This is a genomic window from Mycolicibacterium diernhoferi (assembly GCF_019456655.1).
Lineage (GTDB): Bacteria > Actinomycetota > Actinomycetes > Mycobacteriales > Mycobacteriaceae > Mycobacterium > Mycobacterium diernhoferi.
On the sequence record NZ_CP080332.1, the window covers coordinates 399,190 to 456,860 of the forward strand.

Annotated in this window: 39 protein-coding genes and 1 pseudogene (2 of these 40 only partly in view); 18 read left to right on the forward strand and 22 right to left on the reverse strand. The window is 69.5% G+C overall.

All coding sequences use genetic code 11. The features are described from left to right. Together K0O62_RS01885 and K0O62_RS01890 are read right to left on the reverse strand one after the other, a co-directional pair. Nucleotides 1–899, reverse strand: the 5' portion of a protein-coding gene (locus K0O62_RS01885; RefSeq protein ID WP_073855429.1) for an acyl-CoA dehydrogenase family protein. Its footprint begins 79 nt before the window's first position; the window shows 899 of its 978 coding nt (coding positions 1–899); its start codon is at nucleotides 897–899; its stop codon lies off the left edge, out of view. 2 nt (nucleotides 900–901) lie between these two features. Beyond that, entirely contained in the window at nucleotides 902–2,056 is a 1,155-nt protein-coding gene (locus tag K0O62_RS01890; RefSeq protein ID WP_073855430.1) for an acyl-CoA dehydrogenase family protein, read from the reverse strand. Nucleotides 2,057–2,125: 69 nt separating this feature from the next. Here K0O62_RS01890 and K0O62_RS01895 point away from each other — a divergent pair, with 69 nt between their 5' ends. Both K0O62_RS01895 and K0O62_RS01900 read left to right on the forward strand, forming a co-directional pair. After that, a complete protein-coding gene (locus K0O62_RS01895; protein ID WP_073855431.1) occupies nucleotides 2,126–3,040 on the forward strand; it encodes a helix-turn-helix domain-containing protein in 915 nt (304 codons plus the stop codon). A 1-nt stretch (nucleotide 3,041) separates the two neighbouring features. Next, a complete protein-coding gene (locus K0O62_RS01900) occupies nucleotides 3,042–3,584 on the forward strand; it encodes a dihydrofolate reductase family protein (RefSeq protein ID WP_073855432.1) in 543 nt (180 codons plus the stop codon). Between the two features lie 41 nt (nucleotides 3,585–3,625). On the opposite strand, the gene K0O62_RS01905 is transcribed toward K0O62_RS01900, so the two are convergent. Continuing rightward, entirely contained in the window at nucleotides 3,626–4,192 is a 567-nt protein-coding gene (locus K0O62_RS01905) for a hypothetical protein (RefSeq protein ID WP_131817384.1), read from the reverse strand. Here K0O62_RS01905 and K0O62_RS01910 point away from each other — a divergent pair. Next, nucleotides 4,133–5,965 carry an acyl-CoA dehydrogenase gene (locus tag K0O62_RS01910; protein WP_073855744.1) on the forward strand — a complete coding sequence of 611 codons (1,833 nt, stop codon included), beginning with the start codon at nucleotides 4,133–4,135 and terminating at the stop codon, nucleotides 5,963–5,965. The genes K0O62_RS01905 and K0O62_RS01910 overlap by 60 nt on opposite strands. Nucleotides 5,966–6,107: 142 nt before the next feature. On the opposite strand, the gene K0O62_RS01915 is transcribed toward K0O62_RS01910, so the two are convergent. From K0O62_RS01915 to K0O62_RS01930, 4 genes are all read right to left on the reverse strand, one after another. After that, complete coding sequence (locus tag K0O62_RS01915) at nucleotides 6,108–7,592, reverse strand: aldehyde dehydrogenase (protein WP_073855433.1); 1,485 nt, start codon at nucleotides 7,590–7,592, stop codon at nucleotides 6,108–6,110. Between the two features lie 54 nt (nucleotides 7,593–7,646). Beyond that, nucleotides 7,647–8,411 (reverse strand): class I SAM-dependent methyltransferase, encoded by a 765-nt coding sequence (locus tag K0O62_RS01920; protein ID WP_073855434.1) that lies wholly within the window; start codon nucleotides 8,409–8,411, stop codon nucleotides 7,647–7,649. A 22-nt stretch (nucleotides 8,412–8,433) separates the two neighbouring features. Beyond that, the gene (locus tag K0O62_RS01925; RefSeq protein ID WP_073855435.1) at nucleotides 8,434–9,204 is read right to left on the reverse strand and encodes a nuclear transport factor 2 family protein; all 771 of its coding nucleotides are present in this window, start codon (nucleotides 9,202–9,204) and stop codon (nucleotides 8,434–8,436) included. 87 nt (nucleotides 9,205–9,291) lie between these two features. Beyond that, nucleotides 9,292–10,272 carry an oxygenase MpaB family protein gene (locus K0O62_RS01930; protein ID WP_073855436.1) on the reverse strand — a complete coding sequence of 327 codons (981 nt, stop codon included), beginning with the start codon at nucleotides 10,270–10,272 and terminating at the stop codon, nucleotides 9,292–9,294. A 125-nt stretch (nucleotides 10,273–10,397) separates the two neighbouring features. On the opposite strand from K0O62_RS01930, the gene K0O62_RS01935 reads away from it, so the two are divergent. Continuing rightward, nucleotides 10,398–11,012 (forward strand): TetR/AcrR family transcriptional regulator, encoded by a 615-nt coding sequence (locus K0O62_RS01935; protein WP_073855437.1) that lies wholly within the window; start codon nucleotides 10,398–10,400, stop codon nucleotides 11,010–11,012. Nucleotides 11,013–11,024: 12 nt separating this feature from the next. Further along, nucleotides 11,025–12,197, forward strand: coding sequence for a glycosyltransferase family 4 protein (locus tag K0O62_RS01940; protein WP_073855438.1), 1,173 nt, complete (start codon nucleotides 11,025–11,027; stop codon nucleotides 12,195–12,197). Here the strand turns inward: K0O62_RS01940 and K0O62_RS01945 are convergent. Together K0O62_RS01945 and pgfA are read right to left on the reverse strand one after the other, a co-directional pair. Then, nucleotides 12,181–13,761 carry an MmpA family trehalose lipid delivery protein gene (locus K0O62_RS01945; protein WP_205870639.1) on the reverse strand — a complete coding sequence of 527 codons (1,581 nt, stop codon included), beginning with the start codon at nucleotides 13,759–13,761 and terminating at the stop codon, nucleotides 12,181–12,183. The genes K0O62_RS01940 and K0O62_RS01945 overlap by 17 nt on opposite strands. Nucleotides 13,762–13,817: 56 nt before the next feature. Further along, nucleotides 13,818–15,032: a cell envelope lipid trafficking protein PgfA gene (gene pgfA, locus K0O62_RS01950; RefSeq protein ID WP_073855440.1), complete on the reverse strand. Its 1,215-nt coding sequence runs from the start codon at nucleotides 15,030–15,032 to the stop codon at nucleotides 13,818–13,820. Between the two features lie 88 nt (nucleotides 15,033–15,120). Here pgfA and K0O62_RS01955 point away from each other — a divergent pair, with 88 nt between their 5' ends. Continuing rightward, nucleotides 15,121–16,308: an acyltransferase family protein gene (locus tag K0O62_RS01955; RefSeq protein WP_073855441.1), complete on the forward strand. Its 1,188-nt coding sequence runs from the start codon at nucleotides 15,121–15,123 to the stop codon at nucleotides 16,306–16,308. Here the strand turns inward: K0O62_RS01955 and K0O62_RS01960 are convergent. Continuing rightward, nucleotides 16,302–17,279 (reverse strand): phosphotriesterase family protein, encoded by a 978-nt coding sequence (locus K0O62_RS01960; protein ID WP_073855442.1) that lies wholly within the window; start codon nucleotides 17,277–17,279, stop codon nucleotides 16,302–16,304. The genes K0O62_RS01955 and K0O62_RS01960 overlap by 7 nt on opposite strands. Nucleotides 17,280–17,366: 87 nt before the next feature. Between K0O62_RS01960 and K0O62_RS01965 the strand changes: the two genes are divergently transcribed. Together K0O62_RS01965 and K0O62_RS01970 are read left to right on the forward strand one after the other, a co-directional pair. Continuing rightward, nucleotides 17,367–18,263: a metal-dependent hydrolase gene (locus K0O62_RS01965; protein ID WP_073855443.1), complete on the forward strand. Its 897-nt coding sequence runs from the start codon at nucleotides 17,367–17,369 to the stop codon at nucleotides 18,261–18,263. Then, a complete protein-coding gene (locus tag K0O62_RS01970) occupies nucleotides 18,260–19,327 on the forward strand; it encodes a PDR/VanB family oxidoreductase (protein WP_073855444.1) in 1,068 nt (355 codons plus the stop codon). Before K0O62_RS01965 ends, K0O62_RS01970 begins: the two co-directional genes overlap by 4 nt. On the opposite strand, the gene K0O62_RS01975 is transcribed toward K0O62_RS01970, so the two are convergent. Together K0O62_RS01975 and K0O62_RS01980 are read right to left on the reverse strand one after the other, a co-directional pair. Next, nucleotides 19,299–23,507, reverse strand: coding sequence for an alpha-(1->3)-arabinofuranosyltransferase (locus tag K0O62_RS01975; protein WP_207550983.1), 4,209 nt, complete (start codon nucleotides 23,505–23,507; stop codon nucleotides 19,299–19,301). The two genes, K0O62_RS01970 and K0O62_RS01975, sit on opposite strands and share 29 nt — an antisense overlap. Continuing rightward, nucleotides 23,485–23,658: a DUF2613 domain-containing protein gene (locus K0O62_RS01980; protein WP_067990124.1), complete on the reverse strand. Its 174-nt coding sequence runs from the start codon at nucleotides 23,656–23,658 to the stop codon at nucleotides 23,485–23,487. Before K0O62_RS01980 ends, K0O62_RS01975 begins: the two co-directional genes overlap by 23 nt. A gap of 162 nt (nucleotides 23,659–23,820) precedes the next feature. Here K0O62_RS01980 and K0O62_RS01985 point away from each other — a divergent pair, with 162 nt between their 5' ends. Both K0O62_RS01985 and K0O62_RS01990 read left to right on the forward strand, forming a co-directional pair. Beyond that, on the forward strand, nucleotides 23,821–24,978 hold the full coding sequence (locus tag K0O62_RS01985; RefSeq protein ID WP_073855445.1) for a glycoside hydrolase family 3 N-terminal domain-containing protein: 1,158 nt from the start codon (nucleotides 23,821–23,823) through the stop codon (nucleotides 24,976–24,978). Nucleotides 24,979–24,996: 18 nt separating this feature from the next. Beyond that, entirely contained in the window at nucleotides 24,997–25,599 is a 603-nt protein-coding gene (locus tag K0O62_RS01990) for a TetR/AcrR family transcriptional regulator (protein WP_073855446.1), read from the forward strand. Between the two features lie 51 nt (nucleotides 25,600–25,650). Here the strand turns inward: K0O62_RS01990 and K0O62_RS01995 are convergent, their stop codons facing one another. Beyond that, nucleotides 25,651–26,493, reverse strand: a complete 843-nt coding sequence (locus K0O62_RS01995; protein ID WP_073855447.1) for a MaoC/PaaZ C-terminal domain-containing protein — start codon at nucleotides 26,491–26,493, stop codon at nucleotides 25,651–25,653. Continuing rightward, complete coding sequence (locus tag K0O62_RS02000) at nucleotides 26,493–27,845, reverse strand: 3-oxoacyl-ACP reductase (RefSeq protein WP_073855448.1); 1,353 nt, start codon at nucleotides 27,843–27,845, stop codon at nucleotides 26,493–26,495. The genes K0O62_RS01995 and K0O62_RS02000 overlap by 1 nt, the downstream gene beginning before the upstream one ends. Nucleotides 27,846–27,891: 46 nt before the next feature. Here K0O62_RS02000 and K0O62_RS02005 point away from each other — a divergent pair, with 46 nt between their 5' ends. Continuing rightward, the gene (locus K0O62_RS02005; RefSeq protein WP_073855449.1) at nucleotides 27,892–29,199 is read left to right on the forward strand and encodes an acetyl-CoA C-acetyltransferase; all 1,308 of its coding nucleotides are present in this window, start codon (nucleotides 27,892–27,894) and stop codon (nucleotides 29,197–29,199) included. A 150-nt stretch (nucleotides 29,200–29,349) separates the two neighbouring features. On the opposite strand, the gene K0O62_RS02010 is transcribed toward K0O62_RS02005, so the two are convergent. Continuing rightward, complete coding sequence (locus K0O62_RS02010) at nucleotides 29,350–30,474, reverse strand: TDT family transporter (protein ID WP_073855450.1); 1,125 nt, start codon at nucleotides 30,472–30,474, stop codon at nucleotides 29,350–29,352. Between the two features lie 15 nt (nucleotides 30,475–30,489). Here K0O62_RS02010 and K0O62_RS02015 point away from each other — a divergent pair, with 15 nt between their 5' ends. After that, a complete protein-coding gene (locus K0O62_RS02015; RefSeq protein WP_205870833.1) occupies nucleotides 30,490–31,440 on the forward strand; it encodes a TIGR03564 family F420-dependent LLM class oxidoreductase in 951 nt (316 codons plus the stop codon). A 298-nt stretch (nucleotides 31,441–31,738) separates the two neighbouring features. Here K0O62_RS02015 and K0O62_RS02020 read toward each other — a convergent pair whose 3' ends face one another. Beyond that, entirely contained in the window at nucleotides 31,739–33,574 is a 1,836-nt protein-coding gene (locus K0O62_RS02020; RefSeq protein WP_073855452.1) for an acyl-CoA dehydrogenase, read from the reverse strand. A gap of 261 nt (nucleotides 33,575–33,835) precedes the next feature. Between K0O62_RS02020 and K0O62_RS02025 the strand changes: the two genes are divergently transcribed. Further along, complete coding sequence (locus K0O62_RS02025; protein WP_073855453.1) at nucleotides 33,836–34,924, forward strand: NAD(P)H-dependent amine dehydrogenase family protein; 1,089 nt, start codon at nucleotides 33,836–33,838, stop codon at nucleotides 34,922–34,924. A gap of 78 nt (nucleotides 34,925–35,002) precedes the next feature. Here the strand turns inward: K0O62_RS02025 and K0O62_RS02030 are convergent, their stop codons facing one another. Beyond that, entirely contained in the window at nucleotides 35,003–45,994 is a 10,992-nt protein-coding gene (locus tag K0O62_RS02030; protein WP_073855454.1) for a type I polyketide synthase, read from the reverse strand. A gap of 376 nt (nucleotides 45,995–46,370) precedes the next feature. Between K0O62_RS02030 and K0O62_RS02035 the strand changes: the two genes are divergently transcribed. From K0O62_RS02035 to pe, 3 genes are read left to right on the forward strand one after another with little or no spacing between them, the layout of a single operon-like run. Further along, nucleotides 46,371–47,777, forward strand: coding sequence for a condensation domain-containing protein (locus K0O62_RS02035; RefSeq protein WP_073855455.1), 1,407 nt, complete (start codon nucleotides 46,371–46,373; stop codon nucleotides 47,775–47,777). A 40-nt stretch (nucleotides 47,778–47,817) separates the two neighbouring features. After that, the gene (locus tag K0O62_RS02040) at nucleotides 47,818–50,793 is read left to right on the forward strand and encodes an MMPL/RND family transporter (RefSeq protein WP_073855456.1); all 2,976 of its coding nucleotides are present in this window, start codon (nucleotides 47,818–47,820) and stop codon (nucleotides 50,791–50,793) included. Next, nucleotides 50,790–51,914 carry an acyltransferase PE gene (pe, locus tag K0O62_RS02045; RefSeq protein WP_073855457.1) on the forward strand — a complete coding sequence of 375 codons (1,125 nt, stop codon included), beginning with the start codon at nucleotides 50,790–50,792 and terminating at the stop codon, nucleotides 51,912–51,914. The genes K0O62_RS02040 and pe overlap by 4 nt, the downstream gene beginning before the upstream one ends. A 4-nt stretch (nucleotides 51,915–51,918) precedes the next feature. Here the strand turns inward: pe and K0O62_RS02050 are convergent, their stop codons facing one another. Next, the gene (locus tag K0O62_RS02050; RefSeq protein ID WP_073855458.1) at nucleotides 51,919–52,554 is read right to left on the reverse strand and encodes a GAP family protein; all 636 of its coding nucleotides are present in this window, start codon (nucleotides 52,552–52,554) and stop codon (nucleotides 51,919–51,921) included. Nucleotides 52,555–52,580: 26 nt separating this feature from the next. Beyond that, complete coding sequence (locus K0O62_RS02055) at nucleotides 52,581–54,293, reverse strand: AMP-binding protein (protein ID WP_073855459.1); 1,713 nt, start codon at nucleotides 54,291–54,293, stop codon at nucleotides 52,581–52,583. Between the two features lie 40 nt (nucleotides 54,294–54,333). Between K0O62_RS02055 and K0O62_RS29070 the strand changes: the two are divergent. Together K0O62_RS29070 and K0O62_RS02065 are read left to right on the forward strand one after the other, a co-directional pair. After that, nucleotides 54,334–54,690: pseudogene (locus tag K0O62_RS29070) on the forward strand (2-oxoglutarate and iron-dependent oxygenase domain-containing protein); the annotation flags it as partial. 196 nt (nucleotides 54,691–54,886) lie between these two features. After that, on the forward strand, nucleotides 54,887–55,366 hold the full coding sequence (locus K0O62_RS02065; RefSeq protein ID WP_073855461.1) for a flavin reductase family protein: 480 nt from the start codon (nucleotides 54,887–54,889) through the stop codon (nucleotides 55,364–55,366). A gap of 16 nt (nucleotides 55,367–55,382) precedes the next feature. On the opposite strand, the gene K0O62_RS02070 is transcribed toward K0O62_RS02065, so the two are convergent. The 3 genes from K0O62_RS02070 to K0O62_RS02080 all read right to left on the reverse strand — a co-directional run. Further along, nucleotides 55,383–55,616 carry a hypothetical protein gene (locus K0O62_RS02070; RefSeq protein ID WP_131817385.1) on the reverse strand — a complete coding sequence of 78 codons (234 nt, stop codon included), beginning with the start codon at nucleotides 55,614–55,616 and terminating at the stop codon, nucleotides 55,383–55,385. A 176-nt stretch (nucleotides 55,617–55,792) separates the two neighbouring features. Next, nucleotides 55,793–56,542: a succinate dehydrogenase/fumarate reductase iron-sulfur subunit gene (locus K0O62_RS02075; protein ID WP_073855463.1), complete on the reverse strand. Its 750-nt coding sequence runs from the start codon at nucleotides 56,540–56,542 to the stop codon at nucleotides 55,793–55,795. Between the two features lie 3 nt (nucleotides 56,543–56,545). Beyond that, on the reverse strand, nucleotides 56,546–57,671 hold the 3' portion of the coding sequence (locus tag K0O62_RS02080) for a fumarate reductase/succinate dehydrogenase flavoprotein subunit (RefSeq protein WP_073855464.1). 785 nt of this gene lie beyond the right edge of the window; the window shows 1,126 of its 1,911 coding nt (coding positions 786–1,911); the start codon falls outside the window, past its right edge; its stop codon occupies nucleotides 56,546–56,548.

Sequence of the window (57,671 nt, forward strand, 5' to 3'; positions counted from 1 at the left end):
GTGCTGCCGAACTCGTCGGCCCAACTGCGCGCTCGCATGGTCGCCGACCACAGCGGGTGCTCGATGGTGACACCGATGGCCCCGTGCAGTTGATGGGCGATGGTGGTCACCGGTGTCACGGCGCGACCGACGGCCACCTTCGCGATCGTCACCGCGTAATCGGACCGGGAGTCGGCGAATCCGTGGTCGGCCACCGCTGCGGTCGCCAGATCGGTTGCCGCCCGGGCCTGTTCGATCTCGCCGGCCATGGCGGCCAGGGAATGCTGGACGGCCTGGAACTTGCTCAGTGTCCTGCCGAACTGCACCCGTTCGGAGGTATGCGCGACGGTCAGCGCCAAGGCGGAGTCGAAGGCGCCGACGATCTGCACACACCGCGCCCACGCGCCGCGGCGGATCAGCTCCTCGCCGACGGCCCCGTCCAGCCTGGTCAGGCCCGCGGTGTCGTAGCTCAGCGTGCCGCGGGGTTCGCCGGCCAGGTTGTACCCGGACGTCGCTTGAGGATCATCGAGAAGACCGACGTGCAGTCCGTCGGCGTCGCGGGCGGCCAGCAGCACCGCGGCATCAGCCGGCCACGGCACGTCCCGGGCGACACCGTCTGCACCGATCGCGACCGTCAGCGGGCCGGCCGGAACATCCAGCCCGGCCTGCCCCGCGAGCCAGCCGGCCAGCAGATCGGTCTCGGCGATGGGCACCGCGGCGGCGTGCGCGGCCAGCCCGGCCAGCACCACCGCGACCTCACGCGGCCCGGCCTCCTGCTCGGTGGTCAGCCGGGTCAGTCCGGACTCCTCCAGATTGCGCCACAGGCCGGCGTCGAACACCTCGGGCAGCCGGCGCTTACCGAACTGCGCGTCATAGGACCGGCGGCCGATGTCGTCCACCAGCTGCTTGAGCTCATCCATTGCTACCGCACCCCCAGACCGCGGGCGATCACGCCGCGCAGCACCTCATTCGTCCCGCCGCGCAGCGTGAACATCGGTGAATGCTGCCGGGCGGTGGCCAGCACCGCGCGCAGCCGGGCCGCGTCCTGCTCGGAGCGCACGTACTCCAGCAGGTCGGCGCACAACTCCACGGACTGCTGCTCGAAGCGCGTGCCCAGATCCTTCACCAGCGCCGCCCGCGTCGCCGCGTCCTCGCCCGCGGACAAGGCGCGGGCCACCGACACCGACAGCTGGCGCAGCGCCATCGCGCGGCCCAGCAGATCGCCGACCTCGGCGGCGGTGCGGTCGTCGACGTCCTGGCCGCCGAGCGCCTTGATCACCCCGATGATCAGCGTCGCGGTGGACAGGATGCGTTCGGGGCCGCTGCGTTCGAAGCCGAGCTCGGCGGTCACCTGATGCCAGCCGGCGCCCACCTCACCGAGCACGTCGGCGTCCCCGACCGCGACATCATCGAAGGTCACCTCGTTGAAATGGTGATGCCCGTCCAGGGTGACGATCGGGCTGATCGTGACGCCGGGGGAGTCCAGCGCGACGATGAACTGGCTGAATCCCGCGTGCCGGTGCTCGGGGTCCAGCGCGCTGGTGCGGGCCAGCACGATCGCGAAGTGAGCCCGATGCCCGCCGCTGGTCCACACCTTGGTGCCGTTGATCCGCCAGCCGTCCTCGGTGCGGGTGGCGCGGGTGGCGGTGGCGGCCAGATCGGATCCGGCGCCGTGTTCGCTCATGCCGATCGCCGAGTACAACCGGCCCGCGGCGATCCCGGGCAGCAACCGGGTGCGCTGCTCCTCGCTCCCGTAGCTCAGCAGCGACGGCGCGACCTGACGGTCGGCGAACCAGTGCGCGGCCACCGGAGCGCCCGCCCCGAGCAGTTCCTCGGTGACCACGTAGCGGTGCAGGAAGCCCAGCCCGTGGCCGCCGTACTCGGTCGGGATCGTCAGCCCGACGAATCCGGCGTCGGCCAGCCGCTCGCTGAACCCGGCGTCCCAGCTGGTCAGCCAGGAGTCGATCGCGGGCTCCCAGCCGAACCGGTCCCGGTCCTCGGCCACGAACTGCCGGACCCGGACCCGCAGGTCGGCCAGATCACCGTCATTGGCGCACAGCGCATCGAATTCACTCACCGATTGCGGAGTCTATGGCAGCAGGAAAAGTCATGTCCCCGGCGCAGGGTCGCCGCGATACTCGACACCGTGAGTGTCCAACCGAATGCGCCGCGCCGGGACCGGCTGCGTGAGCTGCTCGACGCCGTCGTCGACGACGCGAACACCGATGTGGCCGGCATGGCGCGCAGCAGTTTCGCCTCGGCGTTCCACTTCTCCCGTGAGGTCAGCCGACTCACCGGTGAACCACCGGCCGCGCTGCGGCGCCGCGTCATGCTGGAACGCGCGGCGTGGCGACTGCAGCGCGGTGAGGGCGTCGCGGCGGTCGCGCTGGAGGAGGGCTGGTCCGCGCCCGAGGTGTTCTCCCGGGCGTTCCGGCGGGCCTTCGGGGTGCCGCCGTCGCAGGCCTGCGAGGTCGGGTTCCGGTTACCGGCGCCCAACGGGGTGCATTTCCATCCGCCGCAATCCCTGTGGCTGGACGGTCAGGGTGACGCACACCGCCCCGACGTCTCGTTGTTGATGATCGCCCACGATGTCGCCGATACCACCTACCTCATCGCCACCGCCTCCGCCTTGGCCGAAACCCAATGGGCCGAACCGGTTTCGCCGGGGCAGGTGGTTCTGGACTGGGACGGCGAGGAGAACAGCGTCGGCGCGGTGCTCGGCGCGCTGGTGTGGACCAAGGAGGTGTGGCTGGCCAGCATCGAGGGCGCCGACCAGCCGGCTCGCCCCGAACTGCGAGCGGCCCGACAGTTGGCCGCCGATCACGAGGACGTGTCGGCCCGGTGGGCGGCAATGGTGGCCGACTACGGGGAGCAGGGCCGGCTGGCCGACACCGTCATCGACGCGCTGTGCGACCCGCCGGAGTCCTTCCAGCTCTACGGCATCATCGCGCACGTGCTCACCTACTCGGCGCACCGGCGAGAACTGGCGCGCGCCATGTTGATCCGGCACGGTCTGGATGTCCGGACCGGCGACCCGCTGGACTGGATGCGAAGGGACTGAGATGGCAACGGTGTACTACACGGCGTCCACCATGGACGGGTTCATCGTCGACGAGGCCGACAGCCTGGACTGGCTGTTGTCGAGGACCTTCGACCCCGGCGGTCCGTTCGGTTACGAAGCCTTCGTCGCCGACGTCGGCGCCCTGGTCATGGGATCGGCCACCTACGAGTGGATCGTGAAAAACCAACCAGGGGAATGGATGTACACCCAGCCGAGCTGGGTGTTGACCAGTAGGCCGGGCATCGTGGTGGACGGGCACCCGGTGCAGACGTTCGACGGGGACATCGCGACGCTGCACGGTGCCCTGCTGGAGGCGGCCGGCGATTTGGACGTCTGGGTGATGGGCGGCGGTCAGACCGCCGCCGGATTCGTGGCGGCCGGTCTGATCGACGAGATGGTGGTCACCTATGCGCCCTGCACGCTCGGCGCCGGTGCGCGGTTGCTGCCGATCCGGTCGGAGTGGGAACTGATCGATGTCGACCGAAACGGCGAATTCGTCTGTGCGCGATGGCGCTTCAACAAGGCCGCAGCGAACATCGGGTAGTCGGGTTCAGCGGGTGGTGGGCCAGACGCCGGACTCGTTGATCACCGATAGCAGGTGTTCCCCGGGGTATCGAGCAGATCGATGGTGACGATCGTCGTCGACGGGGTGGTGGAGAACCAGACCGCCGCGCTGCATGAACCGTATGCGTGCACCCACTGTAAAGCGCTGTTCGGCGACGAAGGACTCAGCGCTGCAGTCCGCACCTGCGCGAGGCCGGTGCCGTAGCCCTCACGATGTTCGCAGGCCAGTGGTGCACCACCGCCGATCAGGCAGCACGCTGCTCCCGTCCGCACCTGCGGCGGGCCGACGTCGCGGACGGCCGCAGTCTCCCGAATCGCCGGGTGAACTTCCAGCCCGCCACATTCACTTCGATCAGCAACATCATCGGTCTCCGCCGGTTGTGTCATCAAGCACAGTGGAGACAACGTCGCTGTGCGGCGCAGAAATTCCAGCAAAGGCCAGATCGACGGTGGGCGACGGTGAACGTGTTCGGCCGGATGGATGGGTTCGGTGCGATCTGCGGCGGTTACCGGTTTAGGCTTTCCGCCATGGGTCACTACATATCCAACGTCCGTGACGTCGAGTTCAACCTCTTCGAGGCCCTGCATCTCGACAAGGTGCTGGCGACCGGAGAGTTCGGCGACCTCGACGGCGCGTCGGTCCGCGAGATGCTCGCCGAGGCCGCCCGGCTGGCGGAGGGGCCGGTGGCCGAGGCATTCGCCGAAACCGACCGCAACCCACCGACATTCGATCCCGCAACGCACACTGTGACGATCCCCGAACCGTTCAAGGCAGCGCTTCGGGCCTGGGCCGGTGGCGAATGGTTCCGCATCGGGCTCAGCGAGGAAGTCGGTGGTGTGCCGGCGCCGGCCGCGCTGACGTGGGCGATCAGCGAGTTCGCGCTCGGGGCCCAGCCGGCGGCCTACATCTGTCATTCCGGACCGGTGTTGGCCGACATCATCCACGGCCTCGGAAACGAGCAGCAGCGACACTGGGCGGCGCTGATGGCGGAGCGGGACTGGGGCGCCACCATGGTGCTCACCGAACCCGACGCGGGGTCCGATGTCGGGGCCGGACGGACCAAGGCCATTCCGCAACCGGACGGGACATGGCATCTGGACGGTGTGAAGCGCTTCATCACCAACGGTGACACCGGTGACCTCTACGAGAACATCGTGCACGCGGTGCTCGCTCGCCCCGAGGGAGCCGGCCCCGGCACCAAGGGGCTGTCGCTGTTCTTCGTGCCGAAGTTCCACTTCGATCCCGAAACCGGGGAGCTCGGTGAACGCAACGGTGTGTTCGTCACCAACCTGGAACACAAGATGGGTCTCAAGGCGTCCGCGACCTGTGAGCTGACCTTCGGCCAGCACGGCACACCCGCCGTCGGCTGGCTTGTCGGTGACGAGCACAGCGGTATCGCGCAGATGTTCAAGATCATCGAGTATGCGCGAATGATGGTGGGCACCAAGGCGATCGCCACCTTGTCCACCGGTTATCTGAACGCGCTCGAGTACGCCAAGACCCGGGTGCAGGGTGCTGATCTGACCCAGATGACCGACAAGACCGCACCCCGGGTGACCATCATGCACCACCCGGACGTGCGCCGATCTCTGCTCGCACAGAAGGCCTACAGCGAGGGATTGCGTGCGCTGTACCTCTATACCGCCGCTCATCAGGACCCGTCAGCGGCCGCGATCGTGTCCGGTGCCGACCCGGCAATGGCCGAGCGGGTCAACGACCTGCTGCTGCCGATCGTGAAGGGCTTCGGCTCGACGCGGGCCTACGAACTGCTCACCGATTCACTGCAGACCTTCGGAGGGTCGGGCTACCTGCAGGACTACCCGATCGAGCAGTACATCCGCGACGCCAAGATCGACACGCTGTACGAGGGCACCACCGCCATCCAGGCGCAGGATTTCTTCTTCCGCAAGATCGCCCGCGACCAGGGGGCGGCCCTGATGCATCTGCTCGGCCAGGTGCAGGCCTTCCTGGACCGGGACTCGGCGCGTCCCGAGATCGCCGACAGCAGAGCGGCTTTGGCCACCGCCGTCGCCGATGCGCAGGGCATGGTCGGAGCGCTGACCGGATATCTGATCGGCTCACAGCAGGAGCCCCGCGAGCTCTACCGGGTGGGCCTGGGTTCGGTGCCGTTCCTGCTGGCCATCGGTGACCTGCTGATCGGCTGGCTGCTGCTGGAGCATGCCGAGATCGCATTGGACGCACTGGACGGGGCGACGGCCAAGGACCGCGCGTTCTATCAGGGCAAGGTCGGGGCGGCCGAGTTCTTCGCCCGCCACATCCTGCCGCGGCTGTCCTCGGACCGCGCCGTCATCGAGTTGCTTCAGCTGGGCGCCATGGACGTGCCCGAGGAGGCGTTCTAGCTCGCACTCACGCCGAAACACGCGTACCCGTCGCTCCCGAGCCCGGATCTGCGACGGGTACGCGCGTTTCGCGGCCGGAAGCCCCAACGAAAACACCCCCTGGAACCGCTGTCCCAGGGGGTGTTTCACGTCTGGCCGCGGGTTACTCCGGGGTGTACCCGAACGGCAGCAGCACGCTCTTGGACTCGCAGTATCCGGCGATGCCCTCCGGCCCGCACTCGCGGCCGATGCCGGAGTTCTTGTAGCCGCCGAACGGGGCGCCGGCATCGAAGGCGTACATGTTGATGCCGTAGGTGCCGGTGCGGATCTGCTTGGCGATCTCCAGGGCCTTGGCGTTGTCGGTGGTGTACACCGAACCGGCCAGGCCGTAGACCGAGTCGTTGGCGATGCGCACCGCGTCGGCCTCGTCCTCGTAGGGGATCACCACCAGGACGGGTCCGAAGATCTCCTCCTGGGCGATGGTCATCGAGTTGTCCACATCGGCGAACACGGTGGGCTGCACGAACCAGCCGCCGTCCAGGCCCTCGGGACGGCCGCCGCCGGTGACCAGGCGGGCGCCCTCGTCGAGGCCCTTCTTGATGTAGCCCTCGACGCGCTCGCGCTGCTTCTCGCTGATCAGCGGGCCGATCATGGCGGCCGCGTCATCGGGCAGGCCGGGTGCCATGCCCGCCGCGGCGGCCGCGATCTTCTCCACGACCTCGTCGTAGCGCGACCGCGGGGCCAGGATGCGGGTCTGCCCGACACAGGCCTGCCCGGAGTTCATCAGGCCGGAGAAGATCAGCATCGGCAGGGTGGAGTCCAGGTCGGCGTCCTCCAGGATGATCGCCGCGGACTTGCCACCCAGCTCCAGCGTGCACGGCTTGAGCTTCTCGGCGGCGATCTTGCCGATCTCCTTGCCGACCGCACTCGACCCGGTGAAGGTGAACTTGTCGATCTCCGGGTTGTCGGTCAGCGCACGGCCGGTGTCGACGCCGCCGGGCACCACCGAGAGCACGCCCTCGGGCAGTCCGGCCTCGGCGAACACCTCGGCCATCAGGTTGGTGGTCAGCGGGGTCTCGGCGGCGGGCTTGAGCACCAGGGTGCAGCCGGCCAGCAGCGCCGGGCCCAGCTTGTTGGCGGCCAGGAAGAACGGCACGTTCCAGGCGACGACGGCGCCGACGACGCCGATCGGCTCCTTGAGCACCAGGGTCTGGCCGTACGCGCCGTCGCGGATGTCCTGCCAGCTGAACTTGTCGGCCGCCGAGGCGTAGAACTGCAGCGTCGACATGGCCGCGCCGTACTGCATCATGTCGACGATGGTCTGCGGCTGGCCGGTCTCCAGCTTCAGCAGCGCCTTGAACTCGTCGGCGCGCGCCTCGATCAGCTCGATCGCCTTGGCGATGACGGCCTCGCGCTCCTTCGGGGTGAGCCGCGGCCAGGGGCCCTCGTCGAAAGCCTTGCGGGCGGCGGCGAAGGCGGCGTCGACGTCGGCCTTGGTGGCCAGCGGAACCTGGCCGACCTTCTCGCCGGTGGCGGGGGAGAACACGTCGATCACCTCGGAGCTCGCGGGCTCGACCCACTGGCCACCGATGAACAGCTTGTCCCAGGATGTGCGTGCCGCCGTTGCGGCTGATGCGGTCTGCGTCATACCCGTCACCCTACCCAGTCGCCCGCCGGATGAGAACGTGTTGCAGTGACCTGGTCACGACGGTGCAAGGACCAGCACCAGATTGCTCACCAGGAACTCCCGCAGACCGGGCACGGCGACCACCGGCCACGCCCATCGTGGGTGGTAGCGGGGGAATGCGGTGACCAGAGCCCCGGTGCTGGCCGCCCAGCGCAGGCCGTCGGCCGCCGACACGGCGAACAACGACGAACCGTAGTCGTTCTTGGGTCGGTGGCCGTGTTTGCGGGCGTACCGGTCCGCGGCCCGGGCGCCGCCCAGATAGTGCGTCAGTCCCATCTCGTGCCCGCCGAACGGGCCCAGCCAGACGGTGTAGGACAGCACCGCCAGCCCGCCGGGCCGGGTGACCCGCAGCATCTCGTTGCCGAGGCGCCAGGGGTGGCGCACATGCTCGGCCACATTGGAGGACAGGCAGATGTCCACGCTGTCGTCGGCGAACGGCAGCGCGGTGCCCGAGGCGCGCACGAAGGTGCCGGCTCCGGGTTCGCCGGCCGGACCGGCGTGCATCTCCCGCGGGTCGGGTTCGACCCCGATGTAGCGCATCCCGGCGGATTCGAAGGCCGAGGCGAAATAGCCCGGGCCGCCGCCGACGTCGAGGACGGTCCGGCCGGCGGCCGGCGATGACGTCACGCCGGTCCACAGATCGGCGACCATGTCCACGGTGTCGGTGGCCAGTGCACCGTAGAAGCGGGCCGGATCGGACTGCTCGAACCGGAAGGCGCTGAGCAGGCCGACGGCGCGACCCAGCGTGGCCCGGTGGGCGAACAGATCGGTGGCGGCCACCGTGTCAGGGTACGAAAGCGGCTCACCCCAGCCGGAGCAGGGAGGTCACCCGCCGCTGCAGTTCGGTGGACAGCTGCGATGCGGCGGCCGGGATCTTGGACGCCGCGAACAGGGTGTGCAGTTGCCAGCTGTCGCTGCTGGGCAGCACGGCGGCGCGCTGCAGTCCGTCGAGGATGTCGAAGAGCGTCTCGCCCTCCTGCATCAGGCCGTCGGCGTTGAAGTGGTAGCGGTCCACCGCGGGGCACTGCAGGAAGGTGCCGTTGCCCCAGACGGTGGGCGCGGACTCGTCGTAGGGATGCAGGCGCAGCGGCCCGGTCCAGTGCCCGCTGCCGATGTAGCGGATGACGGTGCGGACGGTGCCCTCCGGGGTGACGTCGATGTACACCTGGTCGGGCAGCGGGTCATAACGCCAGTCCGGGATGGCGTCGAAGAAGGCGAAGTTGTAGGTCACGAAGTCGTCGATGCCGACGATGGTGCGGCCGAAGGTCGTCACATCGGTGTAGCGCACATCGGGGGCGTAGAGCTCATCGTTGATGCTCATATCGCGGACCAGAAAGCTCCACCAGTACTTCTTGGCCCACGTCATCACCCAGGTCAGGTCCTGGTCGAAGGCCTTGCTGTAGTGCTCCAGCTTGCGGTCGAAGTCGACGAACCACTGCTTGGTCATCGCCTGCAGCTCATGCTCCTGATAGACGCGAATGGGTTCTGCGCGGTTCGACTTCAGGTAAGTCGGCACGTGTCCCTGCAGTCGGGGACGGGCGAGCGCGGCCTGGAACTCTTCCTCATCGAACACGGGTGTCTCCTCGGTTGTCGCGTTGCAGGACGAAAAAGTGTGGTCGCGGGATGCGGGGGTACTCCATCGAGCCCAGATCGCCTGTGCTCAAGCCTGTTTCCGCTGGTTCCGGTGCTCGCGTGCCGTCGACAGCACCGCGGCGTCGGCGGCGCCGAGGTACCCGGTGACGGCGGCCCGTTGCACCGGGCCGATCCGCAACAGCGCGAACAGCGGCAGTGTGGCCAGGTAGACACCGTCCAGCAGTGGGTCGGTGAACGACGGCCACCCGTGCAGTCGCCGCGAGGGTCGGGGCAGTGCGGCGTAGGCGACGGCGGCCGAGCCGACCAGCACCGTGTCGGCGATCGTCGCGCGGATGTCGTCCAGCCCGTCCGGGCGCAGCAGGGCCAGCGCGGTGCCCAGCTGCGCGCGGACGAAACCCGGACGCCAGGTGAACTTCGCCGAAACCGACTTGTAGTACGCCGCAACCTCTTCCGTGGACCGCGGGATCTGTTCGGCGGGCACCCCCATCAACACCGCCAGTTGCGCCATCTCGGCGAAGTAGCGGTCCCGGTCGGCGTCGGGCAGTCGGGTGGGCAGCACACCGTCGACGAAGTCGAACCGCTCGTAGGCGATCAGCGCCGCGTGGCTGATGGTGACCGCGGCGAACAGCATGGTGTCGGCGTCCACCGCGGCGTACGGGGTGACACCGTCGGCGCCGGTCCCCGACAGCGGGCGGTGGTAGTTGAACAGCCGCCGGGCGCAGGCGTCGGCGGCCTGTTTGTCGCCGAACACGATCGGCAGCGGCACCGCCAGGGTGCGGCGCAGCCGGTCGTGGAAGGACCCGCCCTTACGGGCCCGGGGGTCGCGTCCGCGCTGGCGTCTCCGGTTCGTCGGGAACAGCGGGTCGTGGTCGTAGAGCACGTTCTGGAAGTCGATGTGCGGCGCCTCCAGGAGGTTGGTGATCTGGGCGATCATCAGCGCCGCGGCCGGCGAGGTCAGCACCCGCCAGGTGACGCTGTCCGGTCCGTAGTAGCCGGGGTCGGTGGAGACCTCGGGGTCCGCGGGGTGCGGTGCTGCCTGCTGGTTCATGGGTGACGGCCGCTTCCTGTCCACGGATTACTGGCTGTTCAAAATGCTCAAGCAACTGGAATCATATGATTCCAGTTAGGCGTGGGCAAGAGCCTCCGGCCGTACCCCGTGAGAGGATCGGGGCCGTGGCACCGACAAAGGTCTGGCGTGGCCAGACGCTGCGGGACCGCACCGCGGACCGGCGGACGGCGCTGCTCGACGTCGGGTGCAAACTGCTCGGATCCGGGGGATCGGCGGCGGTCACCATGCGCGCGGTGTGCCGGGACGCCCAACTGAGCCCCCGCTACTTCTACGAGAGCTTCGACGGCCGAGAGGACCTGCTGGTCGCGGTCTACAACCAGGTCGAGGAACGGCTGCTGGCGCACCTGATGGGCCGGCGCACCGATCAACCCGTCACTCTTCGCGAGGTGCTGGAGAGCTGCGCGGACTTCTTCGAGGAGGACCCGCAGCGGGCCCGGATCCTGTTGCGCGAGCCGCTGGCCGACGACACCCTGCGCAAACACAGCGCCAGCCGCACCCCGGCCTTCGTGGCGGCGCTGATCCCGGTGCTGGGTCCGCAGCTCAACGACCTGCTGGCCGGCGATGTCGCCCGGATCCAGATCCTGTCCACCGCGCTGGGCGGGGCCCTGGTGGCGCTCTACCTGGACTGGGCCGACGGCCGGCTCAACGTCAGCCGGGACACCATCGCCGATGCTGCGGTCGACATCGTGATGGCGATGACCGGTTTCCGCGCGAGTTAGGCTGGCCAGGTTATGTCTCAAGCTCCCGGTGCCCGGCCCGTCCGGCGTGTGCTGCTGTTGGGCTGGCGCGACACCGGACACCCCCAGGGTGGCGGGAGCGAGGCCTACCTGCAGCGCATCGGCGCCCACCTGGCCGCCTCCGGGGTGGCGGTCACCCTGCGCACCGCGCGCTACCCGGGCGCCCCGCGCCGCGACACCCTCGACGGCGTGACGGTCAGCCGCGGCGGCGGCCCCTACTCGGTGTACGTGCGGGCGGGCCTGGCCATGGTGGCCGCACGGATCGGTCTGGGACCGCTACGCCGGGCCCGGCCCGACGTCATCGTCGACACCCAGAACGGCATCCCGTTCCTGGCCCGGCTGGCCTACGGCCGACGCTCGGTGCTGCTGGTGCACCACTGCCACCGCGAGCAGTGGCCGGTGGCCGGCCGGCGCACCGGACGGTTCGGCTGGTTCGTCGAATCGCGGCTCTCCCCGGCGCTGCACCGCCGCAACCAGTACGTCACGGTGTCGCTGCCGTCCGCGCGTGAACTCACCGAACTCGGCGTCGACTCCGCGCGAATCGCGGTGGTACGCAACGGATTGGACGAGGCGCCGGCGGCGACGCTGACCGCCGACCGGTCCGCCACCCCGCGGGTCTCGGTGCTCTCCCGGCTGGTTCCGCACAAGCAGATCGAGGACGCGCTCGACGCCGTCGCCGCGCTACGCCCGCAGATCCCGGACCTGCACCTGGACATCGTCGGTGGCGGATGGTGGGAGCAGCCGCTGGTCGAGCACGCCGCGGCGCTGGGCATCACCGACGCCGTCACCTTCCACGGCCACGTCGACGACGAGGCCAAACACCATGTCGTGCAGCAGAGTTGGGTGCACGTGCTGCCCTCGCGCAAAGAGGGCTGGGGGCTGGCCGTCATCGAGGCGGCCCAACACGGTGTGCCGACCATCGGCTACCGCACCTCCGGCGGACTGACCGACTCCGTCGTCGACGGCGTCACCGGACTGCTGGTCGACGGCCCCGACGACCTCGTCGACGGGTTGCGCCGGCTGCTCACCGACCCGGTGCTGCGGGAGGAGTTGGGCGCCAAGGCCCGCATCCGCAGCGCGGAGTTCTCCTGGGCGCTCAGCGCCGACGCGATGCGCAGCGTGCTCGAATCGGTGCACGCGGGGGAGTTCGTCAGCGGCGTGGTCTGAACCGGCAGCCGAACGCCGCCACCACCCCGGCGCCGGCCAGCGTCAGCAGCCAGACCAGGTGCGCACCGATCAGCAGCGGCCGTCCTGCCGCCGTCGGCGCCGAACCGCCGACGTCGTACAGCGCGATATCGGCGTCCCGGTAGGTGAGCGGCAGATCCAAGGGCGCCGCACCGGCTTCCACGACCACCCAGCCGACGCCCGCCGCGGCCAGCTCGTCGCGGGACGCTCCGTCGAGCAGCAGGCGGGTGGCCGCGCGGCCCCGCGCGCCCTCGCCGGGGACCGTCTGCCCGCCGATCACCAGGTCGCCACTGCTGAGCACCTCCGCGGACACCCAGCGCGGCAGCGGATCCAGCACCGGGGCCGGCCCCGCCCAGGAGAACTGCCGCATGCTGTCCGGCGGCAGCACCGCGACCGGTCGCGGATCGGCGTCGATGATCGCCGCCACCGCCGCCCAGCCCGCCGGGTACTGCACCGGGCGAACCTTCCCGGCGACCCCGAAGGCCAGATCGGGGAGCACCGCGATCAGCGCCACGCAGCACACCACCGTCACCGCGCGCCCGAGCCTCGCCACACCGGCAGCGGCCAGCACGTAGCCGGGCAGCGCCAGTGCCACCCATTTCTGCCCGTCCCGCAGCAACCCCAGGCCCGGCACCGACCGGGTCAGCCAATCCAGCGCGGCCAGGCCCGGCCCGGTGGCCAGCACCGCGGGCACAAGCACGGCGACCGCGGCGAGCACCAGCAGCGGACGGGCCTCACGGTGCCGGAGCGCCACCGGCAGACCGACCGCGACCACGGCCAGCAACACCGCGGTGGCCACCAGGGCGAACAACGTCGTGCGGGAATCGGGCACCGCCTGGGCATTCCAGATGCCGCCCAGCCCGGCCAGGCTGCCCAGGGTGCCCAGCCCCGGCTCGGCCCGGGCCGCGAACGCAGTCACCCCGGCGCCCGCGGTCGACGACAGCGAGTCGGCCACCGTCGCAGCCGCCAGCCAGGGCAGTGCCGACGCGACGGCCGCCGCGGCCGTGACCCCGATGTCGCGCCAGGTCCGGCAGCAGACCAGTGCGACGATCGCGGCCAGCACCAGCCCGGTGGGCGTCAGACCGGCCAGCGCCACCCAGAACACCAGTTGCCAGTGCCGGCGGGCCAGCATGGCGGTCGCCACCCAGGGCAGGCACCCGTAGCCGACCAGCAGGCTCCAATGCCCCTGCAGCAGACGCTCGGCCACATACGGATTCCAGATCGCCAGGGTGGCGGCCACCAACTGACCGCCGAGGCCGGAGTCGGGCAGCACGTGGGCGACCAACCGGGCGGCGCCCCAGCCGGCCAGCCACAGCCCCAGGATCAGCAGCAGCTTCACCAGCACACCGCCGTCGAGCACCTGGGAGGCCAGCGCGATGGCGAAGTCCTGAGGCAGCGCCCGCGGAGCCGCCTGGGTCAGGCCCAGGGCTGCGTCGGAGAGGTAGGAGCGCGGCGTGGAGACCGCATCGCGCAGCAGCAGATAACCCGGCGCCAGCAGCGGCGCCGTGACCACCAGCGCCAGGGCCAGCGCGTACAGCGCAGGCAGGCACCGGTCCCGGCGGGGAAGCGGGTAGCGACCCGGGAACCGGATCAGACGAGCGATCAGACCGGTCGGTCCGGCGGCAGGTCGGTGGGCCGCTGGGTCGGGATCTTCTCGGTCTGTGCTTCGGCGGCCGGCATCGGCCCGGAATCGGTGTCGTCGCGGCGGCCGAAGAAGCCACGGTCGGACCCGTCCAGTCCGGGATCGATCAGCGCCGACTCGGCCCGCAGCGCGAACGAGCCCAGCAGCACGCCGCCCACCAACGTCACCAGACCCACTGCGGCGAACGTGATCGGCAGGATCCGGCTCCACAACGCCAGATGATCGGCCTCGTCACGCGCGGCGGCGACCTGGGACTCGACCGTCTCCTCGGTGGAGTTGACGGTGAAATCGGCGAAGGTGACCTCGGGCTTGAGCTCATCGCGGCTGTAGTAGTGGAAGCCGTGCTCCTTGGCGCGCACGATGGTGCCGGTCACCGGATCCACCCAGAAGGTGCGCTGCGCCGCGTAGTAGCGGGTCATCGTGATCGGCTCGTACGGATCTTCGGCTTCCACACCCCACAGCGACGCCCGCGCGGTGACCTGGCTGTCCTCGTCGTTGTCGTAGAGCGACGAGTACTTCAGCGGCTCCACCAGCTTGCCGTCGGCGTCGTAGCCGATGTTCTGGGTGAAGCGGTAGGTGGTCAGGCCGTTGACGTCTTCCTCACCGTCGTAGTTGGCGTCGAACGCCTTCTGCGCGATCGGATCGAAGTACGGGTAGGTCTTCTTCTCGGTGTCGAACGGGAACCGGTAGGACAATCCCTCGTGCGGCAGCGCCACGTTGGTGGGCGGTGCGTCGTCCTCGATGGTGCGTGGCTTCTGCACGGCGCCACCGGGGTTGGTGTCGCTGGACACCGCCATGGCGGTGATCCGGTTGAGCGTCACGGTGTCCACCATGGCCAGCAGCAGGCCCTCGTCCTGCTGCTTGTCGGTGCGCCGCAGCGAGCTACCGACCTGCAGGGTGACGACGTCGGCGTTGGCCGGGGCCTCCACGCTGAGCTGTTGCTGCAGCGCCATCGGGACGTTCTCGTCGATGACAAAACGCTCGGGGGAGGACAACGACGCAGGGTCGAGCGCGGTGCCGGTGCCCTCGCTCATCAGGTCGGCATCGAGGTCGAGCGGAATCTTGGCGATCTTGCCGTGTGTGTAGGTGGACAGCAGCAATGCTGCGATCAGCAGGGCAGCGCCCAGCCCCAGAAGTCCACATGCGGCAATTCGCAGGGCCACTGCGCGGTTCAACCCGGCTCCCTTCGGTCGGAGTCGACCCTAACAGCCCACGATAAGGCCGACGACCATGGCGACCACAGTTACCGGCAGACTGGTCGCCATGACGGCACCCGAGGACCGGAGGAACTCCGGCGGCTCCCGGGACTTCCTCCCCGCTGTCGAGGGCATGCGCGCCTGCGCCGCGATCGGGGTGGTGATCACCCATGTGGCCTTCCAGACCGGCAACACCGGTGGGGTGACCGGCCGGCTGCTGGGCCGGTTCGACCTCGCGGTGGCGTTGTTCTTCGCGCTGTCGGGGTTCCTGCTCTGGCGCGGGCACGCCGCCGCCGAGCGGGGAATGCGCCACCGCCCCCGGACCGGGCACTACCTGCGGTCACGGCTGGTCCGCATCATGCCGGGCTACCTGGTGGCCGTCGTGGTGATCCTCACCTTGATGCCCGATACCGGTGCGAACCTCACGGTGTGGCTGGCGAATCTGACGCTCACCCAGGTCTACGTGCCGCTGACGCTGACCTCCGGGCTCACCCAGATGTGGAGCCTGTCGGTGGAGGTCAGCTTCTACCTGGCGCTGCCGCTGCTGGCGCTGTTGGCCCGGCGGCTGCCGGTGTCCGCGCGCATCCCGGCCATCGCGGGGCTGGCCATCGCGAGTCTGGCCTGGGGACTGATCCCGTTCGACCCGCCCTACGGGGTGAACCCGCTGAACTGGCCGCCGGCCTTCTTCTCCTGGTTCGCGGCCGGCATCGTGCTGGCCGAACTGTCGGTCAGTCCGGTGGGCTGGGCGCACCGGCTGGCCCGCCGGCGGGTGCTGATGGCCGTCATCGCGGGGGCCGCCTTCCTGGTGGCGGCCTCACCGCTGGCCGGTCCGGAGGGCCTGACACCGGGCACCGTCGGCCAGTTCGTGCTGAAGATCACGATGGGTGCGATCGTCGCCGGGGCGCTGCTCGCGCCGCTGGTGCTCGACGCACCGGACACCGAACACCGCGTGTTGGGCAGCCCGGTGATGGTCACGCTGGGCCGATGGTCCTACGGACTGTTCATCTGGCATCTCGCCGCGCTGGCGATGGTGTTCCCGCTGATCGGGGAGTTCCCGTTCAGCGGGCATATGCCGCTGGTGCTGGCGCTCACCCTGGTGTTCGGGTTCGCCATCGCCGCAGTGAGCTATGCGCTGGTCGAGTCGCCGTGCCGGGAGGCGTTGCGGCGCTGGGAGACCCGCCACCACCGGGCCACCGCACCCGACAGCGCGGTGCACGACGTCGATTCCGTGCAGCCCGGGAGCCGGGGTCAGTAGCCGCCGCCGTGGGAGAAGATCCGGCGCGGGTTGTCCACCAGCATGGTCCGCAGCTGCTCGTCGGTGACCCCGCGCTGTTTGAGCGCCGGGATGACGTCGTTGTGGATGTGCAGGTAATGCCAGTTGGGCAGGGCGGCGGCCAGGACCTCCTCGGGTAGCGCGTCGAAGTAGCAGGACGCGTCGTGGGAGAGCACCATCTTCTCGGCGTGCCCGCGCTCGCACATCCGCGCGACGGTGTCCACGCGCTGCTCGAAGGGCAGGATCAGATCGACGCCGAACCGGTCCATGCCCAGATAGGAACCGCCGGCGATGAGTTCTTCCAGGTAGTCCAGGTCGGTGCTGTCCCCGGAGTGCCCGATCACCACACGGCTGAGATCCACGCCCTCCTCGGCGAAGATGCGCTGCTGTTCCAGCCCGCGCCGACTGCCGGCGTGGGTGTGGGTGGAGATCGGCACGCCGGTCTCGCGGTGCGCGCCGGCGACCGCCCGCAGCACCCGTTCCACACCGGGGGTGACGCCCGGTTCGTCGGTGGCGCACTTGAGGATTGCCGCCTTGATCCCGGTCCCGGCGATGCCCTCGGTGATATCGCGGACGAACATCTCCGTCATGATCTCGGGCCCGTCGAGCAAGGTGCCCGGGCCCTGGAAGTGGAACCGCATCGGCACGTCGTTGTAGGTGTAGAGCCCGGTGGCCACCACGATGTTGATCTCGGTGGCGGCCGCGATCGCGGCGATCCGCGGGAGGTACCGGCCCAGGCCGATGACCGTCAGGTCCACGACGGTGTCGACCCCGCGGGATTTCAGCTCGTCGAGCCGGGTAATCGCATCGGCGATCCGCCGGTCCTCGTCGCCCCAGGCATCCGGATAGTTCTCGGCGACCTCGGTGCTCATGATGAACACGTGCTCGTGCATGAGCGTGACACCCAGATCCGCGGTGCGCACGGGGCCGCGGGCGGTTTCGACGTCCGACATCCCGCAGATGCTAGGAGCTCGGCCGGGGCGCACGGGCCGGTTCGGGCGTATCGACATCTACCCGGTACCCGGGGTACCGTTTTGCGAATGGAGCTGTTGGACACGGATACCCCGGACGGGGCGGCGATCGCGCTGCACGCCCGCGCCGTGAAGTTCGACCTGACCGATGTGCCCGCGCACTACGTGTACGGCCACCCGGTGGCGACGCACCTCTACAACGCGCTGTCCCTGCTGCTGCCCGCCGGTGAGGAATGGTTCATCACCGTCCTGAAGGAGGCGCTGCCCCACATCGGCGACGGCAAGCTGCGTGAGGACGTCATCGGCTTCATGGGGCAGGAGGCCCAGCACGCCAACGCGCACGCCGGCCTCAACGACCATCTGGCCCGGCACGGGATCGACCCGGCGCCGATGATCGCCCGCGCCGACTACGTCTTCGGCAACCTGCTCGGCCCGCGCACGGTCAGCGGGGACAAGGCACACAACTACCTCGTCGAGCGTCTCGCGGTGATCGCGGCGCTGGAGCACATCTTCGCGTTCCTGGGGGACTGGGTGCTCAATGCCGAGGGGCTCGACGAAGCCGCCGCGCATCCCACCGTCGTGGACCTGCTGCGCTGGCACGGAGCCGAAGAGGTCGAACACCGGATGGTGTCGCACGACGTGTTGCACCACTTCGACGGCGGCTACGTGCGCCGGGCCCGGGCGCAGATGGTGGTGGGGCCGGTGCTGCTGTACCTGATCTGGCAGGGGATACGGTTCCTGCTGCGTGTCGACCCGAATCTGAACTGGTCACAGCGCAAGCGTAAACACGTGTGGCGCAGCCTGTTCCGTTCCGCGCGCAAGGGCCTGACGCCGTCCTTCGTGCTCATCGTGTGGCGCGCGCTGCAGTACTTCCGGCCGCGCTACACGCCGGGCGACGTGGGCGACACCGCGCAGGCGGTGGCCTACCTGGCCTCCTCGCCGGCCACCCGGCCCGCATTGCCGTGAAACGCGTCCCGCCGATCGGCGCACCACTGGACGACCGTGCCATCAATCTGGTGGCCACCGTGCTGGACCGGTTCTGGCTGCGCCCGGTCAGCCGGTCCGGGTACGACGGGCGCCGGGCCGTCCGGGCCGCCGACGAACCGATGACCCTCGTGCTGGCCGACCGCCGCACCGTCGCCCGGGACAATGACGTTGTGGCACTGACGTTCCGCGCGCCCGACGGCGGGGATCTGCCGGCCTGGCAGCCCGGCGGCCACCTCGATCTGCACCTGCCGTCCGGGCGCCGGCGGCAGTACTCGCTGTGCGGCGACCCGCAGGACCGCTCGCGCTACCGGATCGCGGTCCGCCGCATTCCGGCCGGCGGCGGCGGCTCACTGGAGATGCACGCACTGTCGGTGGGCGACACCGTCACCGTGCGGGGCCCGCGCAACGGATTCCCGTTCGTCCCCTATCCGCGGGCGCTCTACATCGCCGGCGGCATCGGGATCACCCCGATCCTGCCGATGGTGCTCGCCGCGCAACGGCTGGGTACCGACTGGCATTTCGTGTACTGCGGGCGCAACGCCGACACCATCCCGTTTCTCGACGAGATCGCCTCCTGGGACCCGTCCCGGGTGACGATCCGCCTCGACGAGGAGCACGGGGTGCCCGGCGCCGACGATCTGCTGGGGCGCACACCCGCACGGGGCGCGGTCTACGTGTGCGGCCCGCCGCCGATGATCGAGACGGTGCGCCGGAACTTCGACCGGTCAGGCGCCGCGGCACTGCATTTCGAACGATTCGGCGCACCGCCGGTGCGCGACGGGAAGCCGTTCGAGATCGAACTGGCGAGCAGCGGGCAGGTCCTCGGTGTCGCGGCCGACGAAACGCTGCTCGACGCCCTGGTGCGGCAGCGGCCGGACACCGCCTACTCCTGCCGGCAGGGATTCTGCGGCACCTGCCGGGTCCGGGTGCTGCACGGCACCCCCGAACACCGCGACAGCCGGCTCACCGACACCGAACGCGAGACCTCCATGCTGGCCTGCGTATCCCGTTCAGTCACTTCTCGTCTCGTGCTCGATCTGTAGACACCGTGGAGGCCGCCAGCATGGCGACCGACAGCAGCGCGAGAAACTGCACGCCGACCGAGTGGCCGACGTACCCGTCCACCGAGCGCCACGGCCCGCGGGAGAGCACCGCGCCGGCCGCGATCAGGCCGCCCGCGACCGTCGTGACCGTCACCGCCTGCAGCGCACGGTCGCGGTCCCGGAGCAGGTATCTGACACCGATCGCCGCGGCCACCACCGCCACCCCGGGCACCCCGCTGATCAGCGCACCCGCCGCACACGCGGCGGTTGCGGCGAGCCACGGCCGCGGCGCCCAGGGCGACACCGGAATGCCCTCGACCCTGCGCCGAGTCGGCAGCAGGGCAAGCACCGCCAGCAACGGCAGCAGGGCCAGGCCGCCGAACAGGCCGATCCGGTAGACGGTGTTGGACGGGAACGCCAGGGTGAGCCGGCCGCTGGTGCCCGCCGGCACCACCCAGCCCTGCTGCCAGCCGTTGACGGTGATCGCCTGCAGCGCCGTGCCGTCCTCGGTGTGGGCCACCCAGCCGGTGTTCACGCTCTCGGGGACCACCAGCACCCGGTCGCGGTCGGTCGCGGTCACGTCGACCTCGCGGTGATCGGCTGCCCACCGGCCGGTCTGCGCGGGATCCATCGGGGCAGGACGCAGGTCACCCGCGCGCGGGCCGGCCAGCTCGATGCCGTCGACGAAGAACGCCTCACCGGGACTGACCAGCAGCTCCTGCCGGCCCTGCGGCAGCGTGAGCGGCTCGGCGCGACAGGGTTTCGCGGCGATGGGTTCGTTGTCCAGCAGCGCGCCCACGGTGGTGGACACCGAAGCGTGGATGAAGTGGCCGGCGACACCGATGATGGGGCCGGCGCCGCACGGCAGCGTGATCGGGCGGGCACGGTCGGCCGGGTCGGCGGGCGCGATCGGCGCGCCCGCCGCGTCGAGCACGGTCACCTCCGCCAGGCCGGTCGGCTTGAGCTGATCGAATCCCAGTGCGGTGCGGTCGATCACGTCGGTCCAGTCCAGGATCGACAGCTCGATGGTGTCGGTCACGGTGGGCATCAGCGCCAGGGTGTGCGGCCCGTCGCCGTCGAGCCGGAACACCTGCGGCCCGGCACCGAGGTTGACCGCGACCATCGTCGGATGGGCGGGTAGCGCCGAGGTGCTCGGCGTCAGCCGCAGCGCCGCCACCTCGGTGGCCTCGGGCAACGCCACCGTCAGGGTCGGGGGTTTCTTGAGTGCCACATTGTTCTGCGGTGCCGTCCAGGCCGTGCGGACGTCGCCGTCGGTGGCGGCGTACGCCGAGCCGAGCACATCGATCAGATCGGAATCGCCGAAGGCGCGGGTCGTTCCGGGGGTACTGATCAGATCCGCCAGTCGCGGGCCCTGCCGGGCCCGGACCCACACCGTGGGCGTCACCTCGATGGCCTCGGGCACCGTCAGGGTGCGGCTCATGTTGACCTGCTCCTCGGGCGCCAGGGCCATCGTGGCCGCGCACCGGATGCCGTCGGGCGCCTCGGCGCACCCAGGCCTTCCCAGCAGATCGGAGCCCAGATCCCACTGCGCCACCGCCGCACCGGCGGGCGGGCCGGGCACGTCGACGGTGCGGCGCAGTGCCACCGGGTGGGCGAAGCCCGACGCGTCGTACTGGGTCACGCTCAGATCGGTGATGCCGAACTGCACGCCGGGGGAGCCGTCGTCGGTGCCGACCGCGGTGATCCGCATCCACGGCGTCTCACCGAACGGCAGCGCCGCCGACAACGGTTTGCCGGGCTCCTCGAAACGCAAGGTGGTGGTGCCGTTCACCGTCGAAACCTCGATGCGGCGCACCTGGGCCCCGACGGCGGTGGCGCTCGGGGTGATGGTGACCGCGGCGTTGGTCACCGGATGATCGAAGTCGACCTGCATCCACTGGCCCATCGCGGTCTGCAGGGAGTTGGACACCCAACTGGTCGAGGAATCGGCGTCGATCGCGGCGGCCGGCCCCGATGACGGTGAGACATTCGGCAGCGCAGTCGAATCCGCGGCCGAACTGGACACGCTGATCCGTCCGCCGGTCCACCGCGCGTACAGCGGGTCGGTACCGGCCGGATAGTCCATCACCCGGTTGAAGGTGTGCCGCCGTTCCTCCGGGGTGCGGATCGCCGAGGAATGGTTGTCCACGCGGCCGTAGTCGGTTTCCCGGGCCAGTGGGGTGTCGGTGACGGTGACCAGCGGTGCCGGCACACCCGCGCGCTCGGCGTCGGCGGTCAGCAGTATCGGCCCGAGCGGCTGCAGGCCGTTCAGTCGCCGGCGCTCATCGAGGCGCAACAGGGCCTCCGGGGCGCCGTCGACGCGGGCCATCGCGTCCAGGTCGGTCAGATACGGTGCGGGCTGGGCGTTCTCGACGCGGTAGATCTCGACCGCCGGGTAGCGGGGGCGCAGTCCGCTGTCGGTGACGAAACCCTCCAGGGTTCCGGGGCCGACGGGTTCGCCGAACTGGGCGACCTTCGTCAGCCCGGGGGACCCGTCGACGACCCGGTGCACCAGGATGGGGCGGGCCGACCGGGAGGTGTCCGGGTCCAGGTCGTTGCGCACAACCACGAACGAAATACCTTGCTGGGCAAGGGTATCGGCCAGTCCCGCGGAGGGCTGGCCGGCGGCGAACAAGCGCTGCACGGCGTCGAGGGCGCGGATGGTCTCCGGTGGGGTCAGTGGGATCGAGTCGCGTACCCCCCACGGGCTGTGGCCCAGCACCTGCAGGGGTTCGTCATGGCTGTTGCCCCACACCTGCGTCGCGAACGGCGCCCCCGGCGCGACCAGCACCCGGCCCCGCTCGGCGTTGTGCTCGTCGAGCCAGGCCGCGGTGTCGTGCCAGTACCCGGGGATCGCCTCGAAGCTGCCCGGCGGGGCCAGCCGGCCCGTCCAGGCCAGTGACGTCGCGGCGGCCAGTGCGGTGAGCACGACGATCCCGACGGCCACCCGCTTGTCGCGTTCGGGGTAGGCGAGGGCGCGCACCCACGTCGGCCGTGCCACCGTGCCGGGCAGCGGGATGCGGCCCAGCAGATGCGCCAGACCGAGCGCCAGCGGAAGCCGCAGCAGCGGCTCCAGCTTGTGCACATTGCGCAGCGGGGTGCCCTCGGCGTCCAGGAACAACTGCACCTGCGCGGCGATGGGCGAACCCAGCCCGCCCGAGTACCCGACCGCCAGCGCGGTGATGCCGACGAACAGGATCAGAATGAGCCGGCCCCGCGCCGGCATGCTCCGCATGGCCAGGCCCGCCAGCCCGGCGGCGGCGACCAGGGTGGTGGCCAGCACCGCGACCGAACTGGTGACCAACGACGATCCCGCGGTGGCGGTGGGGGCGACATACGGCGTCCAACTGCCGCCGCCGCGCAGCACCTCGGTCAGCGACAGCCAGCGGGTGGTGACGCCGGAGGATTCGATGAAGTCCAGGAACGGTGGACTGATCCGGCCCAGCATGACCAGGGCCACCGACCACCAGGTGATGGCCAGTGCGGTACACAGCGCCCACCAGGCGGTGAACCGCCACCACTGCCGGTTGGGGCGGTGCGCGGCCCACCAGATGATCGCGGCCAGACACCCGGTCAGGGTGGCCACCGCATTGACCGCGCCCATCAGCGCGACGGCGACCGCCGAGCGGGCGGCCAGCAGCCGGATCCGGTCGTCCCCGCGCATCGCGTAGATGACCGGCAGCAACACCCAGGGCGCCAGCATCATCGGCAGGGTCTCCGAGGAGATGGCGCCCAGCGTGGTCAGCACCCGGGGGGACAGCGCGAAGGCGGTCGCCGCGATGACCCGCGACGTGGTGCTGCCGATGCCGAGAGCCTCGGCGACCCGCAGCAACCCCCAGAACCCGACGGTGAGCAGCAGCGCCCACCACAGCCGCTGGGTCACCCACCCCGGCAACCCGAGCACATCGCCGGCCAGGAAGAACGCCCCGTGGGGGAAGAGGTAGCCGTACGCCTGGTTCTGCGCCTGCCCGAAGGGCAGATCGCTGTTCCACAGGTCGGCGGCGCGCGCCAGGAAGCGCAGCGGATTGGCGGTGAGATCGAGTTTGGTGTCAGGGGCGACGCGGCCGGGATCCTGGCAGAACGCCAGGATCAGGAATACGGATCCGACCAGCCACAGCCAACGCCGTGACAGGACCTCGGCGAACGGCGCGCCCGGGTCAGGCCCGGTCGCCGTATTCAACGCGGTTGAGCACCGAGGACGCGGGGTCTCCCGACTGCACCGGTGGCTTGGTGTCCTGCTGGACCATCAGCGTCACGCCGAAGATCGCCGCCGCACCCAACAGCAGGCCGACCACGATGCTTGCCGCAGCGGGCACGACGAACCGTTCCATGTCCGCAAACCTAGCACGACGGAATGTGGCCCTGACGTTGCAGCCGGGGCCCCGGAGCGGGAGTTCTGGCGCTCGGCGACCTGCCCGGCGCGGGGGCGGTACGCGGCCGGGGGCGTGCCGGTGGACCCGCGGCGCTGGACGGGGCAGCTACTCTCGAGACCCATGTCGATGTCACGCGCACTCGGTGCCCTGACCGCGCTGTCCGGTCTGCTGCTGGCCTGTTCGCCGGCCCAGACCGATGAGGCGACCGCCCCACCGGCAGCGGTGAGCAGTGCCGCACCGGTCCCGACCCACGCATCGGTGGACCTGCCGCTGCCCGCTGCCCCGGCGCCCGGCTGCGACATCGCCTCGATGTCGACCCGGGACAAGCTGGCCCAGCTGCTGATGGTCGGGGTGACCGGCGCGGCCGACGCCCGCACGGCGGTGACCGAGTACAAGGTCGGCGGCATCATGATCGGCAGCTGGACCGATCTGTCGATGCTCGGCGCTCCGCTGGCCGGTATCGCCGCGGACGCGGGCCCGCTGTCGCCGGCGGTCAGCGTCGACGAGGAGGGCGGCCGGGTGTCCCGGCTGGCCGGTGTGATCGGCAGCCAGCCCTCGGCGCGCCAGCTCGCCCAGACCAAGACCCCTGACGAGGTCTACCAGATCGCCCTGGAGCGCGGCCGTGCCATGCGTGGCCTCGGCATCACCGTGGACTTCGCGCCGGTGGTCGACGTGACCGGCAACAGTTCCGCGATCGGCGACCGGTCCTTCGGTGACGACCCGGCGACGGTGACCGAGTACGCCGGCGCCTACGCGCGCGGACTGCGCGACGCCGGGGTGCTGCCGGTGCTCAAGCACTTCCCCGGCCACGGACGCGCCTCGGGCGACTCGCACACCGGCGCGGTGTCCACGCCGCCGCTGGCCGAGCTGCAGAACGACGACCTGCTCCCGTACCGCACGTTGACCACCCAGCATCCGGTCGCGGTCATGGTCGGGCACATGCAGGTTCCCGGGCTGACCGGCGGTGAGCAGGCCAGCCTGAGCCCGGCCGCCTACAACCTGCTGCGCGGCGAGTTCGGCTTCGGCGGTCTGGTCTACACCGACGACCTGTCCAGCATGGCCGCGATCAACCAGCAGTACGGGGTCGCCGCGGCGGTGCTGAAGTCGCTGCAGGCCGGCGCCGACGTCGCGCTGTGGATCACCACCGCCGAGGTGCCCGCCGTGCTCGACCGCCTGGAGCAGGCCGTCGACGCCGGTGAGCTGCCGTTGTCCCGGGTGGACGACTCGGTGCGCCGGGTGGCCGCGTCCAAGGGCACTAATCCCAACTGCGGCGGCTGATCGCCGTACGCTGATCCGATGGCCGGAGGAACGAAGCGTCTGCCGCGCGCGGTGCGCGAGCAGCAGATGCTCGACGCCGCCGTGCAGATGTTCTCCATCAACGGCTACCACGAGACGTCGATGGATGCGATCGCCGCGGAAGCGCAGATCTCCAAGCCGATGCTCTATCTGTACTACGGCTCCAAGGAGGAGCTGTTCGGAGCGTGCCTGGACCGAGAGCTGAACCGCTTCGTCGAAGAGGTACGCCGCGAGATCGACTTCACGCTGAGCCCGAAGGAGATGCTCACCAACGCCGTTGGCGCATTCCTGGGTTACATCGACAGCCACCGGGCATCCTGGATCGTGCTGTACAGCCAGGCCACCAGCTCGCAGGCATTCGCGCACACCGTGCGCGAGGGCCGGGAACGGATCATCGATCTGGTGGGCGGCCTGCTCCAGTCGGGAACGCGGCACCCGGAACCGGACGCCGATTTCAACATGATGGCGGTCGCCCTGGTGGGGGCCGGCGAGGCCATCGCGGACCGGGTGAGTACCGGGGACGCCGACGTGCAGGACGCCACCGACCTGATGATCAACCTGTTCTGGCGCGGTCTGAAGGGCAAACCCAGCGACAAGGGTTAGCTCACCGGGCGCGCCCCTCGACCGGCGCGGCTGGGAGCCACCGGCACAGTTTTAGAGCCGGTTCACCGTCGCCGAAAGGTGCGGATAACCCTTGGTCAGGTGCCGCAGCACCAGTTCCCAGCCGTTGTCGCGTGCGTCCACGTAGAGGCCCGCGCGGGCCGGCAGCAGCACCGGCTTGCCGAACCGCACCGAGTACTCGACGGCGTCGGGCAGCTGACCCTCGATGTTGCCCAGCGCAGCTGCGGCACTGAACATTCCGTGCGCGATCGCGGTCGGGAAGCCGAACAGCTTGGCGCCCAGCGTGCTGGTGTGGATCGGATTGTGGTCCCCGCCGATGGACGCATAGGACCGGATCTGGGCCGCCGAGAAGCTCAGCACCGCATTGGGCGGCGGGAGCTTGCGCTGTTTGGGCGGTTCCGGGCGCGGCTCATCGGACAGGCTGGTGCGCTGCTGGTGCAGGAAGGTGGTGACCTGATGCCAGGCCAGGTCGTGGCCGACCTTGATATCGGTGACCAGATCCACCAGCAGCCCCTTGCGGTGCTCGCGCAGGTTCTCCGCGTGCACCGACACGTCGAGCACATCGCTGACGGTGATCGGCCGGTACTGGGTGATGCGGTTCTCGGTGTGCACCGAACCCATTGCGGCAAAGGGGAAATCGAACGAGGTGGCCAGCGACATCATGGTCGGGAAGGTCAGCGCGAACGGGTACGTCAACGGCACGGTGTCGTCGAAGCGCAGGCCGGTCACCCCCGCGTAGGCGGCCACGTTGGCCGGGTCGATCCGGAGTTCGGGTACGTGCACCGTGCGGTCGGGCAGGCCGCCCGCACGCGGGATGAACGGCAACGCGCCGGCGACCGCCCGCGCCATGTTCCGCAGACCGTTGGGCTGAGACATCAGGCCCCCAGCAGGGCTTGGCCGCAGACCCGGATCGTGTTGCCCGTCACGGCATTCGATGCCGGGCTGGCGAAGTAGGCGATGGTCTCGGCGACGTCGACCGGTTGCCCGCCCTGGAACAGTGAGTTGAGCCGGCGGCCCACCTCACGGGTGGCCAGCGGGATCGCCTCGGTCATCTTGGTCTCGATGAACCCGGGGGCGACCGCGTTGATGGTGATGTTCTTCTCGGCCAGGGTCGGCGCGAGCGCCTCGACGATGCCGATCATGCCGGCCTTGGTGGCCGCGTAGTTGGTCTGGCCGCGATTGCCCGCGATGCCGGCCATCGAGGACAACCCGATCACCCGGCCACCCTCGCCGAGCGCCCCCGCGGCCACCAGGCCTTCGGTAAGGGTCAGCGGCGCAACGAGATTGACCGCGATCACCGAGTCCCAGCGGGACTCGTCCATATTGGCCAGCAGTTTGTCGCGGGTGATGCCGGCGTTGTTGACCAGGACGTCGAGCTTGCCTGTGTGGTGCTCGGCGAGGTGCTTGACGATCTGGTCCACCGCATCCGCGGCGGTGACGTCCAGGGCCAGCGCCGTGCCGCCCACCTTCTCGGCGGTCTCCCGCAGCGCCTCCTCGGCGGCGGGGACGTCGACGGCCACCACGGCGGCACCGTCGCGGGCGAAGACCTCGGCGATGGTGGCGCCGATGCCGCGGGCCGCGCCGGTCACCACGGCGACCTTGCCGGCCAGCGGCGTGTCCCAGTCGGCGGGTGCCTGCGCGTCGGCGGCGCCCACCCGGAACACCTGACCGTCGACGAAGGCCGACTTGCCGGACAGGATGAAGCGCAGCGTCGACTCCAGTCCGGACACCCCGGCGGCGGCGTCGGGGGACAGGTACACCAGCGACACCGTCGCGCCGTGGCGCAGTTCCTTGCCGAGCGAGCGGGTGAAGCCCTCCAGCGCGCGCTGCACGATGTGCTCGTGGGCGGCAGCGGTATCCGACGGGGTGGTGCCGACGACGATCACCCGGCCGCACGGCCCGAGGTTGCGCAGCACCGGGGTGAAGAACTCGTAGAGCGCCTTGAGCCCGGCCGGTTCGGTGATGTCGGTGGCGTCGAACACCAAACCGCCGAACGAGTCGGCCCACCGCCCGCCGATGTTGGCCGAGACGACGTCGTAGTCGTCGGCCAGGGCGGCGCGCAGCGGTTCGACGACCCGCCCGGTGCCACCGATCAGCAACGATCCGGCCAGCGCCGGTTGGCCGGGCCGGTAGCGGCGGAGTTCCTCGGGCTGCGGGATGCCGAGTTGTTTGGCCAGGAACGATCCGGGCCCGGAATTGACCACTTGGGAGAACAGGTCGGAAGCCATGGGGACTAACTTACTCCAGAGTAAGGTCTGCGGGTAACCTAGGGGCATGGCCAATACGAATGCTCGCGTCGCCGTGCTCGGCGGAAACCGGATCCCGTTCGTTCGCTCCGACGGCGCCTACGCGAATGCCTCCAATCAAGACATGTTCACCGCGGTCCTCGACGGGCTCGCCGACCGCTTCGGGTTGCGCGGCGAGAAACTCGACGCGGTCATCGGCGGCGCGGTGCTCAAGCACAGCCGCGACTTCAACCTCATGCGCGAAAGCGTGCTGGGCAGCTCGCTGTCCCCCTACACCCCGGCCTTCGATCTGCAGCAGGCCTGCGGCACCGGGCTGCAGGCCGCCATCGCCGCCGCCGACGGCATCGCCCGCGGCCGGTACCGGGTGGCCGCCGCCGGTGGTGTGGACACCACCTCCGATGCGCCCATCGCCTTCGGCGACGACCTGCGCGGCGTGCTGCTGAGCCTGCGCCGCTCCAAGTCGAACCTCGACCGGCTCAAGCTGGTCGGCAAGCTGCCCGCCGCCCTCGGCGTCGAGATCCCGACCAACGGTGAGCCCCGCACCGGGCTGTCGATGGGCGAGCACGCCGCCATCACCGCCAAGCAGATGGGCATCAAGCGCGTCGACCAGGACGAGCTGGCCGCCGCCAGTCACCGCAACATGGCCGCCGCCTACGACCGCGGCTTCTTCGACGACCTGGTCACCCCGTTCCTGGGCGTCTACCGGGACAACAACCTGCGACCCGACTCGTCGGCCGAGAAGCTCGCCAGGCTCAAGCCGGTCTTCGGGGTCCGCAACGGCGACGCGACGATGACCGCGGGCAACTCCACGCCGCTGACCGACGGCGCGTCGGTGGCCCTGCTGGCGAGCGAGGAGTGGGCCGCCGAGCACGACATCCCGGTGTTGGCCTACTTCGTCGACGGGGAGACCGCCGCGGTGGATTACGTCAACGGCCCCGACGGGCTGTTGATGGCGCCGACCTATGCGGTGCCCCGGCTGCTCGCCCGCAACGGCCTGACCCTGCAGGACTTCGACTTCTACGAGATCCACGAGGCGTTCGCCTCGGTGGTGCTGGCGACGCTCGCGGCCTGGGAGTCCGAGGACTACTGCAAGGACCGGCTCGGGCTGGACAAGCCGCTGGGGGCCATCGACCGCAGCAAGCTCAACGTCAACGGTTCCTCGCTGGCCGCCGGGCACCCGTTCGCCGCGACCGGTGGGCGCATCGTGGCCCAGCTGGCCAAGCAGCTCAAGCAGCGGAGGGAAGAACTGGGAACGGGGTCCGGTCAGCCGGTGCGCGGCCTGATCTCCATCTGCGCCGCAGGTGGGCAGGGCGTGACGGCCATCCTCGAAGCCTGACCGCCGATCTCGGCGGGGGCGTACAGGCCCCGGAAAAATTTTCCGAAGAAACTTTTCCGATCCGTGTAACGCCCCGCGGAGCACCGCCGATACATGGGATAGCCCCGTGTTGCCGTCTGACCCCCCGACCCGACGGCAACACGGGGCTCTTTACTTTCTCGGCTGGGTTCTCGCGTCCTTGGACGCGGTGATCGGCGACGAGCCGGGCGGAGCGAACAGACTGCCCGCCACACTCCCGCGGGCGGTACGCACCGCGACCAGCGCCCAGGTGCACAGCAGTCCGCAGTAGGCGGCGATCGCGGCGACCTCGAAGGCGGGCAGCCCGGTGTGCAGCGCCAGCTGGGTGGTGCCGGTGACGAACGTCCCGACCGGGAAGGTCAGGCTCCACCAGGTCAACGCGAACGGCATACCGCGACGCAGGGTGCGGATGGTCAGGGCCGAGGCCAGCATGATCCACAGCACGCTGAAACCCCAGACCGGCACCCCGAACAGCACCGCGAAGATGCCCATCCCGGCGGCCAGGTCCGCGGGGACGGCCAGGTGCGCCTCGGTGGCCAGCAGCCCGGCGACTGTCACCGACTGGCCCAGCGGGCCGAGCACGATCCACAGCGTGGGGACGCGCGCGGTCCCCGAGGTGCCGTACAGCGCCAGCCGGCTCCAGATCATCGTGATGATGATCAAGGCGGCGATCAGCGACAGCCCGAACATCGCCAGACAGCCGTAGAACATCGTGGTCCGGCCGGTGCCCGGCGCCATGTGTGGAATCAGCATCGCGCCCGAGGCGGCGGACACCATCGGCGGTACGACCGGCATCAACCACCCACCGAACGCGGCGTCCGGTCCCACGTTGAGCTGGGTGAACATCAGGTACGGGATGGACACCGCGGTGTAGAGCCCGCCGATGGTGCCCGCCGACCACAGCACCCAGTTGATGTCGACGGCCAGGCTCTGCCCGATCAGGTCCTTGCCGACGAGCATGGTGCCCGAGCCGACCGTGATCAGCGCCATCGGCGCCGCCCCGTAGAAGTGCGCCATCTGCGGGTTGCGGGCGTGCCCGCGGGCCACCGTCGGGTGCCGGAACCACTGCGCGCTGACCGCGACGATCAGCACCACCAACAGCGCCGCGGCGGCCACCCAGACGATCTCGGTGAACACCCGCAGGCCCGGCGGCTGTAGCGGCAGGGTGGCCCCGGCGACCGCGATGATCCCGGTGCCCATCACCGAGGAAAACCAGTTCGGGCCGAAGTTTCCCAGTCGTGTTCCGGTTTCGGTCATGCTCGTCCGGGCATCATGATTGGCATGCAGATCAGCATCCTGGGTTCCCTCGCCGGTTCGGCGACAGACCCCCTCATCGATCGTGTCGTGTCGGACTTCGCGCGCTACCGCGACGAGGGCTTCCGTCGGATCTGGATGACGCAGATGCCGTACGAGCCGGATCTGCTGACCGTGCTCGCGGTGGCGATGCGCGAGGTGGACACCATCGAGGTGGGCACCGGGGTGGTGCCGATCCAGAACCAGCATCCGATGCAGCTGGCGCAGCGTGCGCTGACGCTCAACCTCGTTGCCGGGGGCCGTTTCACGCTCGGGGTGGGGATGACGCATGCCGCGGTCACCGAGGGCATGTGGGGCATCCCGTGGGATCGACCGGTGCGGCGGCTCAACGAGTACCTGGACGGGCTGCTGCCGCTGCTGGCCGGCCAACCGGCGGACGCCCCCGGCGAGATCTACACGACGCGCGGCGCCCTGCAGATCCCGGGTGCGCCGCAGCCCGATGTCTACATCGCCGCGCTGGGCCCGCAGTTGCTCAAGATCGCCGGCCGGCGCACTGCGGGCACCGTCACCTGGATGACCGGGCCCAAGACGCTCGCCGAGCACGTCGCTCCCACGCTGCGGGCCGCGGCGGGCGGGCGGTCCGTGCGGGTGGTGGCGGCGCTGCCGGTCAGCGTCACCGACGACGTCGACGGGGCGCGGGCCCAGGCCGCCGAACAGTTCGCGATGTACGGGCAGCTGCCCTCGTATCGCGCCATGCTCGACCGGGAGGGCTACGCCGGGCCCGACGAGGCCGCCCTGATCGGGGACGAGCAGACCGTGACCGCCCGCCTCGATGAGCTGCGCGCCGCCGGAGTGCATGAGTACGTGGGCGTCGTTTTCGACCGATCGCCCGAGGTCAGAGACCGGACAAGGGCGTTGCTGCGCGATCAGGACCGGGACTTGGAAAGTGCGGAAAAACCTCTGGTGTGATCATGATCACAGGCGTACAGTCGACCGCACGACGGGTTCGGGAGTGACAGATCCAAAGAGCCGGAACGAGGTGAAACTCCGGCCGCGCGAGATACCGAAAGGTATATGAGGACGCCCTCTGGGTTGAGAAACCGCAGTCCTCCCGAACCCGCCCACATGTCTTCTGGCGTCCGCCGAAACACGCGTACCGGTGCCATTTCAGATTCTGAGTACAACCAAAGCGCGCGTCTCGACGGCAATAAACAAGAAACCCCCGGGATCGCCGGGGGTTTCTTGGTCTAGCGGGAGTGAGCGCCGATCAGAAGGCGGCTTCGTCGAGCTCCATCACTTCGTTGTCGATGTGGTCGAGCACCGCGCGGGTGCTGGTCAGCAGCGGCAGGAAGTTCTTGGCGAAGAACGACGCGGCGCCGATCTTGCCCTCGTAGAACGACTTGTCCGCACCGGTGGCGCCGGCGTCGAGCTTCTCGATCGCCACGGCGGCCTGCTGCTGCAGCAGCCAGCCGATGACCAGATCGCCGACGCTCATCAGGAAGCGCACCGAGCCCAGGCCGACCTTGTAGATGTCGGACGGCGTCTCCTGCGAGGACATCAGGTAGCCGGTCAGGGTGGCGGCCATGGCCTGGACGTCCTCCAGCGCGGTCGCCAGCAGTGCACGCTCGGCCTTCAGGCGGCCGTTGCCGGTCTCGTTCTTCACGAAGGAGTCGATCTGCCCGGAGACGTAGGCCAGCGCCTGGCCCTTGTCGCGGATGATCTTGCGGAAGAAGAAGTCCTGCGCCTGGATGGCGGTGGTGCCCTCGTACAGCGAATCGATCTTGGCGTCGCGGATGTACTGCTCGACCGGGTAGTCCTGCAGGAAGCCGGATCCACCGAAGGTCTGCAGGCTCTCGGTCAGCTTGGCGTAGGCGGTCTCCGAGCCGAAGCCCTTGACCACCGGCAGCAGCAGATCGTTGACCCGCACGGCCAGTTCGGCGTCCACATCGTGCAGCGCCTTGGCGACCTCGGCGTCCTGGAAGGTGGCGGTGTACATGTACAGCGCGCGCATGCCCTCGGCGTAGGCCTTCTGGGTCATCAGCGAACGACGCACGTCCGGGTGATGGGTGATGGTCACGCGCGGGGCGGTCTTGTCGGTCATCTGGGTCAGATCCGCACCCTGCACGCGGTCCTTGGCGTACTCCAGAGCGTTCAGGTAGCCGGTGGACAGGGTGGCGATGGCCTTGGTGCCCACCATCATTCGGGCCTGCTCGATGACGTCGAACATCTGCGCGATGCCGTTGTGCACCTCGCCGACGAGCCAGCCCTTGGCCGGAACGCCGTGCTGGCCGAAGGACAGCTCACAGGTGGCCGAGACCTTGAGGCCCATCTTGTGCTCGACGTTGGTGACGAAGACACCGTTGCGCTCGCCGAGCTCACCGGTCTCGAAGTCGAACAGGAACTTCGGCACGAAGAACAGCGACAGACCCTTGGTGCCGGGGCCGGCGCCCTCGGGGCGGGCCAGCACCAGGTGCGCGATGTTCGGGAACAGGTCGTCGGCCTCGGCGGAGGTGATGAACCGCTTCACACCGTCGATGTGCCAGGAGCCGTCCTCCTGCTTGACGGCCTTGGTACGGCCGGCGCCCACGTCCGAACCCGCGTCGGGCTCGGTGAGCACCATGGTGGCGCCCCAGTTGTTCTCCGAGGCGATGGCCGCCCACTTGCGCTGTTCCTCGGTGCCGTTGTCGGCGAAGATCTGCGCGAAACCGGCACCGCCGCTGTACATCCAGACCGCCGGGTTGGCGCCGAGGATGTGCTCGTTGAGCGCCCACAGCAGCGCCTTGGGGGCGGGCATGCCGCCGAGATCCTCGTCCAGGGTGACCTTGTTCCAGCCGCCCTCGATACAGGCGCGCACCGACTTCTTGAACGACTCGGGCAGCTTGATGGTGTGCGTGGCCGGATCGAAGACCGGCGGGTTGCGGTCACCGTCTGCGAAGGACTCGGCGAGCGGGCCCTCGGCCAGCCGCGCCATCTCGTTGATCATCTCGCGGGCGGTGTCGGCATCCAGGTCGGCGAACTCCCCGGCGCCGAGCGCCTTGTCGAGACCGAGCACATCGAACAAGGCGAATACCTGGTCACGGACGTTGCTCTTGTAGTGACTCACAGTGTCTCCTCAATGAGAATTGGGTCTGCGCGGTTGGGTACTCGGGACTTGACTGCACTAAGTTACCCACCAGTAACTGCACAGAACTATACCGCCGAGTAACCTCCGCGCAAAGCGTCCCGGGGCAAATTCTCGGCAGTCGCCCAACCCGGTGGTTGATCGGGCCGCCTGCAGGCTCGGTAAATGCGCCCCGAGCTGGCTCTTTCCCGAAAATGTGATGCTGGCCACGCCGGCGATGGCACCCTCGGCAGGGTGATACGGATGAGGCGCGTGGCGGTGTGGGGAACAGGCAACATGGGGGCTGCGGCGATCCGCTCCGCGGTCGCCTTCCCGGGCCTGAGCCTGGGCGGTGTGATCACCTCATCGTCCGAGAAGGCCGGCCGCGACGCCGCCTCCTTCGCCGGTCTGGACACCGAGACCGGGGTGCGGGCCGTCACCGAACCCGCCGAGGTGGACGCCGTCCTCTCCGGCAGCGATGCGGTGGCCTACATGGCCTCCGGCGACATCCGCCCCGTCGAGGCGATCGCCGACATCGAACGCGCCCTGCGCGCCGGCGCGCACGTGGTCACCCCATCGCTCTACTCCCTGTACGACCCGCGCTCGGCGCCGCCGGACTGGGTGGAGCAGCTCACCGCGGCATGCGTGGCCGGTGACGCCGCACTCCTGGTCAGCGGCGTCGACCCGGGCTGGGGCAACGATGCGCTGGCGGTCACCGCGGCCAGCCTGTGCACCCGCATCAACACCATCACCTGCCAGGAGATCTTCGACTACTCCACCTACAACCAGCCTCATTCGGTGCGGGTGCTGTGTGGTTTCGGGGCATCCATGGACGAAACCCCGATGATGCTGCTGCCGACGATCCCGACGATGGTGTGGGGCGGCAACGTCCGGCTGATCGGCCGCGGGCTGGGCATCGAGATCGACGAGATCACCGAAGAGGTCGAGCGACTCGCGCTCGAAGAGACCGTCGACACCGTGCTCGGGCCCTTCCGGAAGGGCACCCAGGGGGCGTTCTATCTGAAGGTCATCGGCTGGTCGGGCGGCCGGCAACGGATCGTCATCGAGCACATCACCCGCATCCACCCGAGCTGCGCGCCGGACTGGCCGCAACCCGACCAGGGCGTCGGCGATCACCGGGTGATCGTGGACGGCGACCCGCAACTGACCATCACCACCCGGGCCGACGTCCCCGGCGGTACCCGCGCCGACGGCGGCAACACCACCGCCGCCAACCGTCTGCTCGGCGCCGTCGAATGGCTGGCCACCCAGCCCGCCGGGATCTACGACGGGCTGGACGTGCCGCTGCGCTCGACACTGCCGCCCGAGGTGCAGGCATCACGCTGGGCCTGAGTGGGCCCCACAAGATTCACACCAGGGATCGAATTGCCGCCTGCGGCGTCCCTGGTGTGAATCTCGATGGCGCGGTGTCTAACTCGCCGCCTGCTCCGGCTCGGCCGGGGCCGCGTCGGGCAGCTGCGAGACCAGATGCTCGGCGAGCTCCCCGATCGTCGGGTAGTCGAACACCGCCGTCGGGCTGATGTCGAACTTGCCGCCGAACTGGCCGAACAGGCGGTTGCGCAACTCGACGGCCATCAGCGAGTCGGTGCCCAGGTCCAGGAACCTGCTCGACGCCGCCGGCGGCTGCGCGAGCCGCAGGAAGCCCTGCACCTCGCGCTGCAGGAACTCGGTGATGAACCCGGCCCGGGCCGCCACCGGCAGCTCCTGCAGCTGCCGCAGCAACTCGCTGTCGCCGGTGACCGCGCCGTCGGCGCTGGGCAGCACCTGATCCAGCAGCGGCGGACGGATCCCGCCCAGCATCTTGGCGGTCCGCTGCCAGTTCGCCTTGAGCACCGTCGCCTGCGCCGTACCGTGCCGGATCGCCTCGCCCAGCGCGGACAGCGCCGCCGAGGGCTCCAGCGGCATCATGCCCTGCGCGCTGAGGTTGGCCAGCGCGGCCTGCGACGTCGCCATGCCGCCGCTGCCCCACGGGCCGAAGTTCACCGCGGTCGCGGGCAACCCCTGCGCCCGGCGCTGCGCGACCAGACCGTCGAGCAGCGCGTTGGCGGTGGCGTAGTTCGCCTGTGCGGGTGAGCCCAGCACCGCCGACGCCGACGAGTACAGGATGAAGAACTCCAGATCATCGTTGCGGGTCAGCTCGTGCAGATGGTGCGCACCATATGCCTTGGGCCCCAACGTGCCCTGGAAACGCTCCAGGCTCTGCTGCGGCACCAGGGCGTCATCGAGCACGCCGGCCAGGTGCGCGACGCCGGCCAGCGGCGGCAGCTCCGACCGGATCTTGTCCAGCAGCGCGGCCACCTCGGACTCGACGCCGACGTCGGCGCAGAGCACGTGGATCCGGCAGTGGTACCGCTCGCTGATCGCATCGATGGCCTGCTGGGCGTCGGCGTCCGGGGCGCGGCGGCTGGTCAGCACGATGTCCCCGGCCCCGAGCTGAGCCAGATAGGCCGCCGTGTGCAGGCCGAGCGCGCCCAGGCCGCCGGTCAGCAGATAGCTGCGATCACCGCGTGGCTGAAGCGGTTTCGGCATCTGCACGACGATCTTGCCGATGTGGCGGGCCTGCTGCATGCGACGGAACGCCGTCCGGGCCTCGGTGAGCGGATAGATCTCCGCGGGCACCGGGGTCCACACACCGTCGGCCAGACCGTCGGACACCTCGGCCATCAGGCGCTGGATGTGGTCGGGATCGCTCATCATCGTCACGTCCAGCGCGACGATCTCGTAGTCGATGTCCGGACGCACCGCCGACATCTGCGCGGGGGTCCAGATATCGCGCTTGGCGATCTCGGCGAACCGGCCACCCCGTGCGGTGGCTCGCACCGTGGCCTCGATGAAGCCCTCGTTGGTCAGGCTGTTGAGCACCACATCCACGCCCTCGCCATCGGTATCGGCGAGGATCTGATCTGCGAAATCGAGTGTCCGCGAGTCGTAGACGTACTCCACACCCATCGCGCGCAGGGTCGCCCGCTTGTAGGTGCTCGCGGTGGCGAAGACGGTCGCACCGTGTGCGCGCGCCATCTGCACCGCGGCCAGACCCACACCGCCGCTGGCCGCGTGGATGAGCACCCGGTCACCCGGACGCAACTGCGCCCAGTCGAACGCCAACCGCACCGTCAGCGCCGCCGCCGGAATGGTGGCGGCGTCGACCGCGCTGATCCCCTCCGGAACCGTCGCCAACAACTGCGCCGGAACGTTCAGCCGGCTCGCGAACGCACCCTGCATCGAGCCGAACACCCGCTGGCCGACCTCGAATCCGGTGACCTCGGAACCCACTTCGGTGACGACACCGCACAGGTCTCCACCGATCGGGCCCGGATCGCCGGGGTAGAGGCCGAGCACGTTGAGCACATCGCGGAAGTTGAGGCCGGCGGCCTCGATCCGGACCTGCACCTCGTGCGGCTTCGGTGCGCTCACCTCGATCTCGGTCAGCCGCAGGTTGTCGATCGCGCCACGCTCGGTGGGCGCCAACGCGAAGTCATCCGAGCGGGGCATCGGCAGATGACCGGTGCGCGCCCAATGCAGCAGTCGCGACACCAGGAAACGCCCTTGGCGCACCGCCATCTCGGGTTCGACGACCGGCGTGCCGAGTGCCTCGGCCAGCCAGCCCAGCGATTCATCGGTGCCGTCCCCGTCGACCAGGCGGACCCGCAAGGTGGGCTGCTCGGCGATCAGCGTGCGACCGAAGCCCCACAGCGCCGCCTGCACCGGGTCGACCGGCTCGCCGGGTTCGGTGGCCACCGCATTCTCGGTGACGATCCACAACCCGCCGGCCAGTGTGCTCTTCTGCTCGGCCAGGGCGGTCTGGGTGGCGGCCAGCAGGGCCGCGACCTCGGTCTCCACCCGCTCCGCGAGTTCCGCGGTGGGAACATCCACAGTGTCATTCCCCGTCGCTTCGCTCGCCCCGGGGTGTTGTCCGCTGCTGCGCCAGACGATCCCGGCGACCGGGGCGCCGCGCTCGGCGGCCGCGGCGAACGCCTGCTGCCAGGCGGCCGGGTCGGTGGCCGACTCGATGACGACGGCTCCGGGCACCGCGGACGCCAACGAGTCGTGCCCGGCGATCAGCCAGGTGCCGTTGGCGACCGCGTCGTCCTGGGCGTCCTCCCCGTCGCCGGTGCCCGGCGCCGCGCTTTCCTGCCAGCCCACCGTGTAGAGCAACCGGGTGGAATCGCCGCCGAGGCCCCGGAGCAGGGCCTCGCGCGGTGCGCGCTTGACGGTGAACTCCCGGATCCCGCCCAGGGCATGGCCGTCGCGGTCCACGAAATCGATGTCGAAGACCAGGGTTTCGCTGTTGAGCGGACCCTCGTGCCAGCGTGCGCGGCAGTAGAACCGGCGCGGCATGTTCTCCTGCACCTGGACCTGCCCGTAGCGCAGCGGCAGGAACAGATCGGTCAGGCCCTGCTCGGCGGCCAGCACCGCCGGGAACGCCGGGAAGGCCACACCCGTGCACAGGTCGAGCAGCACCGGGTGGATCGGCTCGCTGCCCAGATGCTCGGCGAGGTCCTCGCCGACCGAGACATCACCGATGGCCTCGCCCTCCCCGACCCACAGCGACTTCAGCGAGGTGGACCAGGTGGGACCCCACGCCAGTTCCATGTCGTTGAAGATCTCGAACAGTTCCTGCGGGCGGGTGCGGTTCATCGCCTCGATGGCCTCATCGGGGGCGACCTCGGACAGCGCCTCGACCGCCTCCGCACCGGCACCCAGGCTGCCGTCCGCGTTCAGCGACCACTCCGCGTCCCGAACCCCGTAGGGCCGGCTGTGCACCTGGAACTTCCACCCCTCGTCGGTTGGGTGCAGGCTCAGCTGCACCTCACGGGAGGCCTTGTCGGGCAGGATGATCGGCTCGTAGAAGTAGACGTCCTTGACGTGCGCGGGAGCGCCCGCGGCGGCCAGTGCCATCGCCGCATAGGTGGCACCGGGCACGACGACGGTGCCGTAGATGACGTGATGGGCCAGCCAGGGTTGCGTCTTGACCGAGAACACATTGCTGTACACGGTGTCCCCGGAGGCCAGATCCTTGGCGCTGCCCAGGATCCCGGAGGTCGACACCGCCCCCGAACCCATCCCCACCACCGCGGTCTTGGGCCAGAAGCGACGTCGCTGGAACGGGTAGGTGGGCAGCTCCACCCGGTTGGCCGTGGTGTGCGTCGCGGCGAAGTCCGGCCGGTGCCCGCTGATGTAGGCGGTGGCCAGGGCCTCGGTGATCTGGCGCTGAGCGTTCGCGCCCTTGCGCAGGGACACGATCGTCTTCGGTGTCGCGGCCGACTCGGGCCAGCTCTGCAGCGCCGCCGCGGTCAGGATCGGCTGCGGGCCGACCTCCATCAGCACCGAGCAGCCCAGTGCCGCGACGGTGCGCACGCTCTCGGTGAACTGGACCGGCTGGCGCGAATGCCGCCGCCAGTACTGGGCGTCGATCGGTGTCTCGGCCGTCAGCACCGTGCCGGTGCGGTTGCAGATCAGCGGCAGGATGGGTGCGGCGTACTCGAACTGCCCGGCGAAGGACTCGAATTCGTCGAGCACCGGATCCAGCAGCTCGGAGTGGAAGGCGTGGCTGGTCTCCAGCCAGGTGCAGCGCGCACCCTCTCCGGTGCACGCGGCGACGATCTGCTCGAGGTCCTCGCCGGGACCGGACAGCACCGTGTTGCGGCCGTTGTAGGCACCGACCGAGACCCGTCCGAATGCCTCGGCGGCATGTTCCACGTACTCGGGGTCGGCGAACACGGCCACCATCCGGCCGCCGGCGGGCAGGCTGCCGAACAGCCGCCCGCGTTCGGCGATCAGCCGTGCCCCGTCCTCCAGGCTGAAGACCCCGGCCACGCACGCCGCCGCATACTGGCCGACGCTGTGGCCGAGCACGACATCGGGTTCGATGCCCCACGACTGCCACAACCGGGCCAGTCCCATCTCGACGGCGAAGATCGCCGGCTGCGCAAAGGAGGTGTGCTTCAACGTTTCCGCCGCCTCGCGGCCGGTGTCGAAGATCGCGTCCAGCAGCGGCCGCGACAGCATGCCGTCCACCGCCTGCGCGCACTTGCGGACGGTCTCGGCGAACACCGGTTCGGACTCGTACAGTTCGCGCGCCATGCCGGGGTACTGGCTGCCCTGGCCGGGGAAGAACCACGCGGTGGTCGGCGGGTCGGTGCACTCACCGCGCACCACGCCCGGCCGCAGCCGGTTGGCCACCAGATCGTCGAGCAGCATCTTGGCCTCGGGGACCGTATTGGCCACCACTGCCGCCCGGTGCTCGAAGTGCGACCGCCCGGCGCCCGCGGTGAAGGCCACATCGGCGATCGAGGCCTCCGGGTGGGTGTCCAGCCAGGTCGCGTACTTCTGTGCCAGCGCCAACAGGCCCTGCGCGGAGCGCGCCGAGAGCGGTAGCACGCTCAGCGGCTCCTTGACCGCCGCCACGCTGCCGGTGGTGTCCTCGGCGTTGTCCTCCGGTGCCACCGAAAGAGGTTGCGGCGCTTCCTCGATCAGCACATGTGCATTGGTGCCGGTGAACCCGAAGGCGCTGACGCCGGCCCGGCGCGGATGGTCGTCGGTGCGCCACGGTGTCGGCTTGTCCACCACCTGCACCGGCAGATCGGCCCACGGGATGTGCGGAGAAGGATTCTGGAAGTGCAGCGTCTGCGGCAGCAGTTCGTTCTGCAGCGACAGCACCACCTTGACCAGACCGGCCACCCCGGCCGCCGATTCCAGGTGCCCGACGTTGGTCTTGGCGGTGCCGATCAGCAGGGGCCGGTTCGGGTCCCGGCCGGCGCCGTACACCGCCGCGGCGGCCTGCACCTCGATCGGATCACCGAGCGGGGTACCGGTGCCGTGCGCTTCCAGGTAGTCGATGTCGGCACCGGACAGCCCGGCGCGGTTCAGTGCCGAACTGATGAGCCGTTGCTGGGCACCACCATTGGGTACCGTCAGACCGCTGGACGCGCCGTCCTGGTTGACCGCGCTGGCACGGATGACCGCGGAGATCCGGTCGCCGTCACGCTGGGCGTCGCTGAGCTTCTTGAGCACCAGCACGCCGCAGCCCTCGCTGCGCACATAGCCGTCGGCCGCCGCGTCGAAGGTCTTGCACCGGCCGTCCGGGGACAGCATCCGGGCCCGCGACGCCGCGACGACGGACGCCGGGCTCAGCAGGACGTTCACCCCGCCGGCCAGCGCCATGTCGCAGTCGCCGGAATGCAGCGCCTGCACCGCCTGATGGACGGCCACCAGCGAGGAACTGCACGCCGTGTCCACCGCCATCGCCGGGCCCTCCAGGCCGAGCGTGAACGACACCCGGCCGGCAATGGCATTGAGGGCGTTGCCGGTGATGAAATGCGCTTCCAGGTTCTCCACCGAGTCACCGGACAGCAGGTGCGAGTACTCGTTGGCGCCGACGCCGACGAACACGCCGGTGCGGCTGCCGCGCAGGGTCGCCGGTCCGTAACCGGCACGCTCCAGGCTCTCCCAGGCCAACTCGAGCATCAGTCGCTGCTGTGGATCGATCCAGACCGCTTCCCGGGGCGAGATTCCGAAGAACTCCGGGTCGAAACTGTCGACGCTGTCCAGGTAACCGCCGCTGCGGGTGTAGATCTTGCCGGGCATCTGCTGATCGGGGTCGTAGAACTCGTCGATGTCGAAGCGGTCCTCGGGGATCTCGCGGATGGCGTCCACCCCGCCGGCCAACAGGTCCCAGTAGGCGTCCGGGTCGGGTGCACCGGGGAAACGGCACGCGACGGCGATGATCGCGATCGGCTCGTCGACCGCCGAGGTGGCCAGTGACACCGGTTGCGGGGCAGCCTTGGCCGCGCGTTCGTTGAGCTTCAGGACGTCACCGAGCAGGTAATCGGCCATGTCGGTGAGCCGGGGATGGTCCATGGCCAGGGTGGCGGGCAGCTCGGCGCCGACCGACGCCTCCAGCCTGCGCCGCAGCTCCACGGCCATCAGCGAATCCAGTCCGAGATCGAAAAGCCCGGTCTCCTCCCGGATCTCGGAGGCGTCGATCTGGGTCACCTCGGCGACCGCGTCACGCAGCTCCTCCAGCACCAGCTTCTTGCGTTGCTGCACCGGGGCTGCGGTGAGCCGCTCCACCAGCCGGGTGGTACCGGCGGCCGTCGCCACCGGGGATGAGGATTCGGGAACCTCGCCGGCGACCTCGGCCAGCAGTGCCCGTTTCCCGGTCTGCAGGTAGATCGGCAGGAAGCGCGCCCAATCCATGCGCGCGACCACACCGTGCGAACCGGCGCCGACCATGAGGTCGGCCATGCCGGCCAGCGCGTCGGCCGGCGACAGGGTGTGCACACCACGGCGATCCAGCTGGGCGCGGGCCTGCTCGTCGGCCATGCCCGCCGCCCACGGCCCGAAGTTGACGCTGATGCCGGGCACGCCCTGCTCACGCAACCGCCAGGTCAACCCGTCCAGGAAGGCGTTGGCCGCGCTGTAGGCGCTCTGGCCGTAGCTGCCCCATACCGCGGAGATCGAGGAGGTGGAGACGAAGAAGTCCAGCTTCAGATCCGCCACGACCTCGCTCAGATACCAAGCGCCCCAGACCTTTCCGGAGAACACCCGATCCAGTTCGGCGGCATCCGGATCGCTCAGGACGGTGGTGCTGTTCTCGCCGGCCGCGTGCACGATGCCGGCCAGCGGCGGGAGTTCGGCCGAGATGGTGTCGATCAGGTGGGCCACGTCGTGCGGATTGGCGACGTCGGCGGTGATCACCCGGACGGCGCAACCGTGCTGCGCGGTCAACGCGTCGATGCGTCCCTGCGCGGCGGCGCTGGGGGCGCGCCTGCTGGTCAGCACCAGGTTGCGGGCCCCGTGTCCGGCCAGGTAGCCGGCGATCTCCAGGCCCAGCGACCCGAGGCCGCCGGTCACCAGATAGCTTGCGTCGGTGCGCAGTTGGAGCGTGGTCGGATTGGGCTGTCCGGTCCGCCGGACCAGCCGCGGCACGTGTACGGACTGCCCACGCAGGGCGAGTTGATCCTCACCGGCGGGCGCGGTGACGATGTAGGCGACCAGTCGGGCCCAGTCCGCGTCGGTGCCGCTCACATCGGCCAGGCCGCCCCACACCTGCGGGTACTCCAGTGCGGCCGCGCGGCAGAATCCCCACAGGCCGGTCTGCTCGGGCGACACCGAATCGGCGTCGGTGATCCGCTGCGCGTCGCGGGTGAGCACCCAGATCGGTGCGCGCAGATCGGCGGCGGCCGCGGCGCGGAACAGCCGCTGGGTGCCACCCAGAATGCGATGCTGCATCCGCAGCAGGGACCGCATCGACGGCGCCGCGGCATTTTCCAGCGCCGCGACATGCAGGATCCGCAGCGTGGGTTCACCGTCGACCGCGGCGCGCAGTTCGGCGACCATGAGCGCCTCGTCGGCGTCGGAGGCAGGCAGGCCGAGCGCCCGGTAGCGGTGCCCGTGGGTGCTCAGCGCGTCGAGCAGCGGTTGCACCGTCGAGGTGTCATCACCGATGACCAGCCATGCGCAACCTTCGCCGGCCGGCGCCGGGGAGGCGGGGGCCGAGACCGGCCAGCGGATTTCATACCGGGAGTCCGCGATGGACAGCGCGTCGCGCTGGCGATTGTGTTGAGCGGCAAGCTTGTTGAGCACGTCGGCGGTGGTCTGGCTGCCCGCGTCGTCGAGCAGTGCGGCGAGTTCCTCGATGCGCCCGTCTTCGAGCAGGCGGACGGCCTCGGTACGGGCGGCCGACCCGGAGGCGGTGGTCGCGGTCTTGGCGTTCTTGTCCCGGAACCAGTACGGCCGGTGCTCGAACGGGTAGGTGGGCAGATCGACCTTGCCCGCCGGTCCCGCCACGAGGGCGCCGAAGTCCGGCAGGTGACCGGCCACATAGGTGTTCGCCACGGCCTCGGCGATCTGGCGGTGGTCGGCGCCGTTGCGGCGCATCGACGCGATGGCCCGCGGCGGGTTCGCCGGGTCGGGCCAGGCCCGCATCGCCGCGGCGGTGAGCACGGGTTGCGGCCCGACCTCCAACAGCACCGCGCAGCCGAGTTCGGCCAGCGTGGAGACACTCTTGGCGAACTCGACGGGCTGGCGGGCATGGCGACGCCAGTACGCCCCGTCCAGCTTGGCGGTGCGGCCCAGCGCGGCGCCGGTCCGGTTGCACACCAGAATCCTTCGGGGCGCGGCGAATTCGAACTGATTCGCGAAGGTCTCGAAGGCGTCCAGCGCCGGGTCGAGCAGCGCCGAGTGGAAGGCATGGCTGGTGTCGAGCCAGTCGCACCGCACCCCGTCGGCGGTCAGCCCGGCCACCGCGCGCTCCAGGTCGGTGCCGGGTCCGGACAGCACGGTGTTGGCACCGTTGTAGGCGGCCACCGACAGGCTCGGGTATTCGTCGGTGAGGCGTTCGACGCGGTCGGAGTCGGCGAAGATGGCCGCCATCCGCCCGCCGGCGGGCAGTTCACCGAACAGCCGGCCCCGCTCGGCGAGCAGTCGCACGCCGTCCTCGAGGCTGAACACTCCGGCCACGCAGGCCGCCGAGAACTGGCCGACACTGTGCCCGAGCACCACGTCGGGCTCATAGCCCCACGACTGCCACAGCCGGGCCAGACCCATCTCGACGGCGAAGATCGCCGGTTGCGCGTTCTGGGTCAGCCGCAGCCGATCGTTGTCGTCGGCATCGAAGATGAGTTCCAGCAACGACTTTCCGTCGCCGGCCGCCAGGGCCGCGATGCACCGGTCCAGGGTCTCGGCGAACACCGGTTCGGTTTCGTAGAGCTCGCGGGCCATACCCGCGTACTGGCTGCCCTGGCCGGGAAACAGCCAGGCGGTCTTCGGGGCGTCGGCACAGTGACCGCGCACCAGTCCGGGCGCTGGTCGGTCATCGGCGAGCGCGCCGAGCAGTTCGCGTGCGGAGTCCAGCGAGTTCACCACCAGTGCGGCCCGGTGCTCGTGATGGGCCCGGCCGGCGCCGGCGGTCAGGCCCACCGCGGTCAGGTCGGCGTCGGGGTGCTCGGCCAGCCAGTTGCGGTAGAGCTCCGCGGTCGCCACCAGGGCGGCCGGGGTGCGCGCCGACAGGGGGAGGACCGTGAACCGCCGGGAGTCGGGCGCCGCGGCGGGCGCCGCCGGGGCCGCCGGCACCGGTGGTTCTTCGAGGATGACGTGGGCGTTGGTGCCGGAGAACCCGAACGAGCTGACACCCGCGATCCGGGGGCTGTCGGACGTCGGCCACGGGGTCGCCTCCGAGACCACCCGCACCGGGATGCGCTCCCACGGGATGTGCGGTGAGGGATTGCGGAAGTTCAGGTGTTTGGGCAGTTCCTGGTGCTCGAGCGCGAGGACGACCTTGAGCACACCGGCGACGCCCGCGGCGGCTTCGAGGTGCCCGATGTTGGTCTTGGCCGAGCCGATCAGCAGCGGCCGGTCCGCATCGCGTCCCTTGCCGAGCGCGGCGGCGGCGGCCTGGACCTCGATCGGATCGCCCAGCGAGGTTCCGGTGCCGTGGGCCTCCAGGTAGTCGACCTCGTTCGGGGCGAGGCCGGCCCGGTCCAGCGCCTCGGTGATGACCCGCTGCTGAGCGACGCCGTTGGGCACCGTCAGGCCGCCCGACGCGCCGTCCTGGTTGACCGCGCTGCCGCGGATGACCGCGCGAATGCGGTCGCCGTCGCGCACCGCGTCCTCGAGCCGTTTGATGACGATGACACCGCAGCCCTCACCGCGCACATAGCCGTCGGCGGCCGCGTCGAACGTCTTGCACTTACCGTCGGGTGCGAGCATCCGGGACTGCGAGAACGTGATCATGGTGGCCGGGCTGAGCAGCGCATTCGCGCCGCCGGCCAGGGCCAGGTCGCACTCGTCGAGCTGCAGCGCCTGGCAGGCCTGGTGGATGGCCACCAACGAGGAGCTGCACGCGGTGTCGACGGTGACGGCCGGGCCGTGCAATCCCAGCCGGTAGCTGATCCGGCCCGCGCCGGCCGCGCCGGACGTGCCGATGGCCAGGTAGGCCTCGATCTCGGGGTAGGTCAGTTCCGAGGACGCCATGCCCAGGTAGTCGTGTGTGGAGAGGCCGACGAACACGCCGGTGCGGGTGTTCGCCAAAGCCGTTGGTGCGGTGCCGGAATGCTCCACGGCCCGCCACGAGGTCTCCAGCAAGAGCCGGTGCTGGGGGTCCATCAGCCTGGCCTCGCGTGCGGACACCCCGAAGAAGGGCGCGTCGAACCCGCTGACGTCGTCGACGAAACCGGCCCGGCGGGTGACGACCTTCCCGGCCGCGGCGGCGTCGGAGTCGAAGAAGTCGTCGGCGTCCCACCGGTCCGCGGGAATCTCGCTGACGGCGTCGCGGCCGTCGCGCAGCACATCCCAGTACTGGTCCGCGTCGGCGGCGCCGGGTAGGCGTGCTGCGTAGCCGATGATCGCGAAACGAGGTGCCCGCTCCGCGGACGGGACAGCATTATCGGTAATTGCCATGAGTTTGTGCTCTCCGCGTCGTGAAGTGTCTGTGCCCGGCGAGACCGCGTCAGGCCTGGGGACATGCAAGCGCCTTGGCTTGCGAACGGCTCGAATTTCGACCCGACAGCGGCGCGCTCGATCTCCCGACAGCCACGGCCGGCTCGTTTTCCCGATCGTCAGTATTGCATGAGAGTTGCTGACCGAGGCGGTTTCGGGTGACCCCGATGGTGGCCGCGCGATCGGGTGGTCCCGCGGTCGTCGGCGCTGCGGACCGCCGGCTGCGCCGCTGCCCACCGGGGTGTGGCAGCGATCACGGTGCTCAGCCGCTATCGTGAAGTCGCCGTCGGGGCATGCCGCACCGCCGCCGCCGTCGCTATAAACCCGGAGGGAAATTTTGCACATCGGGAAGATTACGATCGGCACAATCGATGATTGGTCGCCGAAACCGGGTGTGGTCACCTCCTGGCACCCGACAAAAACGGCACGCGAGAAAGCGCTGGTCGCACCGGTGAGTACGGTCCCGGTCAGCTATATGCAGTCGCAGCACATCCGCGGTGTCTACAACCAGGCGGCCGCCGGCCTCGACTATTCACGGCAGATCATCGCCACCTGCGAAGTTCCTGGTGTATGCGATATCGACGCGATGAACCAGGCGCTCAACGCCTACCTGCGCCGGCACGACACCTACCGGAGTTGGTTCGAGTACGAGGGCGCCGGCGATATCGTGCGGCGCACCATTGTCGACCCGGACGAAATCGAATTCGAACCGGTCAATCAGGGCCAGATGGCACCCGAGGACGCGCGTAAACACATTGTCGACATCCCCTCCCCATTGGAATGGGGTTGCTTTTCTTTCGGAATCGTCCAGAGCGAAGAGTATTTCGAATTCTATGCCAGCATCGACCATGTCCACGGGGACGCGGCGCTGATCGGGATCACGATGCTCGAGGCCCAGGGGATGTACACGTCGCTGTCCGAAACGGGGCAGCCGATGGCGCTCCCGGAGGCCGGGCGGTTCGACGATTTCTGCGTTCAGGAACGTGAAGCCACCTCGACCCTGACCGTGGACTCGCCCGACGTTCAAGCCTGGATCGAGTTTGCTGAGAACAACAACGGGAGCCTTCCCGAATTCCCGTTGCCGCTCGGCGATCCGAATGTCCCGACCGTCGCCGACATGGTGGGGGACCTGCTGCTCGATGCCGAACAGACCGAGCGGTTCGAGGCGGCCTGCGTGGCGGCCGGCGCCCGATTCGTCGGCGGGCTGTTTGCCTGTACCGCCATGGTCGAACACGAGCTGACCGGTGCCCCAACGTATTACGGGCTGACCCCGCGCGACACCCGCCGGACCTCGGACAACTTCATGACCCAGGGCTGGTTCACCGGCCTGGTGCCGATCACCGTCCCGATCGCCGCGACCACGTTCGCCGAGGCGGCCTGGTCGGCGCAGAGCTCCTTCGACTCGGGTCTCGCCCTGGCGCGGGTCCCGTATCACCGCGTCCTGGAATTGGCGCCATGGCTGGACAAACCGCGCCCGAACTTTCCGGTGTCGAACTTCTTCCACGGTGGCGCGGCGCCGCTCAATGCGGTTCTGGCGGCCGCCGATATGGGCTATACGAACAGCATCGGGATCTACTCCGACGGCCGGTTCTCCTTTCAGCTGACCATCTACATATTCCGGTACGAGGCCGGCACCACAATGTCGGTCGTATACCCGGACAATCCGGTGGCTCAAAAGTCGGTCGCCCGGTACATCGAGGCGATGAGGTCCGTATGCGAGCGGGTCGCCGGCGGCACTTGGTGACGCCCATGAATGCGAGCGGCGCGTCGCAGTTGGAGGAATCGTGCAGCGACTAGCTGACTTTGTCGTGCGGTGGCCATTGGTCGTCATCGGGATCTGGGTCACCCTGGCGGTGGCACTGCCGTTGAGCGTGCCCAGCCTGAACGACATGGCCCAGAAGAACCCGTTGGCCATGCTGCCCGGGGAGGCACCCTCCAGCGTGGCGGCCCGGCAGATGGAGGAGGCCTTCCAAGAACCGGGTACCGACGATCTGCTGCTGGTCGTGCTGACCGATGAGGACGGTCTGGGCCCCGAACACGAGGCCACCTACGCCAAATTGGTGGACGCCCTGCGCGACGACCAGCAGAACGTGGTGATGCTGCAGGAGTTCATCGGCACGCCGGCCCTGCGTTCGACCCTGACGAGCAAGGACGAGAAATCCTGGGTGCTGCCGGTCGGTCTGGCGGGCGCGCTCGGCACACCGCAGTCCTATTCCTCCTTCACGGCGGTCTCGGAGACCATCGCGCAGACCACTGCCGGCGGTCCGCTGGAGGTCCACCTTGCCGGGCCGGCCGCCACCGTCGCCGACCTCACCGTGGCCGGCGAGAACGACCGCCTGCCCATCGAGATCGCCATCGCGGTGATGGTCCTGCTGGTGCTGCTGATCGTCTATCGCAACCCGGTCACCATGATGGTGCCGCTGGTGGGGATCGGCATGTCCCTGGTGATCGCCCAGGCGGCGGTCGCCGGCCTGTCGGACCTGACCGGCATGGGGGTCTCCAATCAGGCGATGATCCTGCTGAGCGCCATCATCTTCGGCGCCGGGACCGACTACGCGGTGTTCCTGATCAGCCGCTACCACGATTTCGTCCGGCAGGGATCGGACTCCGACGAGGCCGTCCGCCAGGCGCTGGGCTCCGTCGGCAAGGTGATCACCGCGTCGGCGGCCACGGTCGGCGTGACCTTCCTGGCGATCAGCTTCGCCAAGATGGGCGTGTTCTCCACGGTCGGCACCTCCGCCGCGGTCGGTATCGGTGTGGCCTTCCTGGCCGCGATCACGTTGTTGCCCGCCATCCTCACCCTCATCGGGCCGCGCGGCTGGATCAAACCCCGCAAAGAACGCACCGCCCGGATGTGGCGCAAATCGGGTGCCCGCATCGTGCGCCGCCCGTGGACGCATCTGGTCGCCAGCCTGATCGTGCTGCTGCTGCTGGCCGGCCTGTCCGGCTTCGCGACGTTCAACTACGACGACCGCAAGGCGGTCGACCCCTCGGCGCCCAGCTCACTGGGATACGTGGCCATGGAGCGCCATTTCGACGTCAACCAGTTGATCCCGTCCTACGTACTGATCCGGTCCCCGAAGGATCTGCGCAATCCGGAGGCACTGGCGGACCTGGAGCAGTTGGCCGAACGGATCACCCAACTGCCCGACATCGAGATGGTCAGCGGTATCACCCGGCCCCTCGGTGTGGTGCCGCCCGAGTTCCGGGCCACCTATCAGGCCGGCATCGTCGGGTCCCGGCTCGCCGACGGGGCGGCCATGATCAGCGACGGCACCGCCGACCTGAACCGGCTGGCCGACGGCGCGGACACCCTGGCCGCCAGCCTGGGCGACGTGCGCGGGCAGGTCGGCACGATCGCCGGCAGCCTGGAGCAGATGGTCGATGCGTTCGCCGCGCTGCGGGGCCAGTACGGCGGCGACAAACTGGTCAAGAACGTGGAGATCGCGGCCAAGCTGGTCGCCAGCGTCAACAGGCTCGGCAACGAGATGGGCGTGAACCTGATGGCCACCCGGGACCAGTTCGCCTGGGTGGCTCCGGTGCTGGCGGCGCTGCACGGCAACGTGGTCTGCGACCTCGACCCGTCGTGCAGCCAGACCCGCATCCACCTGTCCCGGCTCGCCGCCGCCCGCAACGACGGCACGCTCGCCGAGATCGAGGATCTGTCCGGGCAGTTGGAATCGCTGCAGGACCGGCAGTCGCTCAACGTGGCGCTGAACCAGGTCGGCACCGCATTCACCCGGCTGACCGAGGCGATGCAGTCGATGGGACTGGACAGCCCCGACGGCGCGCAGGCCACCCTGGCCCAGTTGCGGCAGGGCGCCGACCGGTCGGCCAAGGGCAGCCGGCAGGTGGCCGACGGCGTCGACCAGATCGTCGAGCAGATCAAGGTGATGCGCACCGGACTCGACCAGGCGGCGGCCTTCCTGCTGGCGATGAAGGAGAACGCCGCGGCACCGGCCATGGCGGGCTTCAACATTCCGCCCGAGATCCTGCTGATGGAGGACTTCAAGGCGGCGACCAAGGCCTACGTCTCGCCCGATGGGCATTCGGCGCGGTACCTGGTCTTCACCAAACTCGATCCGTTCAGTCCGGAGGCGATGGATCAGGTCACCGCCATCGAAAACGCCGCGCGGGGCGCGTTGCCGAACACCGCACTCTCGGACGCCTCGGTATCGATGGGTGGCTATCCGGTGGCGCTCGCCGACACCCGCGACTACTACGAGAACGACATCCGGTTCATCGTCCTGGTGACCGTAATCGTGGTGTTGCTGATCCTGATGGTGCTGTTGCGGGCGGTCATCGCACCGCTGTATCTGGTTGGCTCCGTGGTGGTTTCCTACTTCGCCGCCCTGGGAATCGGTGTGCTGCTGTTCCAGGTGATCCTGGATCAGCAGCTGCACTGGTCGGTGCCGCCGCTGGCCTTCGTGGTGCTCGTCGCGGTGGGAGCCGACTACAACCTGCTGCTGGTCTCGCGGATGCGGGACGAGGCCCCACTGGGCAGGATCGGCATCATCCGCACCCTGAGTTCCACCGGCGGCGTGATCACCGCGGCCGGCCTGATCTTCGCCGCGTCGATGTGGGGTCTGTTGTTCGCCAGCATCGGTACTGTGGTGCAGGGCGGGTTCGTCATCGGCATCGGCATCCTGCTGGACACCTTCCTGGTCCGGACCGTCACCGTGCCCGCCATGGCCACGTTGGTCGGAAAGGCGAACTGGTGGCCATCACGACTGACACGGCGGGAGAGCGGCAGAGCATGAAGAAGCTACTCGCGGCGGCCACCGCCTTGCTGACCATCGGCCTCACCGGGCCGCTGGGCGTGGGGATAGCCACCGCCGATGACCCGCCGGCGCCGGCGGACTTCGACCGGCCGGGACCCGCACGCGCCATCGAGGGCCGGGGTTACGCACTCGGCGGCGCCCACGTGATGGGTATCCCGTACGACGAATACATCATGCGCACCGGCGCCGAGTGGTTCCCGGGCCTGAATCGGCAGATCGTCGACTACCCCGCGGGCCAGGTCCAGGGGCACACCCTGGAGCGGCTCTTCCCGGGCATCGGCCGCCTCGATGACGACTTCCCGGGGCTCGGCATCGACGGTCCCAGCTACGGCGAGTCGATCGACGTCGGCGGACCGAACCTGTTGGCCGCGATCCGCGAGGGCGGCCCGGGTATGGCGATCGGCCTGTCCGAAGGCGCGTCGGTGCTCGACGACGTGCGGGCGCGGCTGGCCAACGATCCGACCGCCCCGCCGCCGGATCAGCTGGCGTTCGCGACCTACGGAAACCCGGTCGGCAAGCACGCATTCGGTGAGAGCTTCCTGAGCCAGAACTTCCCGGTCGGGAGCGTCGTGCCCTCACTCGACTACCGGATGCCGGCCCCGGTGGAGAGCCAGTACGACTCGCATCTGTTCGTCTCGGCCTACGACAGCATCGCCGACTGGCCGCAGCGGTCGGACAACTGGATCTCGGTGGCCAACGCGATCGTCGGCCTGGCCACCGGGCACACCGCGGTCGCGTTCACCAACCCGAAAATGGTGCCGCCGCAGAACATCCGGACGACGGTCAACTCCCGGGGCGCGCGGACGACGACGTACATGATCCCCGAGGAGCATCTGCCGCTGGTGCTGCCGTTCAAGTACCTCGGCGTCGACAAGGGCACGCTGATGCAGCTCGACGCGATCCTCAAACCCTATGTGGACGCCGGTTATACCCGTAACGACGATCCGGCGACGGCGCCGATCACGGTGGACCCGGTCAACGGGTACGACCCCGCCGAGGTCACCGCACCGGCCACCCAGGCCGCGTTCGGCGGCGGCGCGGATCCGGTGTCGCAGTTGATGGCCGGTCTGCAGTACGTGCTCAACAACCCGCCGAAGTAGCGCCTCACCAGCCGGCCAGGCCCACCGCCAGCAGGACGACGCCCACCACCGCGACCATGACCGCCACCCCGCGCCGGCCCTGCGCCTGCATCCAGTCGTTGAGTGCGATCAGCCGGGCGTGAGTGCGCTCCGGTGCGACAAGGTAAGCCAGCAGCGGGATTTCGACGAGCGCGAAGGCCACCACGTTGAAGGTCAGCAGCGCGGCGAGCCGGGTGGTGGAGTTGACGTCGGCGGTGCCGATGACGGCCAGTGCCGCCAGGTAGTCCACCGAAGGCAGCGCGATACCCAGACCGGCCGCCGAAGCGACCCACAGTGATTGGCCCTCCAACAGGCGGGTCAGCCACACCGGCCGGGTGCGGGGCCGTCCCTTGGTGAGCGCCAGCACGGCCGCGGCCAGCAGAGCGAGCACACCGATCCCGACCTGCACCCTGGGCAGGGTGAAGTGCGCCGACTCGGGCAGTCGCGATTCGAGCAGGAACAGGGCCACCATGCCGACCGTCAGGCCCATCAGGAAGCCGCCGCACAGGAACGCGGTGAGCTGCAGCAGCGGGCGGGGACGGTTGAGCATCAGCACCGACATCCCGATGCGGAACGGCTCCAGGCTGACCGCGACAGCCATGACCAGCAGGGTGATCCACATGGCGGCCCCGGCTATCCGTGCACCGGTCAGGTGTCCAGCCGCACGAACTGCCCTTGCCGGTGTTGCTCGACGCAGGCCGAGCGGCGGATCTTGCCGCTGGTGGTCGTCGGGATGGACCCGGGCGCCACCAGCACGATGTCGGCGACCTGCAGTCCGTGTGCGCGTGAGATGGCGGCGGTGACATCGCTTTTCACGCCGGTCAGCTCGGGGTCGTCATCGCGTTGCTTGAATTCGATGATGGTGACCAGCTTCTCGCTTTGCTCGTCGGCCACCGCGATGGCGGCCACCCGGCCGCGGGTGATCTCGCGAACGGTGGCCTCGATGTCCTCGGAGTAGTGGTTGCGGCCCCGCACGATCAGCATGTCCTTGATCCGGCCCACGATGAACAGGTCGCCCTCGGAGATGAAGCCCCGGTCACCGGTGCGCAGCCAGTCGTGCTCGGGAAGGCCGGCGGGCCCGTCGAGAAGGGTTGCCCCGAAACCGGTTCCGGTCTGATCGGGTTTGCGCCAGTATCCGGCGGACACGTTCTCGCCGTGCGTCCAGATCTCGCCGACGGCGCCCTCCGGGCACGGCCGGCGGGTCTCGGCGTCGACGATCAGCACCAGCGGTGACGGGGCCACGCCGTAGCGCAGCAGCGGTGTCCCGCCGGCCCGTCGGACGGCCCGGCCCTCGGTGAGTTCGTCGGCACCGAACTCCACGGCCTCGGGCACCCGGCCTTCGCTGCCACTGGCCACGAAGACCGTCGCCTCGGCCAGGCCATAGGACGGCATGATGGCCTCGGGCCGGAAACCGAACGCACCGAAGCGTTCGTTGAACCGCTCCACGGTGGTCGGATCGACACGCTCGGCCCCGCAGATCAGGCTGATGACGCCGCTCAGGTCGAGATCCGCGAGGTCCGCATCGTCGGTGCGCCGGGCGGTCAGATCCAGGGCGAAGTTGGGGCCCCCGGTCACCACGGTGCGGTGCCGGGCCATCGCCTGCAGCCAGCGCGCCGGGCGGGTGAGGAAGGCGATCGGGCTCATCAGATCGCCGGGCACCCCGCCCAGGATGGGGGCCGCGACGCCGAGCATCAGGCCCATGTCGTGGTAGAAGGGCAGCCAGGAGACCAGCACGTTGCCCGGCGGGAACGCGCCGCCGTACTGGGGTACATAGTCCGGCATCAGCTGCTCGAAGTTCGCGTACAGGTTGCGGTGGCTGATCATCACGCCGGCCGGGGCCCGGGTCGAGCCCGAGGTGTACTGCAGGTAGGCGATGTCCGGGCCGTCGGGCACGTCGGCGTGCTCGGGCTCCGGGGAATCCAGGTCGAGGGTGTCCACGGCGATCACCGCGATGACGGCGGCACCGTCGTCCACATACTGGGCGGCCACGTCGAAGAGGGCAGCGGTGGTCAGCACCACGGCGGGTTCGGTGTCGGTGACCACGGCGCTGGTGCGTTCATCGTGGGCGCCGGGCACCGGCGCCGACAGCGGTACCGCGATGAACCCGGCCTGCATGGCCCCCAGGAACGCCACGATGTAGGGCAGGCCCTGCGGCGCGATGATCAGCGCCCGGTCGCCGGGGGAGCCGTGCTGGGCCAATTCCTCGGCCAGGTTGAGGGTGCGCCGGTACAGCTGCGCGTAGGTGAGCGTCTCGGCGACCCCGTCGGGGTCCCGGTCGTAATCGGTGTACGTGAAGGCTGTGTCGCCGGGTGAAACACCAGCGCGTTCCCGCAGCACGGTCAGGATGGACGCGTTGGGCATGGGGGTCAGGCTACTCATTGCGTTCAGCCTGAGCGTGACCATGGCCACCGTGACGGTCCGCGGGCAGGATCGCGGTGTGGTTTCCGTTCAGACGGCGCCGCCCGTCGTCGATCTCCGTGATGAGCCTGCCATGCTGCGGCAGCGCCTCGGCCGGGGCGCGCACGAGGTCGGCTTCTTCCATCTGACCGGCCACGATGTGCCCGAGGAGCTGGTCTCGCGGGTGCTGGACGCATCGCGCCGCTTCTTCGCGCTGCCGCAGGCCGCCAAGGATGCGATCGCGATGGTGAACAGTCCGCACTTGCGGGGCCATACCCGGTTGGGCGGGGAACTGACCGGCGGCGCGGTGGACTGGCGCGAGCAGATCGACCTCGGACCCGAACGGGTCCGCGTCTCGACGCGCAGATGCCGGTGCTGCGCCTGCCCGCCGAGCTCGCGGCGCGGGCCCGCGGGGTGACCGTCGACCCGTCCAAGGACCGGATTTACCCGGTGTACGGCCGTAATGCCTGGAAGAGCCGTGTCCGGGCGCATCCGGATGTCGCGGCCGCTCACCGGTACGGGCAGCCGTAGCGGCGGTGTGTGAAGATGGAGATGTTATGAGCGACACAGATCTGAGCCCGGCCTCGCTGCGTGAGGCGTTCGGGCATTTCCCGACCGGAGTCATCGCCATCGCCGCCGAGGTCGACGGTGTGCGGGTCGGTCTGGCGGCCAGCACCTTCGTGCCGGTGTCGCTGGACCCGCCGCTGGTGTCGTTCTGCGTGCAGAACTCATCGGAGACGTGGCCCAAGCTCAAGGGGCTGCCGTCCCTGGGGATCAGTGTGCTCGGCGAGTCACACGATGCGGCCGCCAAGACGCTGGCCGCCAAGACCGGCGATCGGTTCGCCGGGCTGGAGACCCAGTCCCGGGAGAGCGGCGCGGTGTTCGTGCACGGCACCAGCGTCTGGCTGGAGACCACCATCGCCCAGGAGGTCCCGGCGGGGGATCACACCATCGTGGTGCTGCAGATCAGCGACGTCACCGTGCACGATGTGCCGCCGATCGTGTTCCACCGCAGCACGTTCCGCAAGCTCGGCTGACCGAGCCTGCCGGACGTCAGGGGCGCGAGCCCAGCTGCTCTCGATATCCGCTGATCCGCTGTTCCAGCTCGGCGGCGTCGTCCGGTCTGCCTTCTTTGCGAGCCAACTCCGCACGAGCCGTGAGCTCGCGGATCGCGGTGCGAATATCGTTGATGCTGATCGTTTCTCGCTGTGACATAGCAGTGTCTCTCTGACGTTGATTTGCCGTCGCCTCGAGCGTACGCGCGATCCCCGAGATGGCCACCGCCAAAGTGAAAGGCTGCGGAGATCCGGGTGGATTCTCCGCCGCGTGTGCACCGGCCGACGTGGGTTCAGTCTCGCGGCGCAAGTAATCGCGAGACTGCACCCGGGCAGCTGGACGCGCCGTGATCCCTACCGTTTTTCAGTCTCGGTACGCCACCTCAGGCGAGACTGAAGTCTGGTAGGTCAGCGCCGGAACAGCTTGTTACCCAGCCAAACGATCGGGTCGTACTTGCGGTCGGCGACCCGCTCCTTCATCGGGATCAGCGCATTGTCGGTGATCTTGATGTGCTCTGGGCAGACCTCGGTGCAGCACTTGGTGATGTTGCACAGCCCCAGGCCGTGCTCCTCCTGGGCCAGATTCTTCCGGTCCACGGTGTCCAACGGGTGCATGTCCAACTCGGCGATGCGCATGTGGAAGCGCGGGCCCGCGAAGTTCTCCTTGTTCTCCTCGTGATCGCGCACCACGTGGCAGACGTTCTGGCACAGGAAGCACTCGATGCACTTGCGGAACTCCTGGCTGCGGTTCACGTCCTCCTGCTGCATCCGGTACTCGCCGGGCTGCAGATCCTTGGGCGGGGTGAACGACGGGATCTGGCGGGCCTTCTCGTAGTTGAAGGACACATCTGTCACCAGGTCCCGCATCACCGGGAAGGTGCGCAGCGGAGTGATCGTCACCGTCTCGTCCTGGTCGAACGTCGACATCCTGGTCATGCACAGCAGCCGCGGCCGGCCGTTGATCTCCGCCGAACAGGACCCGCACTTGCCGGCTTTGCAGTTCCACCGCACGGCCAGGTCGCCGGCCTGGGTCGCCTGCAGCCGGTGCACGATGTCGAGCACCACCTCGCCGTCGTTGACCTCGACGGTGTAGTCCTGCAGGTCGCCGCCGCTCTCATCGCCGCGCCAGACCCGCAACTTCGCGTTATAGGCAGCCATGTCTCAGCCCTTCCGCTCGGGGTGCTCGGTCAGTTGATCGTCGGTGTAGTACTTCTCGAGTTCGGACAGCTCGAAGGTGGCCAGCAGATCGGGCCGCATCACCGGCTGCTGCTCGGCCTCGACGGTGATGTCCGGGACCACCTGGTGATCGCCCGGAACCGCCCGGCAGACCAGCAGCTTGTTGCGCCACCGCGAATCCATCTGCGGGAAGTCGTCGCGGGTGTGCCCGCCCCGGCTCTCGGTGCGCTGCAGCGCCGCCTTGGCCACGCACTCGCTGACCAGCAGCATGTTGCGCATGTCGATGGCCAGGTGCCAGCCGGGGTTGAACATGCGCCCACCCTCGACGACGACGTTGGCATAACGCCGCTTGAGTTCGTCGATCTTGACCAGAACCTCTTGCAGCTCACCCTCTTTGCGGATGATGCCGGCCAGGTCGTTCATCGACTGCTGCAGCTCGGAGTGCAGCGTGTACGGGTTCTCCGGGTTCGCCTTCGGGGCGAACGGATCCAGCGCCAGCTGGGTGGCCGCCTGCAACGAATCCTCGGTGACCGCGGGCCGCGAGCTCAGCGACCGTACGTAGTCGGCGGCGCCCAGCCCGGCCCGGCGGCCGAACACCAGCAGATCGCTCAGTGAGTTCCCGCCGAGGCGGTTGGAGCCGTGCATGCCCCCGGAGCACTCGCCCGCGGCGAACAGGCCGGGGGTGGCCGCGCCACCGGTGTCCGGGTCGACCTCGATGCCGCCCATCACGTAGTGGCAGGTCGGCCCGACCTCCATCTCGTCCTTGGTGATGTCGACCTCGGCCAGTTCGATGAACTGGTGGTACATCGACGGCAGCCTGCGCTTGATCTCCTCGGCCGACATCCGGGAGGCGATGTCGAGGTAGACGCCGCCGTGCGGCGAGCCGCGGCCGGCCTTGACCTCTTCGTTGATGGCGCGCGCCACCTCGTCGCGGGGCAGCAGATCCGGGGTGCGGCGCGCGGAATCGTTGTCCTTGAGCCACTGGTCGGCTTCTTCTTCGGTTTCGGCGTACTGCCCCTTGAACACGTCGGGGATGTAGTCGAACATGAACCGCTTGCCCTCGGAGTTCTTCAGGACCCCGCCGTCACCGCGGACACCCTCGGTGACCAGG

Coding starts and splice junctions, on each gene's coding strand:
- K0O62_RS01900 (WP_073855432.1), top strand. CDS start 3,042: ATGGCAACGGTGTACTACACGGCGTCCACCATGGACGGGTTCATCGTC.
- K0O62_RS01910 (WP_073855744.1), top strand. CDS start 4,133: ATGGGTCACTACATATCCAACGTCCGTGACGTCGAGTTCAACCTCTTC.
- K0O62_RS01905 (WP_131817384.1), bottom strand. CDS start 4,192: ATGCAGGGCCTCGAAGAGGTTGAACTCGACGTCACGGACGTTGGATAT.
- K0O62_RS01915 (WP_073855433.1), bottom strand. CDS start 7,592: ATGACGCAGACCGCATCAGCCGCAACGGCGGCACGCACATCCTGGGAC.
- K0O62_RS01930 (WP_073855436.1), bottom strand. CDS start 10,272: ATGAACCAGCAGGCAGCACCGCACCCCGCGGACCCCGAGGTCTCCACC.
- K0O62_RS01940 (WP_073855438.1), top strand. CDS start 11,025: ATGTCTCAAGCTCCCGGTGCCCGGCCCGTCCGGCGTGTGCTGCTGTTG.
- K0O62_RS01955 (WP_073855441.1), top strand. CDS start 15,121: ATGACGGCACCCGAGGACCGGAGGAACTCCGGCGGCTCCCGGGACTTC.
- K0O62_RS01960 (WP_073855442.1), bottom strand. CDS start 17,279: ATGTCGGACGTCGAAACCGCCCGCGGCCCCGTGCGCACCGCGGATCTG.
- K0O62_RS01965 (WP_073855443.1), top strand. CDS start 17,367: ATGGAGCTGTTGGACACGGATACCCCGGACGGGGCGGCGATCGCGCTG.
- K0O62_RS01980 (WP_067990124.1), bottom strand. CDS start 23,658: ATGGAACGGTTCGTCGTGCCCGCTGCGGCAAGCATCGTGGTCGGCCTG.
- K0O62_RS01985 (WP_073855445.1), top strand. CDS start 23,821: ATGTCGATGTCACGCGCACTCGGTGCCCTGACCGCGCTGTCCGGTCTG.
- K0O62_RS01990 (WP_073855446.1), top strand. CDS start 24,997: ATGGCCGGAGGAACGAAGCGTCTGCCGCGCGCGGTGCGCGAGCAGCAG.
- K0O62_RS01995 (WP_073855447.1), bottom strand. CDS start 26,493: ATGTCTCAGCCCAACGGTCTGCGGAACATGGCGCGGGCGGTCGCCGGC.
- K0O62_RS02000 (WP_073855448.1), bottom strand. CDS start 27,845: ATGGCTTCCGACCTGTTCTCCCAAGTGGTCAATTCCGGGCCCGGATCG.
- K0O62_RS02005 (WP_073855449.1), top strand. CDS start 27,892: ATGGCCAATACGAATGCTCGCGTCGCCGTGCTCGGCGGAAACCGGATC.
- K0O62_RS02010 (WP_073855450.1), bottom strand. CDS start 30,474: ATGACCGAAACCGGAACACGACTGGGAAACTTCGGCCCGAACTGGTTT.
- K0O62_RS02015 (WP_205870833.1), top strand. CDS start 30,490: ATGATTGGCATGCAGATCAGCATCCTGGGTTCCCTCGCCGGTTCGGCG.
- K0O62_RS02025 (WP_073855453.1), top strand. CDS start 33,836: ATGAGGCGCGTGGCGGTGTGGGGAACAGGCAACATGGGGGCTGCGGCG.
- K0O62_RS02030 (WP_073855454.1), bottom strand. CDS start 45,994: ATGGCAATTACCGATAATGCTGTCCCGTCCGCGGAGCGGGCACCTCGT.
- pe (WP_073855457.1), top strand. CDS start 50,790: ATGAAGAAGCTACTCGCGGCGGCCACCGCCTTGCTGACCATCGGCCTC.
- K0O62_RS02050 (WP_073855458.1), bottom strand. CDS start 52,554: ATGTGGATCACCCTGCTGGTCATGGCTGTCGCGGTCAGCCTGGAGCCG.
- K0O62_RS02055 (WP_073855459.1), bottom strand. CDS start 54,293: ATGCCCAACGCGTCCATCCTGACCGTGCTGCGGGAACGCGCTGGTGTT.
- K0O62_RS02065 (WP_073855461.1), top strand. CDS start 54,887: ATGAGCGACACAGATCTGAGCCCGGCCTCGCTGCGTGAGGCGTTCGGG.
- K0O62_RS02075 (WP_073855463.1), bottom strand. CDS start 56,542: ATGGCTGCCTATAACGCGAAGTTGCGGGTCTGGCGCGGCGATGAGAGC.